This is a genomic window from Pseudomonas sp. 21LCFQ010, assembly GCF_024129905.1.
In the GTDB taxonomy this organism is placed as follows: Bacteria; Pseudomonadota; Gammaproteobacteria; order Pseudomonadales; family Pseudomonadaceae; genus Aquipseudomonas.
Genome location: NZ_JAMYDZ010000035.1, coordinates 1 through 54,844 on the forward strand (window position 1 = coordinate 1; position 54,844 = coordinate 54,844).

General features: G+C 60.8%; 52 protein-coding genes, 2 tRNA genes and 1 pseudogene. 26 read left to right on the top strand and 29 right to left on the bottom strand.

What is annotated here, in order from left to right; genetic code table 11:
• The 9 genes from NJC38_RS26440 to NJC38_RS26480 form a co-directional block, all read right to left on the bottom strand.
• Window positions 1-689 (bottom strand): alcohol dehydrogenase catalytic domain-containing protein (locus NJC38_RS26440; protein WP_253117848.1); only part of this gene is annotated, 689 nt, incomplete at its 3' end.
• Window positions 690-1,034: 345 nt separating this feature from the next.
• Window positions 1,035-1,892 (bottom strand): formyltetrahydrofolate deformylase, encoded by an 858-nt coding sequence (locus NJC38_RS26445; protein ID WP_253117849.1) that lies wholly within the window; start codon window positions 1,890-1,892, stop codon window positions 1,035-1,037.
• A 98-nt stretch (window positions 1,893-1,990) separates the two neighbouring features.
• Entirely contained in the window at window positions 1,991-2,623 is a 633-nt protein-coding gene (gene soxG, locus NJC38_RS26450; RefSeq protein WP_253117850.1) for a sarcosine oxidase subunit gamma family protein, read from the bottom strand.
• A gap of 131 nt (window positions 2,624-2,754) precedes the next feature.
• On the bottom strand, window positions 2,755-5,772 hold the full coding sequence (locus NJC38_RS26455) for a sarcosine oxidase subunit alpha (RefSeq protein ID WP_253117851.1): 3,018 nt from the start codon (window positions 5,770-5,772) through the stop codon (window positions 2,755-2,757).
• Window positions 5,769-6,065 (bottom strand): sarcosine oxidase subunit delta, encoded by a 297-nt coding sequence (locus NJC38_RS26460; RefSeq protein ID WP_045484475.1) that lies wholly within the window; start codon window positions 6,063-6,065, stop codon window positions 5,769-5,771. Before NJC38_RS26460 ends, NJC38_RS26455 begins: the two co-directional genes overlap by 4 nt.
• Window positions 6,066-6,080: 15 nt before the next feature.
• Window positions 6,081-7,331: a sarcosine oxidase subunit beta family protein gene (locus NJC38_RS26465; RefSeq protein ID WP_045484477.1), complete on the bottom strand. Its 1,251-nt coding sequence runs from the start codon at window positions 7,329-7,331 to the stop codon at window positions 6,081-6,083.
• Window positions 7,332-7,348: 17 nt separating this feature from the next.
• A complete protein-coding gene (gene glyA, locus NJC38_RS26470; protein ID WP_045484479.1) occupies window positions 7,349-8,602 on the bottom strand; it encodes a serine hydroxymethyltransferase in 1,254 nt (417 codons plus the stop codon).
• A 397-nt stretch (window positions 8,603-8,999) separates the two neighbouring features.
• The gene (gene alaC, locus NJC38_RS26475) at window positions 9,000-10,220 is read right to left on the bottom strand and encodes an alanine transaminase (protein ID WP_045484480.1); all 1,221 of its coding nucleotides are present in this window, start codon (window positions 10,218-10,220) and stop codon (window positions 9,000-9,002) included.
• Between the two features lie 181 nt (window positions 10,221-10,401).
• Window positions 10,402-12,168 carry an FAD-dependent oxidoreductase gene (locus NJC38_RS26480; protein WP_253117852.1) on the bottom strand — a complete coding sequence of 589 codons (1,767 nt, stop codon included), beginning with the start codon at window positions 12,166-12,168 and terminating at the stop codon, window positions 10,402-10,404.
• A gap of 154 nt (window positions 12,169-12,322) precedes the next feature.
• Here NJC38_RS26480 and NJC38_RS26485 point away from each other — a divergent pair, with 154 nt between their 5' ends.
• The gene (locus tag NJC38_RS26485; RefSeq protein WP_253117853.1) at window positions 12,323-13,729 is read left to right on the top strand and encodes an adenosylmethionine--8-amino-7-oxononanoate transaminase; all 1,407 of its coding nucleotides are present in this window, start codon (window positions 12,323-12,325) and stop codon (window positions 13,727-13,729) included.
• 122 nt (window positions 13,730-13,851) lie between these two features.
• On the top strand, window positions 13,852-14,583 hold the full coding sequence (locus NJC38_RS26490; RefSeq protein ID WP_253117854.1) for a 16S rRNA (uracil(1498)-N(3))-methyltransferase: 732 nt from the start codon (window positions 13,852-13,854) through the stop codon (window positions 14,581-14,583).
• 327 nt (window positions 14,584-14,910) lie between these two features.
• On the opposite strand, the gene NJC38_RS26495 is transcribed toward NJC38_RS26490, so the two are convergent.
• Window positions 14,911-15,351 (bottom strand): hypothetical protein, encoded by a 441-nt coding sequence (locus NJC38_RS26495; RefSeq protein WP_045484485.1) that lies wholly within the window; start codon window positions 15,349-15,351, stop codon window positions 14,911-14,913.
• Between NJC38_RS26495 and trmL the strand changes: the two genes are divergently transcribed.
• Window positions 15,350-15,805, top strand: coding sequence for a tRNA (uridine(34)/cytosine(34)/5-carboxymethylaminomethyluridine(34)-2'-O)-methyltransferase TrmL (gene trmL, locus NJC38_RS26500; protein WP_253117855.1), 456 nt, complete (start codon window positions 15,350-15,352; stop codon window positions 15,803-15,805). The genes NJC38_RS26495 and trmL overlap by 2 nt on opposite strands.
• A 210-nt stretch (window positions 15,806-16,015) precedes the next feature.
• Here trmL and secB read toward each other — a convergent pair whose 3' ends face one another.
• Genes secB through NJC38_RS26515 form a run of 3 tightly spaced genes read right to left on the bottom strand, consistent with a single transcriptional unit; the run spans window position 16,016 to window position 17,211 of the window.
• A complete protein-coding gene (gene secB / locus NJC38_RS26505) occupies window positions 16,016-16,501 on the bottom strand; it encodes a protein-export chaperone SecB (RefSeq protein WP_045484490.1) in 486 nt (161 codons plus the stop codon).
• A 41-nt stretch (window positions 16,502-16,542) separates the two neighbouring features.
• The gene (gene grxC, locus NJC38_RS26510) at window positions 16,543-16,797 is read right to left on the bottom strand and encodes a glutaredoxin 3 (protein WP_045484493.1); all 255 of its coding nucleotides are present in this window, start codon (window positions 16,795-16,797) and stop codon (window positions 16,543-16,545) included.
• Complete coding sequence (locus tag NJC38_RS26515) at window positions 16,798-17,211, bottom strand: rhodanese-like domain-containing protein (RefSeq protein WP_045484496.1); 414 nt, start codon at window positions 17,209-17,211, stop codon at window positions 16,798-16,800.
• 194 nt (window positions 17,212-17,405) lie between these two features.
• On the opposite strand from NJC38_RS26515, the gene gpmI reads away from it, so the two are divergent.
• The 4 genes from gpmI (at window position 17,406) to NJC38_RS26535 (ending at window position 22,527) form a co-directional block, all read left to right on the top strand.
• Window positions 17,406-18,938, top strand: a complete 1,533-nt coding sequence (gpmI, locus tag NJC38_RS26520) for a 2,3-bisphosphoglycerate-independent phosphoglycerate mutase (protein WP_253117856.1) — start codon at window positions 17,406-17,408, stop codon at window positions 18,936-18,938.
• A gap of 141 nt (window positions 18,939-19,079) precedes the next feature.
• Window positions 19,080-20,393, top strand: a complete 1,314-nt coding sequence (locus tag NJC38_RS26525; RefSeq protein ID WP_045484502.1) for a peptidoglycan DD-metalloendopeptidase family protein — start codon at window positions 19,080-19,082, stop codon at window positions 20,391-20,393.
• A gap of 32 nt (window positions 20,394-20,425) precedes the next feature.
• Complete coding sequence (locus NJC38_RS26530; RefSeq protein ID WP_253117857.1) at window positions 20,426-21,754, top strand: S41 family peptidase; 1,329 nt, start codon at window positions 20,426-20,428, stop codon at window positions 21,752-21,754.
• Complete coding sequence (locus NJC38_RS26535; protein ID WP_366856569.1) at window positions 21,754-22,527, top strand: divergent polysaccharide deacetylase family protein; 774 nt, start codon at window positions 21,754-21,756, stop codon at window positions 22,525-22,527. The genes NJC38_RS26530 and NJC38_RS26535 overlap by 1 nt, the downstream gene beginning before the upstream one ends.
• Before the next feature lie 151 nt (window positions 22,528-22,678).
• Here NJC38_RS26535 and NJC38_RS26540 read toward each other — a convergent pair whose 3' ends face one another.
• The 10 genes from NJC38_RS26540 to NJC38_RS26585 all read right to left on the bottom strand — a co-directional run bounded on the left by NJC38_RS26540 (window position 22,679) and on the right by NJC38_RS26585 (window position 29,935).
• Complete coding sequence (locus NJC38_RS26540; RefSeq protein WP_253117858.1) at window positions 22,679-23,437, bottom strand: ABC transporter substrate-binding protein; 759 nt, start codon at window positions 23,435-23,437, stop codon at window positions 22,679-22,681.
• Between the two features lie 100 nt (window positions 23,438-23,537).
• A complete protein-coding gene (gene hisF / locus NJC38_RS26545; RefSeq protein ID WP_045484515.1) occupies window positions 23,538-24,308 on the bottom strand; it encodes an imidazole glycerol phosphate synthase subunit HisF in 771 nt (256 codons plus the stop codon).
• Between the two features lie 117 nt (window positions 24,309-24,425).
• A complete protein-coding gene (hisA, locus tag NJC38_RS26550; RefSeq protein ID WP_045484518.1) occupies window positions 24,426-25,163 on the bottom strand; it encodes a 1-(5-phosphoribosyl)-5-[(5-phosphoribosylamino)methylideneamino]imidazole-4-carboxamide isomerase in 738 nt (245 codons plus the stop codon).
• Between the two features lie 91 nt (window positions 25,164-25,254).
• Window positions 25,255-25,515, bottom strand: a complete 261-nt coding sequence (locus NJC38_RS26555) for a DUF2164 domain-containing protein (protein ID WP_045484522.1) — start codon at window positions 25,513-25,515, stop codon at window positions 25,255-25,257.
• A gap of 4 nt (window positions 25,516-25,519) precedes the next feature.
• Window positions 25,520-26,158, bottom strand: a complete 639-nt coding sequence (hisH, locus tag NJC38_RS26560) for an imidazole glycerol phosphate synthase subunit HisH (RefSeq protein ID WP_045484524.1) — start codon at window positions 26,156-26,158, stop codon at window positions 25,520-25,522.
• Entirely contained in the window at window positions 26,158-26,751 is a 594-nt protein-coding gene (gene hisB / locus NJC38_RS26565; protein ID WP_253117859.1) for an imidazoleglycerol-phosphate dehydratase HisB, read from the bottom strand. Before hisB ends, hisH begins: the two co-directional genes overlap by 1 nt.
• Before the next feature lie 129 nt (window positions 26,752-26,880).
• Window positions 26,881-27,270: a VOC family protein gene (locus tag NJC38_RS26570; protein ID WP_253117860.1), complete on the bottom strand. Its 390-nt coding sequence runs from the start codon at window positions 27,268-27,270 to the stop codon at window positions 26,881-26,883.
• Between the two features lie 141 nt (window positions 27,271-27,411).
• Entirely contained in the window at window positions 27,412-28,608 is a 1,197-nt protein-coding gene (locus NJC38_RS26575) for an amino acid aminotransferase (protein WP_253117861.1), read from the bottom strand.
• A gap of 28 nt (window positions 28,609-28,636) precedes the next feature.
• A complete protein-coding gene (locus NJC38_RS26580; RefSeq protein ID WP_045484533.1) occupies window positions 28,637-29,260 on the bottom strand; it encodes a YitT family protein in 624 nt (207 codons plus the stop codon).
• A gap of 183 nt (window positions 29,261-29,443) precedes the next feature.
• A complete protein-coding gene (locus NJC38_RS26585; RefSeq protein ID WP_231906377.1) occupies window positions 29,444-29,935 on the bottom strand; it encodes an Lrp/AsnC family transcriptional regulator in 492 nt (163 codons plus the stop codon).
• 188 nt (window positions 29,936-30,123) lie between these two features.
• On the opposite strand from NJC38_RS26585, the gene NJC38_RS26590 reads away from it, so the two are divergent.
• The gene (locus NJC38_RS26590; protein ID WP_253117862.1) at window positions 30,124-31,470 is read left to right on the top strand and encodes an amino acid permease; all 1,347 of its coding nucleotides are present in this window, start codon (window positions 30,124-30,126) and stop codon (window positions 31,468-31,470) included.
• 268 nt (window positions 31,471-31,738) lie between these two features.
• Window positions 31,739-33,364 (top strand): methyl-accepting chemotaxis protein, encoded by a 1,626-nt coding sequence (locus tag NJC38_RS26595; protein WP_253117875.1) that lies wholly within the window; start codon window positions 31,739-31,741, stop codon window positions 33,362-33,364.
• 78 nt (window positions 33,365-33,442) lie between these two features.
• Here NJC38_RS26595 and NJC38_RS26600 read toward each other — a convergent pair whose 3' ends face one another.
• Entirely contained in the window at window positions 33,443-35,104 is a 1,662-nt protein-coding gene (locus tag NJC38_RS26600) for an OFA family MFS transporter (protein WP_045484538.1), read from the bottom strand.
• Window positions 35,105-35,544: 440 nt separating this feature from the next.
• Here NJC38_RS26600 and NJC38_RS26605 point away from each other — a divergent pair, with 440 nt between their 5' ends.
• The 10 genes from NJC38_RS26605 (at window position 35,545) to NJC38_RS26655 (ending at window position 44,616) form a co-directional block, all read left to right on the top strand.
• A complete protein-coding gene (locus tag NJC38_RS26605; RefSeq protein WP_253117863.1) occupies window positions 35,545-37,779 on the top strand; it encodes an AsmA family protein in 2,235 nt (744 codons plus the stop codon).
• Window positions 37,780-37,793: 14 nt separating this feature from the next.
• Window positions 37,794-38,861, top strand: coding sequence for an A/G-specific adenine glycosylase (gene mutY, locus NJC38_RS26610; RefSeq protein WP_253117876.1), 1,068 nt, complete (start codon window positions 37,794-37,796; stop codon window positions 38,859-38,861).
• On the top strand, window positions 38,858-39,130 hold the full coding sequence (locus NJC38_RS26615) for an oxidative damage protection protein (RefSeq protein WP_045484547.1): 273 nt from the start codon (window positions 38,858-38,860) through the stop codon (window positions 39,128-39,130). The genes mutY and NJC38_RS26615 overlap by 4 nt, the downstream gene beginning before the upstream one ends.
• Window positions 39,131-39,228: 98 nt before the next feature.
• Window positions 39,229-39,304 (top strand) — tRNA-Phe (locus NJC38_RS26620).
• A 498-nt stretch (window positions 39,305-39,802) separates the two neighbouring features.
• Entirely contained in the window at window positions 39,803-40,258 is a 456-nt protein-coding gene (locus NJC38_RS26630) for a type IV pilin protein (protein ID WP_290447413.1), read from the top strand.
• The gene (locus NJC38_RS26635) at window positions 40,255-40,725 is read left to right on the top strand and encodes a type II secretion system protein (RefSeq protein ID WP_253117864.1); all 471 of its coding nucleotides are present in this window, start codon (window positions 40,255-40,257) and stop codon (window positions 40,723-40,725) included. The genes NJC38_RS26630 and NJC38_RS26635 overlap by 4 nt, the downstream gene beginning before the upstream one ends.
• The gene (locus tag NJC38_RS26640) at window positions 40,709-41,116 is read left to right on the top strand and encodes a type II secretion system protein (RefSeq protein WP_253117865.1); all 408 of its coding nucleotides are present in this window, start codon (window positions 40,709-40,711) and stop codon (window positions 41,114-41,116) included. Before NJC38_RS26635 ends, NJC38_RS26640 begins: the two co-directional genes overlap by 17 nt.
• Window positions 41,113-41,832 (top strand): hypothetical protein, encoded by a 720-nt coding sequence (locus NJC38_RS26645; RefSeq protein WP_253117866.1) that lies wholly within the window; start codon window positions 41,113-41,115, stop codon window positions 41,830-41,832. Before NJC38_RS26640 ends, NJC38_RS26645 begins: the two co-directional genes overlap by 4 nt.
• A gap of 12 nt (window positions 41,833-41,844) precedes the next feature.
• Window positions 41,845-44,049 (top strand): hypothetical protein, encoded by a 2,205-nt coding sequence (locus NJC38_RS26650; RefSeq protein WP_253117867.1) that lies wholly within the window; start codon window positions 41,845-41,847, stop codon window positions 44,047-44,049.
• Between the two features lie 75 nt (window positions 44,050-44,124).
• On the top strand, window positions 44,125-44,616 hold the full coding sequence (locus NJC38_RS26655) for a hypothetical protein (protein ID WP_253117868.1): 492 nt from the start codon (window positions 44,125-44,127) through the stop codon (window positions 44,614-44,616).
• 27 nt (window positions 44,617-44,643) lie between these two features.
• On the opposite strand, the pseudogene NJC38_RS29180 reads toward NJC38_RS26655, so the two are convergent.
• A pseudogene (locus tag NJC38_RS29180) lies at window positions 44,644-44,751 on the bottom strand (hypothetical protein); the annotation flags it as partial.
• Between the two features lie 374 nt (window positions 44,752-45,125).
• Between NJC38_RS29180 and NJC38_RS26660 the strand changes: the two are divergent.
• The gene (locus NJC38_RS26660; protein WP_253117869.1) at window positions 45,126-45,959 is read left to right on the top strand and encodes a hypothetical protein; all 834 of its coding nucleotides are present in this window, start codon (window positions 45,126-45,128) and stop codon (window positions 45,957-45,959) included.
• Window positions 45,960-46,098: 139 nt separating this feature from the next.
• On the opposite strand, the gene gabP is transcribed toward NJC38_RS26660, so the two are convergent.
• Window positions 46,099-47,493: a GABA permease gene (gabP, locus tag NJC38_RS26665; RefSeq protein ID WP_045484559.1), complete on the bottom strand. Its 1,395-nt coding sequence runs from the start codon at window positions 47,491-47,493 to the stop codon at window positions 46,099-46,101.
• Window positions 47,494-48,026: 533 nt separating this feature from the next.
• Here gabP and NJC38_RS26670 point away from each other — a divergent pair.
• From NJC38_RS26670 to NJC38_RS26690, 5 genes are all read left to right on the top strand, one after another.
• Window positions 48,027-48,800 (top strand): ABC transporter ATP-binding protein, encoded by a 774-nt coding sequence (locus tag NJC38_RS26670; protein ID WP_045484562.1) that lies wholly within the window; start codon window positions 48,027-48,029, stop codon window positions 48,798-48,800.
• Between the two features lie 14 nt (window positions 48,801-48,814).
• Window positions 48,815-49,579 carry an ABC transporter substrate-binding protein gene (locus NJC38_RS26675; RefSeq protein ID WP_253117870.1) on the top strand — a complete coding sequence of 255 codons (765 nt, stop codon included), beginning with the start codon at window positions 48,815-48,817 and terminating at the stop codon, window positions 49,577-49,579.
• A gap of 70 nt (window positions 49,580-49,649) precedes the next feature.
• Complete coding sequence (locus NJC38_RS26680) at window positions 49,650-50,342, top strand: ABC transporter permease (RefSeq protein WP_253117871.1); 693 nt, start codon at window positions 49,650-49,652, stop codon at window positions 50,340-50,342.
• A complete protein-coding gene (locus NJC38_RS26685; protein WP_045484571.1) occupies window positions 50,342-51,031 on the top strand; it encodes an ABC transporter permease in 690 nt (229 codons plus the stop codon). Before NJC38_RS26680 ends, NJC38_RS26685 begins: the two co-directional genes overlap by 1 nt.
• Window positions 51,032-51,164: 133 nt before the next feature.
• Window positions 51,165-52,394 carry a methyltransferase gene (locus NJC38_RS26690; protein ID WP_253117872.1) on the top strand — a complete coding sequence of 410 codons (1,230 nt, stop codon included), beginning with the start codon at window positions 51,165-51,167 and terminating at the stop codon, window positions 52,392-52,394.
• Window positions 52,395-52,579: 185 nt separating this feature from the next.
• Here NJC38_RS26690 and NJC38_RS26695 read toward each other — a convergent pair whose 3' ends face one another.
• On the bottom strand, window positions 52,580-52,897 hold the full coding sequence (locus NJC38_RS26695; protein ID WP_045484573.1) for a hypothetical protein: 318 nt from the start codon (window positions 52,895-52,897) through the stop codon (window positions 52,580-52,582).
• A 355-nt stretch (window positions 52,898-53,252) separates the two neighbouring features.
• Entirely contained in the window at window positions 53,253-54,248 is a 996-nt protein-coding gene (locus NJC38_RS26700) for a J domain-containing protein (RefSeq protein ID WP_253117873.1), read from the bottom strand.
• Between the two features lie 164 nt (window positions 54,249-54,412).
• On the opposite strand from NJC38_RS26700, the gene NJC38_RS26705 reads away from it, so the two are divergent.
• Window positions 54,413-54,488 (top strand) — tRNA-Thr (locus NJC38_RS26705).
• 157 nt (window positions 54,489-54,645) lie between these two features.
• Here the strand turns inward: NJC38_RS26705 and NJC38_RS26710 are convergent.
• The coding region (locus NJC38_RS26710; RefSeq protein WP_253117874.1) for a hypothetical protein at window positions 54,646-54,844 on the bottom strand (199 nt) is incomplete at its 5' end.

Below are 54,844 nucleotides of genomic sequence, written 5' to 3' on the forward strand. Positions count from 1 at the left end.
TGGGCCTTGGCATGCGCCAGACGCGCAGGGTTCAGGTCACCGACGATCACCACGGCAGCGCCCAGCAGGCGCGCCGAAGCGGCAGCGGCCAGACCCACAGGGCCGGCGCCGGCGACATAGACCGTGCTGCCTGGGCCAACGCCAGCGGTCACCGCACCGTGGAAGCCGGTAGGCAGAATGTCCGACAGGCAGGTCAGGTCACGGATCTTTTCCATGGCCTTGTCGCGGTTCGGCAGTTTCAGCAGGTTGAAGTCGGCGTAGGGCACCAGCACGTACTCGGCCTGGCCACCGGTCCAGTCGCCCATGTCAACGTAACCGTAAGCACCGCCCGGACGGGCCGGGTTGACGGTCAGGCACACGCCGGTGTGCATCTCTTTGCACGAGCGGCAACGGCCGCAGGCCACGTTGAACGGCACCGAGACCAGGTCACCGATTTTCAGGCTCTCGACGTCCGAGCCTTTCTCGATCACTTCACCGGTGATCTCGTGGCCCAATACCAGGCCGATCTGCGCCGTGGTACGGCCACGCACCATGTGCTGGTCGGAACCACAGATGTTGGTGGCGACCACCTTGAGGATCACACCGTGCTCAATCTTCTTGCCGCGCGGGTCCTGCATTTTCGGGTAATCGATTTTTTGTACTTCGACCTTGCCAGCGCCGAGATACACCACACCGCGATTTCCAGACATCTTGTCACCTCTCTAGTTTTTTTTAACGAGGAGTCGCCGCACGTTTGGTGCCCAGTGTCGAATCTGGCCAGGCATCGGCCCGCCACTGAACCTGCCACGCACAACGTGTCGCTTGCAGCTAAGGATGCGCCGATTCAAACCGGGCTTTTTCGGTCACACCGCCCTCAGCTATCTCAAAAACGACAAGCACAGAAATAAGCCGCGATTTTGTCCGGACCTGAATTTCAGCCAGGCCAAAACGCCGGAATTGAGCATAGAAGCTCATCCGGGATTTGCGTGTTTAAAACGACAGAGCCTCAGCCCGCAAAGCGGACTGAGGCACGGAGGTAAACCTGAGAGGCCGGGTTACAGAACGACGGTGCGGTTGGCGTTGAGAAACACCCGCCGCTCGATGTGATAACCCACAGCCCGCGCCAGCGTCAGGCACTCGATATCGCGGCCCCTGGCGATCAGGTCTTCGGGGTAGTACGAGTGGTCGACCACTTCCACGCCCTGGGCAATGATCGGCCCTTCGTCGAGGTCGTTATTGATGTAGTGCGCCGTGGCGCCAACCATCTTCACGCCCTTGTTGTAGGCCTGGTGATAAGGCTTGGCGCCCTTGAAACCCGGCAACAGCGAGTGGTGAATGTTGATGGCCTTGCCATCGAGCTTGCGGCACAACTCCGGCGACAGGACCTGCATGTAACGGGCAAGAATCACCAGCTCTGCGCCGGACTCTTCGACCACCTGCATCACCTTGGCTTCCTGACCCGGCTTGTCGTTCGGATCCAGCGGGAAGTGATAGTAGGGAATCGAATGCCAGGCGGCCAACGGCTCCAGATCCGGATGGTTGGAGACCACCGCGACCACGTTCATCGACAACTGATTGATCCGCTGGCGGTACAGCAGATCGTTGAGGCAATGATCGGCCTTGGAGACCATGATCACGACTTTGGGGCGGTAGTTGGGGGCCGTCAGCTCGAAGACCATCCCGAACCCCGCGCCACGCTCGGCAAGGCCACTGCGAAAGGCAGCCTCGTCAAAGCCATCTGGCTGGCGGAATTCGACACGAATGAAAAAGCGCGCGGACAACCGGTCATCGAACGAATGATGCTCGGTGACATAGCAGCCCTGCTCGAACAGGTAGCGCGTAACCGCATCAACAGTACCCAAGACGCTGGGGCAGTCGGCGGTGAGAATCCAGGTATCGGGGGCACGGCTCATGAGTCATCCTTTTTGCAGATGTGAAACCGGCAGGAGCGGCTTTAGCCGCGAAAGGGTCAGGCCCGATCGCGGCTAAAGCCGCTCCTGCGACAGATCAATCAGCCCTTGATACCCAGGCCGTATTCCGCCGAAGCATCCTGCAGCCACAGCCACCAGTAGTCGGAGAAGCTGCGGCGCACCAGCAGCTCCCAGGTTTCTTCGCCGGTGCGGCGAATCACCAGTTGCGACTTGGCGAACACCGTACCCACGGCCTTGCCGACCGGGAAGTTGCTGGGGTGAACATCGTAGCTGGTGGATTTTTTCAGCACATCGACCACGTTCGGGCCGCTCAGCTCAAGAATCGACCAACCGCCGCTGACGTTGACGATAGCAATATGCTGACCGTCCAGCGCAGCGCGCAGCTTCTGCTCGGTTTCCAGTTCGGTCCCGGTCGGTACGATCAGTACCCACTCATCGGGGCCAAGCCATTGCAGCGAGCGCTCGCCGTCGATCACCAGACCCAGCGGGCCTGGCAGTTCCAGACCCAGGGCTTTTTTAACGCCGGTTGCGAAAGCCTTGTCATGACCATTACCACGAATGGTCAGGTGACCCAGCAGGTTCTTGTCGCGCAGCGACACGCCAGGGTTGGTGTTGCCTTTACCAACCAGTTTGTCCAGGCCCGCGTGGAACAGCGGTTGCTCGGCCTTGGCACCGGTGGTTGGACGTTGCTGGTATACGTTGACTGTAGTCATGACGCACCTGTTATCAATTCTGTTGTATAGCCGGGTTTCGATCTTGTGGGAGCGAGCTTGCTCGCGAAAGCCATTTGCCAAGCGCTACAAATGTGGCGTTTGGCACGGCCATTTCGCGACCAAGGTCGCTCCTACACGTTCTGGCGCTCGTTCTTCGGATCGAAGAACACGGTCGAAACGATCTCGGCCTCGATCACGCTGCCATCGGCCAGCGGCGCGTAGACCTTCTCGCCCATACGGTTGATACCGCCTTTGACCACGGCCAGGGCAAACGAATAGCCCAACGAGTTGTGCGCGTAGCTGGAGGTCACGTGACCGACCATCTTCATCGGGATCGACTGGTTAGGATCGAACACCAGCTGGGCACCTTCCGGCAGCCAGCGTTTCGGGTCCAGCGGCTTGAGACCGACCAGTTGCTTGCGCTGCTCGCGCACGCAGTCTTCGCGGTTCATGCCACGCCAGCCGATCCACGAGAACGGTTTGGTGCGGCCTACACACCAGCCCATGTTCAGGTCGTCCGGGGTCATCGAGGAGTCAGTGTCCTGACCGACGATGATGAAGCCTTTCTCGGCCCGCAGCACGTGCATGGTTTCGGTGCCGTACGGGGTCAGGTTGTACTTCTTGCCGGCCTCGGCGATCTTCTCCAGCACACCCATGGCGTAGTCAGCCTGGACGTTGACTTCGTACGACAGCTCGCCTGTGAACGAAATCCGGAAGATCCGCGCCGGTACGCCGGCCACTTCGCCTTCTTTCCAGGTCATGAACGGGAACGCTTCACGGCCCAGGTCGATGTCGGTCAGTTCCGACAGCAGTTTGCGACTGTTCGGGCCCGACAGGGTCAGGGTCGCCCAGTGGTCGGTCACGGAGGTGAAGTACACCTTCAGGTCCGGCCATTCGGTCTGCTGATACAGCTCCAGCCACTGCAGAACGCGCGCCGCGCCGCCGGTGGTGGTGGTCATCACGAAATGGTTGTCGCCGACACAGGCGGTCACGCCGTCATCGAATACCATGCCGTCTTCTTTACACATCAGGCCGTAACGCGCCTTGCCCACATCCAGCTTGGTCCAGGCGTTGGTGTAAACGCGGTTGAGGAACTCGCGGGCATCAGGGCCCTGGATGTCGATCTTGCCGAGGGTCGAAGCGTCCAGCAGGCCGACGCTGTCACGCACTGCCTTGCACTCACGGGCCACGGCCGCGTGCATGTCTTCACCACCTTTGGGGAAGTACCAAGGGCGCTTCCACTGGCCGACGTCTTCGAACTCGGCGCCGTTTTTCACGTGCCAAGCGTGCAGTGCGGTGAAACGCACTGGCTCGAAGATGTGACCGCAGTGACGGCCGGCCACCGCACCGAAGGTCACCGGTGTGTAGTTGGGGCGGAACATGGTGGTGCCCATCTCGGGGATGGTCACGTTCAGCGAACGGGCGGCGATGGCCAGACCGTTGACGTTACCCAGTTTGCCCTGATCAGTACCGAAGCCCAGCGCGGTGTAGCGCTTGACGTGCTCGACCGACTCGAAGCCCTCACGGGTTGCCAGTTCAATGGCCGCTGCGGTGACGTCGTTCTGCAGGTCGACGAACTGCTTCGGCGCACGGGCGGTGCCCTTGTCGTGCGGCACCTGGAACAGCGCGACAGTCGGCTCTTCGGTACGACTTACGGTTTTCGGCAGCACGCCTTCGACCGCCTGGAAACCGGCTTCGCTGGCCGCACGCACGCCACCTTCGAAACCATCGGCCAGGGTGTCGCCCAGGCTGTAAACGCCGTTCAGACCACCGACGCAAACACGCTTCTGAGGGGCATCGCCGGCCACGAAGCCAAGAATGTCTTCACGCCATACCGGACGGCCGCCCAGGTGCGAAGCCAGGTGCACGACCGGGCTGTAGCCGCCGGAGCTGGCGATCAGGTCAGCATCGAGCCATTCACCAGGGCTGGTGACTTTCATGCTTTTCAGGTCGATGGCCGCCACGCGGGCACCGGTCACACGCTTGGTGCCACGAGCTTCGATCACCGCACTGGAGGTCAGGATGCGCAGGCCTTTGGCACGCGCCTCTTCAACCAGCGAACCACGCGGGTTATGACGGGCATCGGCAATCGCCACCACTTGCAGGCCGGCATCCAGCCAGTCCAGCGCCACGCGGTAGGCATAATCATTGTTGGTCGACAGCACCAGCTTCTTGCCCGGTGCCACGCCATAACGACGCACGTAGGTCGACACGGCACCGGCCAGCATGTTGCCCGGTACGTCGTTGTTGGCGTAAACCAGCGGCCGCTCGTGGGTACCGGTGGCCAGCACAACCCGCTTGGCACGTACACGGTGCACACGGTGGCGAACCTGGCCGATCGGCGCACGGTCACCCAGGTGGTCGGTCAGACGCTCGTGAATGGTCAGGAAGTTGTGGTCGTGGTAGCCGTTGACCGTAGCGCGAGGCAGCAGCACGACGTTCTTCAGGCCCGCCAGTTCGGCAACCACGCTGGCAACCCATTCGGTGGCCGGCTTGCCGTCCAGGCTTTCGCGGGTGTCGAGCAGGCTGCCGCCGAACTCTTCCTGTTCGTCAGCCAGGATCACCCGGGCACCGCTGCGCGCAGCGGCCAGGGCTGCGGCCAGACCGGCAGGGCCGGAACCGACCACCAGCACGTCGCAGTGCTGGTTGTAGTTGTCGTAGCGGTCAGGGTCGTTTTCCAGAGGAGAACGGCCGAGACCTGCGGCCTTGCGGATGTACTTTTCGTAAGTCATCCAGAACGACTGCGGGTACATGAAGGTCTTGTAGTAGAAGCCCGGTGGCATCATCTTGCCGCCGACTTTACCCAGAATGCCCATCACGTCGGTGTTGACGCTCGGCCAGCCGTTGGTGCTGGTGGCGACCAGCCCGGTGTACAGCGCCTGTTGTGTGGCCCGCACGTTCGGAATCTGGGTGGCCTCGGTGGCACCGAGTTGCAACACAGCGTTCGGCTCTTCGGCACCGGCGGCAAAGATGCCGCGCGGACGCGAGTACTTGAAGCTGCGGCCGATCACATCAACACCGTTGGCCAGCAGAGCGGACGCCAGAGAATCACCGGCAAAGCCTTGGTAGGTCTGACCGTTGAAGGTGAAGTTCAGCACCTTGCTACGGTCGATACGGCCGCCATTGGGCAGACGATTGGTCTGGCTCATACCTTTTCTCCCTCGGCGGTGAACTGTGGCTTGGCGCCAATCGGATAGGTTTCGAGAATTTCGTAGGTCACGGTATTGCGGGTGACGTTGAAGTACTGACGGCAGCCGGCAGCGTGGTCCCACAGTTCATGGTGAATACCGCGCGGGTTATCACGGAAAAACATGTAGTCGCCCCACTGCTCGTCGGTGCAGGCATTCGGGTCCAGCGGGCGCGGAATGTGCGCCTGGCCGGCCGAGTGGAATTCCTCTTCGGAGCGCAGCTCGCCACAGTGAGGACAGAAGATTTGCAACATGTTCGGACTCTCCTGTTAGTGAGCGACGGCAGCAGCGCCGTGTTCGTCGATGAGGGCACCGTTGTGGAAACGGTCGATGGAGAACGGTGCCGCCAACGGGTGCATCTCGCCCTTGGCAAGACTGGCGGCAAACACGTTGCCCGAACCCGGCGTGGCCTTGAAGCCACCGGTACCCCAACCGCAGTTGAAGAACATGTTCGGCACCGGTGTCTTGGAGATGATCGGGCAGGCATCCGGCGAAGTGTCGACGATACCGCCCCACTGACGGTTCATGCGCACCCGCGACAGGATCGGGAACATCTCGACGATGGCCTGGATGGTGTGCTCGATCACCGGGTACGAACCGCGCTGGCCGTAGCCGACCCAGCCGTCGATACCGGCACCGATCACCAGGTCGCCCTTGTCGGACTGGCTGATGTAACCGTGTACGGCGTTGGACATGATCACGCTGTCGATGATCGGCTTGATCGGCTCGGAAACCAGCGCCTGCAGCGGGTGCGATTCCAGCGGCAGACGGAAGCCCGCCAGTTTGGCCATGTGCCCGGAGTTACCGGCAGTGACCACCCCGACGCGCTTGGCGCCAATGAAGCCCTTGGTGGTTTCGACACCGATGCACACGCCGTTCTGCTTGCGAAAACCGGTCACTTCGGTCTGCTGGATCAGGTCGACGCCCAGGGCGTCGGCGGCACGGGCATAGCCCCAGGCCACAGCATCGTGACGAGCCACGCCGCCACGGCGTTGTACGGTGGCGCCGAGGATCGGGTAGCGGGTGTTCTTCGAGCAGTCCAGGTACGGAATCTCGGCCGCGACCTGTTCAGTGTTGAGCAGCTCACCGTCCACCCCGTTGAGGCGGTTGGCGCTGACCCGACGCTCAGAATCACGGATGTCCTGCAGGGTGTGGCACAGGTTGTAGACGCCGCGCTGGGAGAACATCACGTTGTAGTTGATGTCCTGCGACAGGCCTTCCCACAACTTCATGGCGTGCTCGTACAGGTGGGCCGATTCGTCCCACAGGTAGTTGGAGCGCACGATAGTGGTGTTACGGGCGGTGTTGCCGCCGCCCAGATAACCCTTCTCGATCACCGCCACGTTGGTGATGCCGTGTTCCTTGGCCAGGTAGTAGGCGGTCGCCAGACCATGGCCGCCACCGCCGACGATGACCACATCGTAGACCTGCTTGGGCGTTGGCGTGCGCCACATGCGCTGCCAGTTCTCGTGGTGGCTGAGGGAGTGCTTGAAAAGGCCGAAGCCCGAATAACGTTTCATGTAAGGCGACTCCTGACTCAGCGGTAAACCGGGAAATCGGCGCACAGGGCGGCAACATGGCTGGCGACGTTAGCCTCGACATCGGCATCGCCGAGGTTGTCGAGGATGTCGCAGATCCAGCCGGCCAGCTCGATGCATTGGGTTTCTTTGAAGCCACGGCTGGTGACAGCCGGGGTGCCGATCCGCAGGCCCGAAGTCACGAACGGCGACTGCGGGTCATTCGGTACGGCGTTCTTGTTGACGGTGATGTGCGCGCGGCCCAGGGCGGCGTCAGCATCTTTACCGGTCAGGCCCTGACGGATCAGGCTGACCAGGAACAAGTGGTTGTCAGTACCGCCGGAGACCACGTCGAAGCCGCGGTCGATAAACACCTTGGCCATGGCCTGGGCATTATTGATGACCTGCTGCTGGTAAGCCTTGAAGCCTGGCTCCAGCGCCTCTTTGAAGCACACGGCCTTGGCGGCGATGACGTGCATCAGCGGGCCGCCCTGAGCGCCGGGGAATACGGCGGCGTTGAGTTTTTTCTCGATCTCTTCGTTGGCCTTGGCCAGGATCAGGCCGCCACGTGGACCGCGCAGGGTCTTGTGGGTGGTGGTGGTCACCACGTCAGCGAACGGGATCGGGTTGGGGTACAGGCCCGCTGCGACCAGACCGGCCACGTGGGCCATGTCGACGAACAGCAGCGCACCGACCTTGTCAGCGATGGCGCGAAAGCGCGGGAAGTCCAGGGTCTTGGAGTAGGCCGAAAAACCGGCAACGATCATCTTTGGCTTGTGCTCGACGGCCAGGCGCTCGACTTCGTCGTAGTTGATCAGACCGGTGTCGGTGTCGATCCCGTACTGCACGGCGTTGTACAGCTTGCCCGACGAAGAAACCTTGGCACCGTGGGTCAGGTGACCGCCATGGGCCAGGCTCATGCCCAGGATGGTGTCGCCGGCTTGCAGCAGCGCCAGGTAGACCGCCGAGTTGGCCGAGGAGCCGGAGTGCGGCTGGACGTTGGCGTAATCAGCGCCGAACAGTTCCTTGGCGCGATCGATGGCCAGTTGCTCGACCTTGTCGACGTGCTCGCAGCCGCCGTAGTAACGCTTGCCCGGATACCCTTCGGCGTACTTGTTGGTCAGGCCACTGCCCTGCGCTTGCATGACGCGCTTGCTGGTGTAGTTTTCAGAGGCGATCAGTTCAATGTGGTCTTCCTGACGCTGCTCTTCGGCATTGATGGCCGCCAACAGTGCATCGTCATAACCCTGAATCTGGTCTTGTTTGCTGAACATCGCGGTCTCCCCAGCGGCGTCGCGGCGCCATTCATTATTGGATAGGGTGGGTTCATCACCCAGTGGCTGAGATGGTAGGCCGGCGGCGTCCTGCCCAGATGCCTGCACACGCCACGCAAAGGTGCTTTTACGACATGGATTTGACGGCGTGGAACATTCCGCCATGCGCCGTCGTCGCGGCGCCTCTGAAAAGCCCTGCAAGTGACGCGCAAAGCCCTGTAAACCGTGCCTTTGCGCGATCAGCAGGCGAGCCACAGCAACCGAGGGCTGCGGCGGTTTTACCGGGAAAAAGAGGGGAATCGGGAGAGGAGAATGGCGTATTCAGACAAGTGACGCGGGTCATTGCAGGAGCGGCTTTAGTCTTCGCGGATAAATCCGCTCCTGCACGCAACGGCTATCAGGCGTCCGGCTTGCCCGGTGCCTGTGCATCAGCACGGAACATGGCGCGGATGCCGCGCACCGCCTGACGGATCCGGTCCTGGTTCTCGATCAGGGCAAAACGCACATGGTCGTCACCGTATTCACCAAAACCGATACCCGGCGAGACGCACACCTTGGCCTCGGCCAGCAGCTTCTTGGCGAATTCCAGCGAGCCCAGATGGGCATAAGCCTCGGGGATCTTCGCCCAGACGTACATCGAGGCCTTGGGGTTCTCGACCATCCAGCCCAGCTCGTGCAGGCCCTTGACCAGCACATTGCGGCGCTGGCGATACTGTTCGGCGATATCCAGCACACACTGCTGGTCGCCTTCCAGTGCCGCGATGGCTGCTACCTGCAGCGGCGTGAAGGTGCCGTAGTCGTGGTAGCTCTTGATTCGCGCCAGGGCGCCGACCAGTTCCGGATTACCGACCATAAAACCAATCCGCCAGCCGGCCATGTTGTAACTCTTGGACAGGGTGAAGAACTCCACCGCAATGTCCTTGGCACCCGGAACCTGCATGATCGAGGGTGCCTGCCAGCCGTCGTAGACGATGTCGGCATAGGCCAGGTCGTGAACCACCAGCACGTCGTACTGCTTGGCCAGCGCAACCACGCGCTCGAAGAAATCCAGCTCAACGCATTGCGCGGTGGGGTTGGACGGGAAGCCGAGGATCATCATCTTGGGCTTGGGAATCGAGCCACGAATGGCCTTTTCCAGCTCGGCGAAAAAGTCCACGCCCGGCACCAGCGGCACCGAACGCACCTGGGCGCCGGCAATCACGGCACCGTAGATGTGGATCGGGTAACTGGGGTTGGGCACCAGCACCGTATCGCCCTGGTCGAGGGTGGCGAGCATCAGGTGCGCCAGGCCTTCCTTGGAACCGATGGTGACAATGGCTTCGCTTTCCGGGTCGATATCGACTTCGTAGCGCTTTTTGTACCAGTTGGAAATCGCCCGACGCAGGCGTGGAATACCCCGTGAAGTGGAGTAACCGTGGGTGTCTTCGCGCTGGGCGACGGTGACCAGCTTTTCCACGATGTGCGGCGGCGTAGCCCCGTCGGGGTTACCCATGCTCAGGTCGATGATGTCTTCACCGCGACGACGAGCAGCCATTTTCAGCTCGGCGGTGATATTGAAGACGTACGGGGGGAGTCGATCGATGCGCGCAAAGCGGCGCGGCGAACCTTGGTCAGCCATGAGAATCTCGCAAACGTAAGCGCCCGGAACCGTCCGAGCGACGCAGGCCGCATGAGGCGGCCTGCGCGCAAGATAAGCGCAGTGCCAGTATCTTGTCTACACCCTTGGGTTTCGAACGCTGGTTGCCAGCAGCGCAGTCCCCACCCAGAGCGGTGGCAGCCTTTGACTGCTGGTCAGCGCTTCAGGCCCCGGCGGCTTCGGCCTTGTCCTTGACCGGGGCTTTTTTCGTCGGTTCGGTCTTGGCCGGCGCCTTGTTGGCCGGTTCTTTCTTTGCTGGCTCTTTCTTGGCCGGTTCCTTGTGCGCTGGCGCCTTATGAGTGGCCTCTTTACTGACCGGCTCTTTCTTCACCGCGTCCTTGGCTGGCTCGACCCTGGCCGGAACCACCGGTGCAGGGGCTGGCTCAGGTGCCGGGGCCGGGGCTACGGGGGCAGCAACCACTGGGGCCGGGGCTTTTTCTGCTGGTTTTTCTTCGCCACCAAACATCCGCGAGAAGAAGCCCGGCTGCTCATCCTTTTTCGCCGGCGCCACTGCCGGAGCCGGTGCCGGCGGGATCACTTTCGGCTCGAACGACTTGCCGGCCGCCAGATCCTGCACCTGGCTGGCTGCGCGCTGGCCGCTGCGCAGCGCGCCTTCCAGGGTGCCGGGGTACAGGGTGTCGGTGTGCTCACCGGCAAACGCGACGCGCTGCACCGGTTTTTCCCAGACCCGCCAGAACTTGCTGATCTGCCCCGGACCATAGGCCAGGTACGAACCGCCCATCCCCGGGTCGACGCTGTAGCGGCGGATTTCATAACCGGTATAGGCACCGCGTGCCTGTGGATAGAACGCATGCAGGCGGATCAGCACCTGATCGACCAGTTGCTTGTCACCAAACGCCTGCATGATCCGCGCGTTGTCGCCCGACAGGTTGATCACCACGTTGGCGCCGCCCTTGAGCGCCGGTTCGATCCACAGCATGCCAAGCCCGGTGTTGCTGAAAATCTCGCCCGACAGGCGCGCCTTGCTGTCCCACACCGGGGTTTTGAACTTGAGCATGATCTGGTCGCGCCAACCGTAGTTGGTGCTGCGCAGCGCGCCCAGGTATTTGTCGCCCAGCGCCGGGGTCATCTGGATTTTCGCCAGCGCCCGCAGCGGCACGGCCAGCACCACGTAATCGGCGCTGTAGCCGACGCTGCCAACCTTGACCGTCACGCTGTCCTTGTCCTGAATAATCGCCGACACCGGCGACTGAGTCTTGATCGACTTCAACTGCCTGGTAAACGCCTCGGTCAGCACCGCGCTGCCACCGGGCAACCGCGCCGCACGACGGTCGCGGTCATCGACGCCACGGTACACCCGGGTCTGCTGGGCAAAGTACAGCAGCGACAGGCGCGAAGGCTCGTCGTAGCGGGTACGGATTTGCTGGTTGATCAACTGCCGGGCGGTTTCTGGCAGATTCTGCCGGTCCAGCCAGTTGGACACGTTGATCTGGTCCAGGGCAAACAGCGTGCTGTTGGCTGCCGGGTTCTCCGGGTCGTCGATGGAGCGCGCCAGATTATCCAGCGTCTCTTCGTAACGCTTGAGTGCCTCGGCAGTGGCAGGCTGCTTGACGGCCAGGTCTGCGGCGCTGAAGTGCACGCCGTCGATCAGGTAGCTGGGCGTGCGGACAAACTCCGGCGCAGCAACGCTGGTCAGCTTGAAGGTGTTCAGGTACTGGTTGAGCAATGGCTGAACCTTGTTGCTGCCGATCCACTCGCTGGTGGCCAGGCCCGAACGCCCGCCGGTGCTGCCTTTGGCCTCCAGCACAGTGACCTGCCAGCCCTTGGCCTGCAGTTCATAGGCGGCCGTCAGCCCCGCCAGTCCGCCGCCGACCACGATGGCGGTCCGGGGTTTGTCGCTGGCCAGTGCATTAAAGCTGACCAGCCCTATCACCAACAGCGCACAGCCGCGTAGCAAAGCGAAACGCATTGCGCAAACTCCGATAAAAAATGTGGAAAAGTTCAGGAAATGTCGCGAAGAGCCGCGAGCATACGTGACTGACGAAAGGCCTGCCAGCGATCAAAGGTTGTCCCTGAGCCGGGCATTCACTAGGCTTGCGCGATTCGCTTAATGGAGAGCGCCCATGGGCCTGAATGATCAGTGGATGCAACGTGACCTCAAGGTCTTGTGGCACCCCTGCACGCAGATGAAAGATCACGAACAACTGCCGCTGATTCCGATCCGCCGTGGCGAGGGTGTGTGGCTGGAAGACTTCGAGGGCAAACGCTACCTGGACGCGGTCAGCTCCTGGTGGGTGAATGTGTTCGGCCACGCCAACCCGCGCATCAACCAGCGCATCAAGGATCAGGTCGATCAGCTCGAACACGTGATCCTCGCCGGTTTCAGCCATCAGCCGGTCATCGAACTGTCGGAGCGGCTGGTCAAGCTGACCCCGGAAGGCCTGACCCGCTGCTTCTATGCCGACAACGGTTCGTCGTGCATCGAAGTGGCCTTGAAGATGAGCTTTCATTACTGGCTCAACCGCGGCCAACCGGACAAAAAACGCTTTGTGACCCTGACCAACAGCTACCACGGCGAGACCGTGGCGGCGATGTCGGTGGGTGATGTGGCGCTGTTTACCGAGACCTACAAGTCGCTGCTGCTCGACACCATCAAGGTGCCCAGCCCGGACTGCTATCACCGCCCCGAAGGCGTGAGCTGGGAGCAACACTCGCGCACGATGTTCCAGGCCATGGAACAGACCCTGGCCGAACACCACGCCAGCGTCGCGGCGGTGATCGTCGAGCCGCTGATTCAGGGTGCCGGTGGCATGCGCATGTACCACCCGGTGTACCTCAAGCTGCTGCGCGAAGCCTGCGACCGTTACGGCGTGCACCTGATCCACGACGAAATCGCCGTGGGCTTTGGCCGTACCGGGACGATGTTCGCCTGCGAACAGGCCGGTATCCGGCCGGATTTTCTCTGCCTGTCCAAGGCGCTGACCGGCGGCTACCTGCCGTTGGCGGCGTGCCTGACCACCGATGAGGTGTACAGCGCGTTCTACGACGAATACCTGACCCTGCGCGCCTTCCTGCACTCGCACAGCTACACCGGCAACCCGCTGGCATGCGCCGCCGCGCTGGCAACGCTGGATATCTTCGAACAAGACAATGTGATCGAGGCCAACAAGGCCCTGGCCCAGCGCATGGCCAGCGCCACCGCGCACCTGGCCGACCATCCGAATGTCGCCGAAGTGCGCCAGACCGGCATGGCCCTGGCCATCGAGATGGTGCAGGACAAAGCCACCCGGACCGCCTACCCGTGGCAGCAGCGTCGGGGCCTGAAGGTGTTCCAGCATGCCCTGGAGCGTGGCGCGCTGCTGCGCCCGCTAGGCAACGTGGTGTATTTCCTGCCGCCTTATGTAATCACCCCGGAGCAGATCGACTTTCTGGCCGAAGTGGCCAGCGAAGGCATCGACATCGCCACGCGTGAAACCATCAGCGTGGCAGTACCGGAAGGCTTCCACCCGGACTTTCGCGACCCCGGCTGAACCCGACTATCCCCGTAGGAGCGGCTTTAGCCGCGAAGCTTCACGGATCGCGGCTAAAGCTTCGCGGCTAAAGCCGCTCCTACAGCCGCAAATAGCTGCCCAGAATATCCAGAGATCCCCCCATGAGACTGTCCCGCTTCTTCATCGATGCCCCACTGAGCCTGGGCGAACACACCTTGCCAGAAGCCCAGGCCCATTACATTGGCCGGGTGTTACGCATGACCGAAGGTCAGGCACTGCAACTGTTCGACGGCTCGGGCAGCGAATATCGCGCCACCCTGCTGGAGGTCGGCAAAAAGCAGGTGCGCGTGCAACTCGATGAGTCATTTGCCGGGCAGCCCGAATCGCCGTTGCGCATTCATCTGGGCCAGGGCCTGTCGCGTGGCGAGCGCATGGACTGGGCGATCCAGAAAGCCACTGAGCTGGGCGCCACAGAGATCACGCCGATTGTCAGCGAGCGCTGCGAGGTGCGCCTCAAGGACGAACGTGCCGAGAAGCGTCAGGCTCACTGGCGGCAGATTGCAATCAGCGCCTGCGAGCAATGCGGTCGTTCGGTGGTGCCGGTGATCCATTCGCCTATACCGCTGGGCGAATGGCTTAAAACCACTCAGGCCGAGCTCAAGCTGGTACTGCACCCGGTTGCCGCGCCGCTGACCAGCCATCCAGCACCGCAGAGCCTGGCCTTCCTGATCGGCCCGGAAGGCGGCCTGAGCGATGCCGAGGTCGAGCAAGCCAAAGCCAGCGGTTATCACGCCGCCCGCCTCGGCCCCAGGGTCTTGCGCACCGAAACCGCCCCGGTGGTGGCCTTGAGCGTGGCGCAACAGCTATGGGGCGATTTTCTGCAGGGCAATTGAAGACCCGTAGGACCTGCTTCAGCAGGGAAGCCTTCGCGGCTGAAGCAGCTCCTACGGGATCAACACAGGCCAGATGCTTCACGATGGGTAGCCGCGCCGCTGTGGTGCGCGATAAGCGTGCATAAATGCACGGCCTCAACCGACGGTATCGAACGGCGCAGGCCAACACGCCTTCATGCGACGGCTGCAAAGCCAGCACCACAAGGGCCTGCGAGGTTTTCACAAAATAGAAAGCGGGTTTCCACAAAACTGGCACGCGACCTGCAATATCTCCTGTACCTACCAGTTTTGGGGGCCTTGGTACAGGCAGGCCGGGGATTCCCCTTTTTATTGCTCACGGAGGCTGACTTTCAGCCTCCAGCGCCCGTCCACCTCGTCAGTGTGCCAGTCACCCTGCAACGGACGGGCCGCCAGCAGCGTCAGCACCAGTCCTTTATCCCCCCGCTCGATGCGCCAGCGCGCCACTTTGTTGTCCATGCGCAACTGGCCGTTCCAGGGCCGTCCGTACGCCAGCAGATGCAACACCACGGCGCCGTCCACGGTATCGCCTTCTACTGTGGGTTCTTCGTCGAACCACAAGGCCAGCCCGGTGGGCAGCTCTTCGATCTGCACCAGTTCAACCGGCTCAGGCTGGGTCAGACGACCGATCATCATCCCCACCGAAAACCCGACAATCGCCATCGAGCCCAACACCCGCGGCCAGAACTTCGGCCTGGGGTCTTCTTCAGGAGTAGAATGCATCCCGTCATTTCGTTCGGAGCCGTGCATGTTTCACGTCATCCTTTTTCAACCAGAAATTCCGCCGAATACCGGCAATGTCATCAGGCTCTGCGCCAATAGTGGCTGCACCCTGCATTTGATCGAGCCGTTGGGTTTCGAGCTGGACGACAAACGGCTGCGCCGCGCCGGGCTCGACTACCACGAGTATGCCACGCTGCAAACCCACCCAAGCCTGGCCAGTTGCCTGGAAAAACTCGGCCACCCGCGGCTGTTCGCTTTCACCACCAAGGGCTCGCAGCCATTTCACGACGTCAGCTTTCAGCCTGGCGATGCGTTTATCTTCGGCCCGGAAAGCCGTGGCCTGCCCGCCGAAGTGCTCGACACCTTCAGCCCGGACCGGCGCCTGCGCCTGCCCATGCGTGAAGGCTGCCGCAGCCTGAACCTGTCCAATACCGTGGCCGTGGCGGTGTATGAGGCGTGGCGGCAGCAGGGTTTTGCCTGAAGTGCACCTCTAAAAACTACCTGCGTTGCCATCACTGCGTTAAAAACAGGCTCACAATGCTCATTGACAACTGGTCAACTCCGCTTACTCGCCTGTTTTTGCCTTGCGCTGGCTGCCTCGCCTACGTTTTTAGAGGCCCCCTGAAGGGCACCTTGAACACCGCTGCATAAAAAAAGCGCCTGCAAAGGCGCTTTTTCATGAGCGGTGCGATCAGGCCGAAGGCGCTTCGCCCGACTCTTGCAGACGCTGCAGCTCTTGGGCATACAGGGCGTCGAAGTTCACTGGCGAGAGCATCAGCGCCGGGAACGAACCACGCACCACCAGGCTGTCGATGGCTTCGCGCGCGTACGGGAACAGAATGTTCGGGCAGAACGCACCCAGGGTGTGGCTCATGGACGAAGCATCCAGACCCTTGATCAGGAAGATGCCGGCCTGCTGCACTTCAACGATAAAAGCAGTCTCGTCACCGTTGTTCACAGTAACCGACAGGGTCAGTACTACTTCGTAGAAGTCGTTTTCCAGCGCTTTCTGGCGGGTGTTGAGGTCCAGGCTGACCGAAGGGGTCCACTCCTGACGGAAGATGGCCGGGCTTTTCGGTGCTTCGAACGACAGGTCACGAACGTAAAGACGCTGCAGCGAGAATTGTGGTGCGTTGTCTTCGTTGGCAACAGCGCCGTTGGTGGTTTGTTCGGTCATGTCGGATCCTTCTCGAAAATAGGGGTTTTCAAATAGTTGAATCAGGCCTGAAGCAGCTCATCGAGTTCGCCGGCACGCTCCAGAGCAAACAGGTCATCACAGCCGCCCACATGGGCGTCGCCGATCCAGATCTGTGGCACCGAAGTACGCCCGGCCTTCTGGGCCATGGCTGCGCGCACCTGGGGTTGGCCATCGACGCGAATTTCTTCGAAGGCTACGTTCTTGCTCTTGAGCAACTGCTTGGCGCGAATGCAATAAGGGCAATAGTCACTGGAATAGACGAGGACATCGGCCATTTACTTCACCAATGGAAGGTTGTCGGCACGCCAGGTGGAAATACCGCCCGACAGCTTGGCCGCCTTGAAGCCAGCCTTGATCAGCTCGCCGGCGGTGCTGCCTGCATGCTGCCCCATGGCGTCGACCAGAATCAACGTCTTGTCCTTGTATTTGTTCAGCTCCGAAGTACGGCTCAGGACTTTGTCCTGCGGGTAATTGAGCGCGCCAACGATGTGGCCTGCGGCGTAATCCTTGGCGGAACGAACGTCGATCACCACGCCCTGGTCGCTGTTCACCAGCGCGGTCAGTTGGCCAGTGCTGATACCGCGGGCACCTTTGCTCACTTCATAAGCGATCAGCAACGCCAGCAGAATCACGAAAGCGCCGGTGATCAGATAGTGGTTTGTGATGAATTCAAGCAGTTGAGCAACCATCTTTAGGTTCCAGGGCGTTAAAATGCCGGCCAGTATACACACCCCCCAAGGACCACCAAAGGGTGCACGGCAGTGACGCCGGGGGAACTTGTCCCTAAAATGCCGATCTTTTCCCTACTTCCCATTTTGCAAAGCAGGCCGTTCGAAACCGGGACGACGTTCCCGACTGAAGCGGCCGGCAAACGAGGGTTTCTATGACTGCTGCGCCCAAACCTCTGGTTCTGATCATTCTCGACGGCTTCGGCCACAGCGAGAACCCCGAAGGCAACGCCATCATGGCGGCCCGGATGCCAGTCATGGAACGTCTCTACGCCAGCAAGTCCCACGGGCTGATTTCCGGCTCCGGCATGGACGTCGGCCTGCCCGACGGGCAGATGGGCAACTCGGAAGTCGGTCACATGAACCTCGGCGCCGGCCGGGTGGTGTACCAGGACTTCACCCGGGTCACCAAGGCCATCCGCGACGGCGAGTTCTTCGAAAACCCGGCCATCTGCGAGGCAGTCGACAAGGCCGTTGGTGCCGGCAAGGCCGTGCACATCATGGGCCTGCTGTCGGACGGCGGGGTGCACAGCCACCAGGATCATCTGGTCGCCATGGCCGAACTGGCGGCCAAGCGCGGCGCCGAGAAAATCTACCTGCATGCATTCCTCGATGGCCGCGATACGCCACCGCGCAGCGCCGAAAGCTCGCTGCAACTGCTCGACAACGCGTTTGCAAGGCTGGGCAAGGGCCGCATCGCGACGATCATCGGCCGGTTCTTCGCCATGGACCGCGACAATCGCTGGGATCGCGTTTCGGCGGCCTATAACCTGATTGTTGACGGCACTGCCGAATTCACCTCAGACAACGCCGTAGCCGGTCTGCAGGCGGCCTATGCCCGTGACGAGAGCGACGAGTTCGTCAAACCCACGACCATTGGCGAGAAAGTCACCGTTGAAGACGGCGACGCCGTGGTATTCATGAACTTCCGCGCCGACCGCGCCCGCGAACTGAGCCGGGTGTTCGTCGAGGATGACTTCAAAGAGTTCGCCCGCGCCCGCCAACCCAAGACCCATTACGTGATGCTGACCCAGTACTCGGCCAGCATCCACGCCCCGGCCGCTTTCGCGCCGGGCAGCCTGAAAAACGTGCTGGGCCAGTACCTGGCCGACAACGGTAAAACCCAACTGCGCATCGCCGAAACCGAGAAATACGCCCATGTGACGTTCTTCTTCTCCGGCGGCCGCGAAGAGGAATTCCCTGGCGAAGAGCGCATCCTGATCCCGTCGCCCAAGGTCGCCACGTACGACCTGCAGCCAGAGATGAGCGCACCGCAAGTCACCGACCGCATCGTCGATGCCATCGAAAACCAGCGTTATGACGTGATCATCGTCAACTACGCCAACGGCGACATGGTTGGCCACAGCGGTGTGATGGCCGCGGCGGTCAAGGCCGTGGAGTGCCTGGACGAGTGCCTGGGGCGCATCACCACCGCGCTGGACAAGGTCGGCGGCGAAGCGCTGATCACCGCCGACCACGGTAACGTCGAGCAAATGACCGACGACCATACCGGCCAGGCGCACACGGCGCACACCTCCGAACCGGTGCCGTTCATCTATTATGGCAACAAGCCTTTGAAGGTCCGTGAAGGCGGTGTCCTGGCCGACGTGGCCCCGACCCTGCTGCTGTTGCTGGGCCTGGACAAGCCCGAAGAAATGACCGGCCATTCGATTCTGGTGGCCAAATAACATCTCAATCGTGGGAGCGGCTTCAGCCGCGAATGCCGTGAAAGGCCGCTCCCACCTACCAGCTTCATTTGTTTTACCGGATAGCGCGGGCATACTAAGCCTGTCGTTCCATTCACCCATTGCCCGGTATCGCCCATTCACATGCTCCGCGCCCTGACCGCCCTTGTTCTGATCTGCCTGCTCAACCCGGCATTCGCCGAGGATGAACGCGCTCAGACACAAAAACAGATAGAGGCTGCCCGCCAGGACATTGCCGAGCTGCAAAAGACCCTGAGCAAACTGCAGGCCGAAAAGAGCGGGGTCCAGAAGGACCTGCGCGCCACTGAAACGGAAATGGGAAAGCTTGAAAAGCAGGTCGAGGTCCTGCAGCTGGAACTAAAAAAGACCGAAGCCGAGCTGCACAAGCTCGACCATGACAAGAAACAGCTCAACAACGCCAAGGTCGATCAGCAACGCCTGATCGCCATCCAGGCCCGTGCTGCCTACCAAGGCGGCCGCCAGGAATACCTCAAGCTGCTGCTCAATCAGCAGCACCCGGAAAAATTCGCCCGCACCCTCACCTATTACGACTTTCTCAGCAAAGCGCGTCTGGCCCAGCTTGAGCAATTCAACGAAACCCTGCGCCAGCTGGCCAATGTCGAAAAAGACATCGACCGCCAGCAGGCGCAACTGCTGGTCCAGAAAAGCGACCTTGAGCGCCAGAACAACGAACTGGCCAAGGTCCGCGAAGAACGCCAGAAGGTGCTGGCTACCCTTAATCAGCAGACCAGGGCCAGCGATCAGAAACTGGCGGCCCGCCAGCAGGACCAGGCCGAGCTGAACAGCGTGCTCAAGACCATCGAGGAAACCCTCGCCCGTCAGGCCCGTGAAGCCGAAGAAGCACGCCAGAAAGCCCTCGCCGCCGCCCGTGAGGCCGAGGCCGCCGCCGAGCGTCAGCGCCAGCAGGCACTGGCCCGCAACAATCGCAGTGACGATGAAGAGCCTGCGCCCAGGCGCCCGGCCAGAACCCCCGGCATTGCCGTGTCCAGCGACGGCGCGGTGTATGGCGGCGTTTTTGCTGAGGCCAGGGGTAAACTTCCATGGCCGATCAATGGTCGATTACTTGCACGGTTCGGCGAAGCCCGCGGCGACGATGAACGCTCACGCTGGGATGGCGTAATGATCAGCGCTGCCGCTGGCAGCCAGGTCCGTGCTGTCCATGGTGGCCGGGTGGTTTTCGCTGACTGGTTGCGTGGCGCCGGACTTCTGGTCATTCTCGACCATGGCAACGGTTATCTGAGCCTGTATGGCCACAATCAGAGCCTGCTCAAGAAGGCCGGTGATATCGTCAAGGCCGGTGAAGCGATCTCCACAGTAGGTAGTAGTGGCGGTCAGGACACCGCAGCGCTGTACTTTGCCATTCGTCAGCAGGGTCGTCCGACCGACCCGGCCCAATGGTGCCGTTCTCAAGGATAAGTCGGCACCACTCAAGATCAGGAGCTTGTCACATGCTGCATTTGCCCCGCCTTACCTCGCTGGCCCTGGCGATTGCCCTCGTGATCGGGGCACCGCTGACTCAGGCCGCCGAGCCAGCCCCTGCCGCCCGAGCGGCGGAGCCTGCCGCTGCGGCCAACGCCAAGGCACCGTTGCCGCTGGACGAGCTGCGCACCTTTGCCGAGGTACTGGACCGGGTCAAGGCTGCCTACGTCGAGCCCGTGGACGACAAAACCCTGCTGGAGAATGCGATCAAGGGCATGCTCAGCAACCTTGACCCGCACTCTGCCTATCTCGGCCCGGAAGACTTCCAGGAGCTGCAAGAGAGCACCAGCGGTGAGTTCGGCGGCCTGGGCATCGAAGTGGGTGTCGAGAACGGCATGGTCAAAGTGGTCTCGCCCATCGACGACACCCCGGCCTCGCGCGCCGGCATCGAAGCCGGTGACCTGATCGTCAAGATCAACGGTGCACCGACCCAGGGCCAGACCATGCAGGAGGCCGTGGACAAGATGCGCGGCAAGGTCGGCGAGAAGATCACCCTGACCCTGGTGCGCGATGGCGGCAACCCGTTTGACGTGACCCTGTCGCGGGCCATCATCCAGGTCAAGAGCGTCAAGGCGCAGCTGCTTGAAAGCGGCTATGGCTATGTGCGCATCACCCAGTTCCAGGTCAAGACCGGCGACGAAGTGGGCAAGGCGCTGGCTAAGCTGCGCAAGGACAACGGCAACAAGAAACTCAGCGGCATCGTCCTGGACCTGCGCAACAACCCAGGCGGCGTGCTGCAATCGGCGGTCGCCGTGGCCGACCACTTCCTGACCAAAGGCCTGATCGTTTACACCAAAGGCCGGATCGCCAACTCCGAACTGCGCTTCTCTGCCGACCCGGCCGATGCCAGCGAAGGCGTGCCACTGGTGGTGCTGATCAACGGCGGTAGCGCGTCGGCCTCGGAAATCGTCGCCGGTGCCTTGCAAGACCAGAAGCGCGGCATTCTGATGGGCACCGATACCTTCGGCAAAGGCTCGGTCCAGACCGTGCTGCCGCTGAACAACGACCGCGCCCTGAAGCTCACCACCGCGCTGTACTACACCCCTAACGGTCGCTCGATCCAGGCGCAGGGCATCAACCCGGACATCGTGGTGCGCCGTGGCAAGGTCACCAGCGAAGCCGATGGCGAGAACTACAAGGAAGCCGACCTGTACGGCCACCTGGGCAATGGCAACGGCGGGGCCGACAGGCCGACCGTCAAGGGCAGCGCAGCCAAGAGCCGTCCGCAGGATGAAGACTATCAGCTCAATCAGGCGCTCAGCCTGCTCAAGGGCCTGAGCGTCACCCGCGGCAACTGATGCGCGGGTTCCTTCACCTTGGGCTCGCTCTGGTGCTGGCGGCTGTGTCTTGCGCAGCCGCTGCCACTGAGGCGCCGAAAGCCTACCTGAGCCTGATCATCGACGATCTGGGCCAAAACCCCAGCCGCGATAGCCGGACCCTGGCCCTGCCGGGGCCGGTGACCCTGGCGATCATGCCTGACACACCGCATGCCACCGACTTCGCCCGGCAGGGCCATAAGGCCGGCAAGACGGTGATCCTGCATATGCCCATGGACCCGGCCACCGGCCCCTATGCCTGGCATCCGGGCCTGCCCACCACCGAGCTGGAAAGCCGCCTCAACGCGGCCCTGCTCAAGGTGCCCTATGCCGCCGGCATCAACAACCACATGGGCAGCCGCATGACCGCCGAGCCTGAGGCCATGAGCTGGCTGATGGCCGAACTGCAACGGCGCCACCTGTTCTTTGTCGACAGCCGCACCAGCGCCCGCACCGTGGCCGCCGCCAAGGCTCAGGAACTGGGCCTGGCGAGTGTCTCGCGGGATGTGTTTCTCGACGACGAGCGCACTGCCGAGGCCATCACCCGGCAACTGCACAGCGCCGTACGGCTGGCCCGCGAGAAAGGCACTGCCGTGGTGATCGGCCATCCTTACCCGGTGACCCTCGACGTCCTGGAACGCGAAATGCCCAGGCTCAAGGCCCAGGGCGTGGAATGGATCGAGTTGCGCCACATGATCAGCCTGCGCGGCAACAAGGCCATGCCGGCGCATGGCAAAAATGGCGTGTATCGCTAAGAGGGTGTCTACAAAATGGCTGCACTCGGCAATACTGCGTTGAAATCGACCTAAAAATGCTCATGTACTTATGTACACTGCGCTTTTTCGCCCGATTTCGCCTTGTCTTGCCTTCGTTCGCCTATTTTGTAAACACCCTCTGAGAGGGCGCCTACAAATACTGATCGGTGATCTTGTCGATCAGCCCTTCACGGCGAATCTGGTCGAGGGCTTTTTGCAGCCGCTCGACGATCGGCTGCGGGGTGTCTTTATTCAAGGCCAGGTACAGCTCGGCCCTGTTGAAGCGCAGTACGCTCTTGAGGCCGGTGATGCCGTCCTGACGCGCCAGCCAGCGGCCGGTCGGGTCGGCGGTGGCCCACAGGTCGATCTGGCCGCTGACCAGCCGGCGCGGGTTGTCCTGGTCGCGCAGCATCAATACCGGATCAAAGCCTTTGAGCAACAGATGCTCGGCCACCGCATCGCCTTTGTAGGCGCCGATCCGGTAGCTTTTTGCCTGTTCCAGGCCGGTGAGCGAGACAATCGGGCTGTCGCCACGGGCCAGCAGGACCCATTGGACCGTCGAGATCGGCCCAACCCATTTGAACAGGGGCTCGCGTTCCGGGGTGCGGACGGTGGAGAACACCGCATAGCCAGGCTTTTCCAGCGCCAGCTTGTAGACCCGTTCCCAGGGAAAGCGCAGGGTCAGGTTGTACTCGACACCGGCACGCTTGAAGGTTTCGCGCATCACCTGCACGGCGATGCCGTCGAGATTGTCGCCCTGAGCGAAGTTCTTGCCATCCAGGGCCATGTTGTACGGCGGGTAGTTCTCGGTCAGCAGGACGATCTTGCGCACTGCCGCTTCGCTGCCAGACACCAGCGGGCTGAGAAACGGGATGAGGCCAATCAGTACAAGCAGAAGACCCTTGAACATATTCCGGGACTCGAACAAGACGACCGATGCAGAGTGCCGTGAAGCGGGTGGACTGTCTACCGGGATGACTACTTTTGATACATCCCGGCAGAAAATCGTTTCAGCGCACCACGATGCCCCGTGCAGCCATGTAGGCCTTGGCTTCGGGAACCGTGTATTCACCGAAGTGGAAGATGCTCGCCGCCAGTACCGCACTGGCGTGGCCTTCCAGTACACCGGCAGCCAGATGCTCAAGGTTGCCGACGCCGCCTGAGGCGATCACCGGAATACCCAGCGCATCGCTGATGGCGCGGGTGACACCCAGGTCGAAGCCGTTCTTCATGCCGTCCTGGTCCATGCTGGTCAGCAGGATTTCTCCGGCGCCCAGATCTTCCATTTTCTTCGCCCACTGGACCGCATCCAGCCCGGTCGGCTTGCGCCCGCCATGGGTGAAGATCTCCCAGCGCGGCGCTTCGCCCGGCCCGCTCACCTTCTTGGCGTCGATGGCAACGACGATGCACTGCGAACCGAAACGATCGGCCGCTTCACCGACGAACTCGGGGTTGAAGACCGCTGCCGTGTTGATCGACACCTTGTCGGCACCGGCGTTGAGCAGGTTACGGATGTCCTGAACCGTGCGTACACCACCGCCGACGGTCAGCGGAATGAACACCTGGCTGGCCATGCGCTCGACAGTGTGCAGCGTGGTATCACGGCCATCGACGCTGGCCGTGATGTCCAGAAAGGTGATTTCGTCCGCGCCCTGCTCGTTGTAACGCCGGGCGATTTCCACCGGGTCACCCGCATCGCGGATATTCTCGAATTTCACACCCTTGACCACCCGACCGTTGTCGACGTCCAGGCAAGGGATGATGCGTTTGGCTAGAGCCATTGGGTCTGATCTCCGATTCTCGTAGGAGCGGCTTTAGCCGCGAAGGCCGCGAATGGTCATGAATAGCCACGACCTGGCCAGCCTGCTTCGCAGCTAAAGCGGCTCCTACCGGGTCTGTCAGTTGCCGTAGTTATCGCAGAAGGCCTGGGCCTCGGCGACGTCGAGGGTGCCTTCGTAGATCGCCCGGCCGGTGATGGCGCCGATGATGCCGGGGGTTTTGGCGTCCAGCAGGGCCTGGATGTCGCCCAGGTTGTGGATGCCGCCCGAAGCGATCACCGGAATTCGCGTGGCCTGGGCCAGTGCGGCGGTGAAAGGTACGTTGCAGCCCTGCATCATGCCGTCTTTGGCGATGTCGGTGTAGACGATGGCCGACACACCATCGGCTTCGAAGCGCTTGGCCAGGTCGATGACCTGTACGGTGCTGACTTCAGCCCAGCCGTCGGTGGCGACGAAGCCGTCTTTGGCGTCCAGACCGACAATCACTTTGCCAGGGAACGCGCGGCAGGCTTCAGCCACGAACTCGGGCTGCTTGACCGCCTTGGTGCCAATGATCACGTAGCTCACACCGGCCTTGACGTAGTGCTCGATGGTTTCCAGCGAGCGAATACCGCCGCCGATCTGGATCGGCAGCTGTGGATAACGCTTGGCGATGGCGGTAACCACCTCACCATTGACCGGCTGGCCTTCGAACGCGCCGTTGAGGTCAACCAGGTGCAGGCGGCGGCAGCCACCGTCGACCCACTTGGCCGCCATGCTCACCGGATCGTCGGAGAACACCGTGGAATCTTCCATACGGCCCTGGCGCAAGCGGACACAGGCACCGTCTTTGAGGTCGATTGCAGGAATAATGAGCATGCTTTTTTCCTTTGTCGTAGGAGCGGCTTTAGCCGCGAATCGCAGTGTCTGTTTCGCGGCTGAAGCCGCTCCTACAGGGTCATCACGATCGTTAATCTTTTTCCAGTGCCCACAGGTCGCTTTCAACGGCTTCGAAGCGTTCCTTGAGCAACTGCTGGGCATCGAAAATCGCCCGGTTGTAGTAGTACGGGGCGATCTCGCGCCCGAACAGCTCCAGTACCTCGGCCACCTCAAAGGTGCCCAGCTCCAGCTCGAAGCGCTCGGCGAACAGGCGCTTGAGCTTGTGGGTCGCTTCCTGCTCCTGTTCCGGAGTCAGCTTGAGAATCGGCGCGCGGGTTCTGGAGCGGCTCATGGTCTTACCAGCGCCCGTCCCAGGCCACGAAGTTCTGCAGCAGTTGCAGGCCGTGGGTATGGCTCTTCTCGGGGTGGAACTGCACGGCGAAGCGCGAACCGTCGGCCAGTGCTGCGGCGAAGTCCACGCCGTAATGACCACGGCCCACCACCTGACCGGGTTTGCCGGCTTCGATGAAGTAGCTGTGTACGAAGTAGAAGCGGGCCAGATCCGGAATGTCGTGCCACAGCGGGTGGTCGACACTCTGGCTGACTTCGTTCCAGCCCATGTGCGGCACCTTGAGGTGTTCGCCGCCTTCGCTCAGATCCTTGCCGAAGAACCTGACCTGGCCGGGAAACATGCCGATGCAGTCAACGCCGTCGTTTTCTTCACTGCGATCGAGCAATGCCTGCATGCCGACGCAGATCCCCAGAAACGGGCGGTCCTTGCTGACTTCCTGCACCAGGCTGTCAAAACCCAGCCGGCGGATCTCGGCCATGCAGTCGCGGATCGCGCCGACACCGGGAAACACCACGCGGTCGGCTTCACGGATGACCTTGGCGTCGCTGCTGATCAGCACCTTGCCGGCGCCGACGTGCTCAAGCGCCTTGGCAACCGAGTGCAGGTTGCCCATGCCGTAGTCGATGACCGCAACGGTCTGCATCAGAGCACCCCCTTGGTGGAAGGCATCTGCCCGGCCATACGCTCATCGAGCTCGACAGCCATGCGCAGTGCGCGGCCGAAGGCCTTGAACACGGTTTCGATCTGGTGGTGGGTATTGGTGCCACGCAGGTTGTCGATGTGCAGGCTGACCAACGCATGGTTGACGAAGCCCTGGAAGAATTCCTGAAACAGGTCGACATCGAACCGGCCGACCACCGCACGGGTGTAGGGCACGTGCATCTGCAGGCCGGGGCGGCCGGAGAAGTCGATGACCACCCGCGACAGCGCTTCGTCCAGCGGCACATAGGCATGGCCATAGCGACGAATGCCTTTCTTGTCACCAATGGCCTTGGCAAACGCCTGACCCAAGGTGATGCCGACGTCCTCCACGGTATGGTGGTCGTCGATGTCCAGGTCGCCCTTGCACTCGATATCCAGGTCGATCAGCCCGTGCCGGGCGATCTGGTCAAGCATGTGCTCAAGGAAGGGAACCCCGATATCGAATCGGGCCTTTCCGGTGCCATCCAGGTTGATCGAGACCTTGATCTGGGTTTCCAGAGTATCGCGCTCGACGGATGCCTTACGTTCGGCCATCACCAGCTCCGCAAAATCAGTAGCGAAAAAGGCGAGCATTATAGGCGCAGAAGCGCCCGGCATGAAGTAAAGAGGCGACGAGAAGGCAAGATGATAGCGACCAGGCTGCTCAGAACTGCCTGAAACCGCTCAACCGATCGGCGAACAAAGCTCTACCAGCGTGCCGTCCGGGCAGCGCACATACGACACCGTTTGCCCCCAGGGCTTGGTCTGCGGGCTGGCCAGTTCGGTTGCACCGGCCTGCAAGGCACGCGCGTGAGCCGCCGCAACATCGTCGGTGACCAGCGCGATTTCCATGCCCAGCGGTTTGCTGGAACTGTGCGCGGCAACGTGACCGGTGCTGAAATTTGATTGCGCCAGTTCATCGGCAGCAAAGGCCAGCGCGGTTGCACCGGTTTCCAGCTCGCCGTAGGTGCCGGACTCATGGACAAAGCGGGTTGCCAGGCCGAACGCCTGGTTGAAGAACGCCAGGGACGCGGCAACGTCGGGGACGTAAATGATGGTGTAGCCGAATTTCATGCGCTGGACTCCTTGTCTGGATGCAATGGTATTCGTATCCGCGACATCGGCAACGACACCCCGTAGGAGCTGCTTTAGCAGCGAGCCCTTTCGCTGCTGAAGCAGCTCCTACGGGCGAGGCCAGGCGCCGGGCCGCAATGCTTACGCGAACAGGCTGGCGATGGCGTCGGCGACTTTGTCGACGTTGCTGTCGTTCAGGCCGGCCAGGCACATCCGGCCGCTGCGGATCAGGTAAACGCCATGTTTGTCGCGCAGTTCATCGACCTGTTCGGCGCTCAGGCCGGTATAGCTGAACATGCCGCTCTGCTCCAGGATGAAGCTGAAGTCCTGTTGCGGCGCCTTCTGCGCCAGCACCTCTACCAGACGCTGGCGCATTTCGATGATGCGCACGCGCATGGCCTCGACTTCGGCCAGCCAGTCGGCACGCAGCGCCGGGCTATTGAGTACCCGCGCCACGATCTGCGCGCCATGCACCGGCGGGCTGGAGTAGTTGCGGCGTACGGTGGCTTTCAACTGGCCCAGCACCCGCTCGGCCAGTTCGGCGCTTTCGCAGACGATCGACAAGCCGCCGACCCGCTCGCCATACAGCGAGAAAATTTTCGAGAACGAGTTACTGACGATGGTGGTGGCGCCCGCCTCGGCCATGGTGCGGATCGCGTAGGCATCCTGCTCCATGCCTTTGCCAAAGCCCTGATAAGCAATGTCGAGGAACGCGATCAGTTCGCGGCCTTTGACCACCTCAACCACCTGATCCCACTGCGCGGGCGTCAGGTCGGCGCCGGTCGGGTTATGACAGCACGGGTGCAGCAGCACGATGCTGCGCGCCGGCAGGCCTTGCAGCGCGCCGAGCATGGCCGCGAAATCGACCCCGCCGGTACGTTTGTCGAAGTACGGGTAGCTGTTGACCTTGAAGCCCGCACCGCCGAACAGCGCAATGTGGTTTTCCCAGGTCGGGTCGCTGACCCACACCTGAGAGTCCGGGAAGGCGTATTTCAGGAAGTCCGCGCCGACCTTCAGCGCGCCCGAGCCGCCCACGGTCTGGATGGTCGCCACACGGCCAGCCTTGAGCAGCGGGTTCTCGGCGCCGAACAGCAGGTTCTGAATCGCCTGACGATAAGGTGCCAGGCCCTCCATCGGCAGGTATACGCAAGCGCTCTGCTCACCGGCATCAATCTGGTGCTGGGCGCGGACGGCGGTGTCCAGGCGTGGAATGTGGCCCACGGCGTCATAGTAGAGGCCAATACTCAGATTGACCTTGTCAGTGCGCGGATCCTTGCCAAAGGTTTCCATCAAGGAAAGGATCGGGTCACCGGCGTACGACTCCACGTGGGCAAACATGCGGACAAACTCCTGAAAGTAAGGGAAATCAGGCCGAGTAACGGTCGGCCCGGTGGTTCTGCGCAATGATGAAGTTCAGCAGTATGGCGCCCAGCACCGAAACGCCCAGCACCGGCAGACTGATAAACGCCAGGGACGCGATCAGCACGCTGATGTCCACGCCCATCTGCAACCAGCCAGCCTTGAAGCCATACCGGTCCTGAACATACAGGGCCAGGATGTTAACACCACCCAGACTGGCCTTGTGACGGAACAACACCAGGAACCCGACGCCCAACATCACATTGCCCACCAGCGCGGCATAGAACGGCTGCAACTGATCAATGTGGATAAACAGGCCGTGGCGATCAGAGAAGTACGACACCAGCCCTACCGCACAAAAGGTCTTGAGGGTGAACACCCGCCCCATGCGCCGCAACGCCAGATAATAGAACGGCAGATTGAGCATGAAGAAGGCAGCACCGAACGGTAAGGCCCAGGCGTAATGCAGGTACAGCGCAATGCCCGCCGTGCCGCCAGTCATCACCCCTGCCTGACGCAGCAGCATGACGGCGAAGGAAATCATCGCGGTCGCGATAACAATCGCAAAGATGTCTTCCTGGAGCGAGTGGCGGGTATCGACAGGTTTGGCGGCGGCAACGGTCGTGGTCATGGGTGTCGCTCGGGCAGGATCGGGGCTCATAAGGACGTACGCCACACAGCGCGCGCCTCACACAATGAGCGCCAATACTATCCACAACATCAATTTTGCGCGAATAAATAACGATAAACGCACAAACAAGACACAAAACAAATAATCAATGCACTAATTACGCGCAAAATTGATTTTCATGCATCAACACAGCGCAGTCTTGCCCCCGACCAGCGCGGTGACCTCGCTGTTTTCCTTCAGGCGCTCCAGCACTACTGCGGTCTTGATATGCGCCACCGCATCGCTGGCGGTGATCAGCTCCATCAGGCGATTGAGGCTGTCCAGATTGTCGACCGCGACCTTGAGGGTGTAGTCCGCATCGCCGGTGGTTTTGTAGGCATCGATGATCGAATCAAGGGTCGTCACCAATGAGTGAAATTGTTCGCGATGCTCGGTGCGGTGGCTGGTCAGGCGCACCTCGATCATCGCCAGTACCTCGCGGCCCATGGCCTGCGGGGCAATGCGGGCGTGATAGCCCTGAATCAACAGGCTCTGCTCCAGGCTGATACGGCGCCGTGAGCATTGCGAAGCGGACAAGCCGACCAGATCGCTCAACTCCTGATTGGTCAGGCGGCCATTGGCTTGCAAGAGCGTAAGGATTTTCAGATCAAAGTCGTCGATTTCATTCATTTTCATTGTGGTAATCGCCCAGGCTTTAAATGTTTCCAGGCCGCGCAGCCTATCAGCTTAAATGACCTATCCGCGAACCCGCTCAGAGTGCAGAATCACGCCCCTGAAAAATGGCACCGCATTTGCTGTGTCAGCGCCTTACAAGAGCCCGGCTGCAAGCGGGCCATTTGTCATTCATTGCTATGGAAAATCCAATGACCCAAGCAACGCTGCACCGCGGCCTGAAAAACAGGCACATCCAGCTGATCGCCCTGGGCGGTGCCATCGGTACCGGGCTGTTTCTGGGCGTCGCCCATACCGTCAGCATGGCCGGCCCGTCGGTCATCCTCGGCTACGCCATCGCCGGCCTGATTGCCTTCTTCATCATGCGCCAGCTCGGCGAAATGGCCGTCGAAGAGTCGGTGGCCGGGACCTTCAGCCACTTTGCCAACACCTACTGGGGGCCGCTGGCCGGTTTTATGTCGGGCTGGAACTACTGGGTGCTCTATGTGCTGGTAGGCATGGCAGAACTCACTGCCGTGGGCCTGTACGTCCAGTACTGGTGGCCAGAGATTCCGACCTGGATGTCGGCGGCAGCGTTCTTCGTGATCATCAACCTGCTGAACCTGAGCAGCGTGAAAACCTACGGTGAGACAGAATTCTGGTTCTCGATCATCAAGGTGGCCGCGATCATCGGCATGATCGTGTTCGGCGCCATTCTGCTGGCCAGCGGCAACGGCGGCCCGCAAGCCTCAATCAGCAACCTGTGGCAGAACGGCGGCTTCTTCCCCAACGGAGTCAAAGGCCTGCTGATGGCAATGGCCTTCATCATGTTTTCGTTCGGCGGTCTGGAACTGATCGGCATCACCGCCGCCGAAGCCCAAGACCCCAAGCGCAGCATTCCCAAGGCCACCAACCAGGTGATCTACCGCATCCTGATTTTCTATGTAGGCGCGCTGACCATTCTGCTGAGCCTCTACCCGTGGGAAAAGGTCGTCACCGGCGGCAGCCCGTTCGTGCTGATTTTCCATGACCTGGACAGCAACATCGTCGCCACCGTGCTCAATATCGTGGTGCTCACCGCCGCGCTGTCGGTCTACAACAGTTGCGTGTACAGCAACAGCCGCATGATGTTCGGCCTTGCTGCGCAGGGCAACGCGCCCAAGGCGATGCTCAAGGTCAACGCCCGTGGCGTGCCGGTCAACTCGCTGGCCGTGTCGGCCACAGCCACCGGCCTGTGCGTACTGATCAACTACCTGATGCCCGGCGAAGCCTTCAAGTTGCTGATGGCCCTGGTGGTCGCCTCGCTGGTGATCAACTGGGTGCTGATTACCATCACCCACCTGAAATTTCGCGCCGCCAAGCGTGAGGCCGGCCAGGTCACTCAATTCCAGAGCATTGGCTACCCGTTCACCAACTATCTGTGCCTGGCATTTCTGCTCGGCATCCTGGTGATCATGTACCTGACGCCAGGCATCAGCAGTTCGGTGGTCATCATGCCGTTCTGGCTCGCCTTGCTGATCGCGGCCTACAGGCTCAAACGCAAGCAGAACAGGGCCTGAGCAAAACGCCTTAACCCTTGTCGGCAGGCCTGGCCTGCGTCATGACTGTCGCGTCAGGGGGCCGGGCCACATAAGCCCGGCGCCCCCTCCGAACGAGCATGCGCTGACACCTGCGCGGCCTGCCAATTCAAACCAAGCCCCTCTACTAATTGATCTGCGTCAATGAACAACGCGCTTGACCGCGCAAAATGCAACAAAATGCTACAGCGCCCAAAAGCGATGCCGATAGCCGAGTTACCACCTCCTCCCAAGAAAAGAGTTCATCATGGTGACTTTGCGAAGACTCAACATTGCCCCAAGGGCGGCGCTTATTTTCTCGTTCATTGTTCTGATTCTCTTGTTTCTGGGAACAGTAGCCGTGGTTCAGATGGGCAAGCTGCGTGACACTGAACAAGATGTCGAAAACAACTGGATGGCGAGCATTCGCCAGACCGGGTTGATGGACAGCAGCGCCTTGCGGCTGCGCCTTGAGTCTTTGCGAGCGGCCATGAGTACAGACCCGCAAGTTCGCCAACAGACCCTGGATTCGCTTGCCGGTTATCGCAAGACCTTTGTGCAAAGCGTTAACAACTATGAAAGGCTTGTCGCCAATACCGAGGATCGCCAGCGGTATCAGAACGTGCAGGCCAGCACCGAAGCCTACGGCAAGCTGCTGGACCAGTTTGACCAGCTGCTGCGAAGTGGCGACAGTGCAACTGCAGTCAATATGATCTCCACCTCGATCAGACCCGTCTCCGACAAACTGCAAGAGAACATCGCCAGCCTGCGCGAGTTGAATGAAGCAGGAGCCCAAGCGGCTGGCGAACACGCAACCGAGGCATACCAGACCGGTCTGCTTCTGGTTTACAGCCTTATTGCGATCGCTCTGATTGCTACCATATTCCTGGCATTGATGCTGGTACGCAGTATTACCGCGCCGATGAGCGAAGCCCTGCAGATCGCCCAGCGGATTGCCCGGAAAGACTTGTCGGCAAAAATCACCGTTGAGGGTCAGGACGAAGCAACGCACATGCTCAACGCCCTGGTACAGATGCAGGGCAACCTGCGTGAAACACTGATGCATATTTCCGACAACTCCACGCAACTGGCTTCGGCCTCTGAGCAGATGTCGGCGGTTACTGAAGAGTCGAGCCGTGCCCTGGTGCGCCAGAACGATGAAGTGAACCTGGCGGCCACGGCCGTAACGCAAATGAGCGCTGCCGTGGATGAGGTGGCACGTAACGCCTCAGAAGCCGCCGAAGCATCGCGCCGTACCCAAGCACTGGCAGGCACCGGTCTGGACAACGTAGCCCGGACCCTGACAGCCATCCAGGCACTGACCGGTAGTGTCAAATCCACCACCGAACAGATGCAGGCTCTCTCTTCGCGCGCCCAGGACATCAGTAAGGTGGTCGAGGTCATCCGTGCGATTGCCGAGCAGACCAACCTGCTGGCCCTCAACGCAGCCATCGAAGCTGCACGCGCTGGCGAGCAGGGCCGGGGATTTGCAGTGGTCGCCGATGAAGTTCGTGCGCTGGCCCATCGTACCCAGCAGTCGACCCAGGAAATCGAGCAGATGATCAGCGCCATGCAGGTCGATTCGGTACAGGCGGTGCAAGCCATGGAACAGAGCCAGAACATGGCCGGCAATTCCACGGAGGTCGCACAACATGCCAATCAATCGCTTGAACAGATTGCAGAAGCCATCACGGTTATCAATGAACGCAACACACTCATTGCCACAGCCGCCGAAGAGCAGGCCCAAGTGGCACGGGAAATCGACCAAAACCTGACCAGCATCCGCGACCTGTCGATCCAGACCGCCGCCGGTGCCAACCAGACAGCAACGGCCAGCGTCGAGGTCTCGAAGTCGGCACTCGGCTTGAATAAGGTAGTCAGCGCTTTCGTGTTCTAACACCCGATAAAAAGCCCGCTGCGACAAGGTCACAGCGGGCTTGGGAGGCGACTGACGGTTTTTCCCGTTAGCGCTGCATCAATTAAACAGTACCGCTGTTTTCTGCAGGGTCACCCACACACCCCACGCCAGCGGGATGCCCACGGCCAGCCAGGCCGCGATCACAAACGGCGTGGTACCGGCAGCGGCTTTCCATTCCAGCACGGTAGTGCCTTCGCTGCTCTTGTCGTGACCGATGGCGCGCTCTGCGGCCAGTTCGGCGTCGGTCATGAAGTACTTGTCGGCCACCGGACGGATCATCAGGTTGCAGATAAAGCCCAGCACCAACAGACCGGCAAGGATGTACAGCGTGATGTCATAGGCATCGGCCCGCGCCACACCGTGGCTGAGCTGGTACTCACGCAGGTAGTTGACCAGTACCGGACCCAGCACACCGGCTGCCGCCCAGGCGGTCAGCAGACGACCGTGGATCGCACCGACCATCTGGGTACCGAACAGGTCGGCCAGGTAAGCCGGCACAGTGGCAAAGCCGCCGCCGTACATCGACAGCACCACACAGAAGGCCGCCACGAACAGCGCGATGCTGCCCCAGTGACCCAGCGTTGGCACCGAGGCGTACAACACGAAGCCCAGCGCGAAGAAGATGAAGTAGGTGGCTTTACGGCCCAGGTAGTCCGAGCACGAGGCCCAGAAGAACCGGCCACCGATGTTGAACAGGCTCAGCAGACCGGTGAAGCCGGCGGCGATCGCCGCGATGGCCTTGAGCTGGTCAGCATTCAGTTCGCTGAAGGTCAGGTCATTGCCCAGCAGCTTGCCGGCGAACACTTCCTGCAGCAGCGGCGATGCCATGCCCAGGATGCCGATACCAGCCGAAACGTTCAGGCACAGCACCAGCCAGACCAGACGGAACTGCGGGGTTTTCCAGGCCACACTGACATGCACGTGGCGGTCAGTGATCATCGCGTTGCTGGCTTTCTTGGCAGGCGCGGTCCAGCCTTCAGGCTTCCAGCCGGTTGGCGGTACGCGGTAGCCCAGAGCGCCACCCATCATGAACACGAAGTAGATCACCGCCATGACCGCGAAGCTCTGCCATACACCTACGCCGTCAGCGCTGGCGAAGTGGCTCATCAGTGCAGTGGCCAGCGGTGCACCCACCATCGCGCCGCCACCGAAGCCCATGATCGCCATGCCGGTAGCCATGCCGCGCTTGTCCGGGAACCATTTGATCAGGGTCGACACCGGAGAGATATAACCCAGGCCCAGACCGATACCGCCGATGACTCCGGAACCCAGCCACATCAGCCAGATCTGGTGGGTATAAATACCCAGCGCGGAAATCAGCAGACCGCCACACCAGCACAGTGCCGAAACAACACCGGCCTTGCGAGGACCTGCGTGCTCCAGCCAGCCACCCCAGATAGCTGCCGAACAGCCCAGGAAAATGAAGAACAGCGTGTAGATCCAGCCCAGCATGGAGATCTGCCAGTCACAGCTCGACGCGAACATCTGCGCGAAGAAACCCATGTCCGGTGTGCAGGCGACAGGAGCGGTGATACCAACAGCCTTGGACAACGGCAACCAGAACACCGAGAAGCCGTAAGCCATACCAATACACAGGTGGATGGCCAGAGCGGCGGGCGGAACGAGCCAGCGGTTGAAACCCGGCTTGGCAATAATGCGTTCTTTGGACAAGAACGCAGGCTGGGCAGATTGGCCACCCAACGCTGTGCTTGTACTCATTGTATTAACCCCAATGTATGCAATGCTCGCAGGACTTTTAACGCCGACCCACCCTCAGTCTTCCATGAACGAAAGCCCGGAGCTTTTATATTCAATAGGTTACGGTTATGTGGCAAAAAGCCGCACCTGATCAGCGATGGCGCAAGAGTAGCACTTACAAGAGGCAGTTAGTGTTTTGTTACAGGTTTTTTTCGACTTTTCTCAATAAGCTTTTTCTATGATGCAATAGATCTAACCGATCATAAAAACATGTCCCATAGATCAATAAATCAGGGCGCTTAGTTGTCATACAAAGTCTGTTGCTTCGTGCATTTTACCCGACCCAATCGGCGACCAGCCGGCAGGCCGACCGCCATCCTGCCGGCTTGTGCGCCCGACAGCCTGACGACAACGGTATACTCACTGACCCATTTCGAGCGACCGACCACAAGGACCCGCCCATGAAAGCGTTCGGCAAAATCCTGGGACTGTTTATTCTCGGGTTGTTGCTGATCATCGTGGCTCTCGGCTTTGCCTTGACCCATCTGTTTGATCCCAACGACTACAAAGACGAAATCCGCCAACTGGCCCGCGAGAAGGCCAATGTCGAGCTGACCCTCAACGGCGATATCGGCTGGAGCCTGTTCCCCTGGCTGGGCCTGGAATTGCACGACGCCCGGGTCGCAACCCTCAATGCGCCAGACCAACCGTTTGCCGACCTGCAGATGCTTGGCCTGTCGGTCAGGGTGCTGCCGCTGATCCGGCGCGAAGTGCAGATGAGCGATGTTCGCGTCGAAGGCCTGAACCTGACCCTCAACCGTGACAAGAACGGCCATGGCAACTGGGAGGACATCGGTAAACCGGCGACCCCGGCCAGCACCACGCCAACCGCCCCGGCCGGCGAGAGCACTCCGCCAGCACAAGACACTGCGCAAAAACCGTCCAGGCCCGTCAAGCTGGATATCGACAGCCTGACCGTCAACAATGCCCGCGTGCTGTATACCGATGAAGCGAAGAACCAGACCTATACCGCCGAAAGCATCCAGCTGAGCACCGGCCCGGTTCGTGAGGGCAGCGACATCAGCCTGAAGCTCACCGCGTTCCTCAGCGGCAACCAGCCTGCATTGCGCGCCCGCACCGAACTGACCGGCAACCTGCGCCTGGATCGGGCCCTGCAGCGCTACCAATTCGAAGACATGCGCCTGTCCGGTGAACTGGCCGGCGAGCCGCTGCAAGGCAAGACCGTCACCTTTGTTGCTCAAGGCCAGTTGCTGGCTGACCTGGCGGCCAATGTGGCCGAATGGAACAGCCTGAAAATCACCACCAATCAACTGCGCGCGCTGGGCGAACTGCGCGCCCGCGATCTGGACAAGACCCCGCAGCTCAGCGGCGGCCTGTCGGTGGCGCAATTCAACCTGCGCACCTTCATGGACGGTATCGGCCAGCCACTGCCGGTCATGGCCGAAGGCAGCCTGAGCAAGGTCGAGCTGGTCACCCGCCTGAGCGGCACGCCGACCAGCCTGGTGCTCGATGAGCTGAACCTCAAAGTCGACGACAGCACCTTCAGCGGTCGCGTGGCCATAGAAGACTTCAGCAAACAGGCGCTGCGCCTGCAACTGAAGGCCGACAGCTTCGACGCCGACCGCTATCGCCCGGCCGAAACCGAGACCGAAAAAGGCGCCAAGGCGGCGCGCAAGTCCGAAGTACAGAACAGCGAAGCCACAGCCATCGCCGGCGCGGGCACCACCCCACTGCCCGAGCCGCCGACCAAGACCGCCTGGAGCACCGAAAAGCTGTTGCCACTGGAGCGCCTGCGCAGTCTCGACGTCGAAGCCGAGCTGAGTTTCGGCAAACTGATCGTCAACAAGCTGCCGATCGACAATGCCGCGCTCAAGACCCAGGCCGCCGGCGGCGTGATCCGCGTCGACAGCCTGCGCGGCGGTTTGTACAACGGCGACTTCGAGATCAAGGGCAACCTTGATGCCCGCCAGGACATCCCGACCGCCAGCGTGCAGACCCGGGTCAACAAGGTGCCGGTCGAACGCGTGCTCAATAGCCAGGGCCAGACCCCGCCCGTGCGCGGCCAGTTGATCCTCAACAGCGATCTGAGCGGCAAGGGCAACAGTGAGAAAGCGCTGATCGACAGCCTTAACGGCACCGCCAGCTTCGTCGTCAACAATGGCGTGCTGGTCAATGCCAACCTCGAACAGCAACTCTGCCAGGGCATTGCGCTGCTCAACCGCAAGCCGCTGACCGGCGAGCCACGCGGCAAGGACACCCCGTTCCGGCAACTGAGCGGCAGCCTTGCCGTGCGTAACGGGGTCGCCAGCAACCCGGACCTCAAGGCGCAGATCCCCGGCCTGACCCTCAACGGTAAAGGCGATGTCGACCTGCGCGTGCTGGGCATGGATTATCGCGTCGGCATCATCATCGAAGGCGACAAGGGCGAAATGCCCGACCCGGCCTGCCAGGTCAACGAGCGCTATGTCGGCATCGAGTGGCCGGTACATTGCCGTGGCCCGCTGGAGTTGGGTGCCAAGGCGTGCCGGGTCGACAAGGAAGGCATCGGCCAGGTCGCCGCCAAGCTTGCGGCCAATGAAGTGCGCAACAAGCTCGATGAAAAGATCGAAGAAAAACTGGGCGACAAAGTCAGCCCTGAACTCAAAGACGCTCTGAAGGGGCTGTTCAAACGATGAATGCTGTACACGCCCTGGCGCCTGAGCAGTTCTCTCAGGCGGTGCTGGACTGGTTCGATGTCCATGGCCGCCACGATCTGCCCTGGCAGCAGGACATCAACCCTTACCGGGTATGGGTTTCGGAAATCATGCTGCAGCAGACCCAGGTCAGCACGGTGCTCAACTACTTCGACCGGTTCATGACCGCCCTGCCCACCGTGCAGGACCTGGCTGAAGCAGCCGAAGACGAAGTGCTGCACCTGTGGACCGGGCTGGGCTACTACACCCGCGCGCGCAACCTGCAGAAGACCGCGAAGATAATCATGACCGAGCACGGCGGCGAGTTTCCGCGCAGTGTCGAGCAGCTCACCGAACTGCCTGGCATCGGCCTGTCCACCGCCGGGGCCATCGCCAGCATCAGTATGGGCATTCGTGCGCCGATCCTCGACGGCAACGTCAAGCGCGTGCTGGCGCGTTATGTGGCGCAGGAAGGCTACCCCGGTGAACCGGCCGTGGCGCGCCAGCTATGGGCGGTTGCCGAGCGCTTTACCCCGCATGCCCGCGTCAACCACTACACCCAGGCGATGATGGACCTCGGCGCGACCTTGTGTACGCGCAGCAAGCCCAGCTGCCTGTTGTGCCCGCTGGAGCGCAGTTGTGAAGCGCACCTGCTGGGCCTGGAAACCCGCTACCCGGTGCCCAAGCCACGCAAGAGCATCCCGCAAAAACGCACTCTGATGCCGTTGCTGGCCAACGCCCAGGGCGAGATTCTGCTTTACCGCCGCCCGTCTACCGGACTCTGGGGCGGCTTGTGGAGCCTGCCAGAGCTGGACGCCTTCGATGACCTGCAACACCTGGCCAGCCAGCACGCGCTGGAGCTGGGCAGCCACCACGAGCTGCCAGGCGTGCTGCATACGTTCAGCCATTTCCAGCTCAGCATCGAACCCTGGCTGGTCAGGGTCCAGACGCCGGCCAGCCACGTGGCCGAGGCCGACTGGCTCTGGTATAACCTCGCCACCCCGCCGCGCCTGGGCCTTGCCGCCCCGGTGAAGAAGCTGCTCAAACACGCAGCCGACGTATTGAATGCAGGAGAGTCCTCATGACCCGCACCGTAATGTGCCGCAAATACAAAGAACAACTGCCAGGCCTGGAGCGCCCGCCGTACCCGGGTGCCAAAGGCGAAGACATCTTCAATAATGTCTCGCAGCAAGCCTGGGCCGACTGGCAGAAGCACCAGACCCTGCTGATCAACGAGCGTCGGCTGAACATGATGAACGCCGAGGACCGCAAATTCCTGCAGACCGAAATGGACAAATACTTCTCGGGTGAGGACTACGCCAAGGCTGAAGGCTACGTCGCGCCGGAAAACTGATCATTTTTTGAACAAAACACGTAAGCATCGAAAAATATTCAGTTTTTTCTAAAAAAAAGTTGACGCATCTCCGGAAAACGCTTTTAATGCGCCCCGTAGCCCAGATAGCTCAGTCGGTAGAGCAGGGGATTGAAAATCCCCGTGTCGGCGGTTCGATTCCGTCTCTGGGCACCATCTTCAAATCAGGTGGTGCACGCATCACCCGATCAGTAAAAAACCCGCTCAGTGCGGGTTTTTTATTGCCTGCAGAAAATGCCTTTTACAGCGTTGCGTTCGACCCACTGGCATCCCGACGAACGGTAACAGGCAGCCGGTTTGCCGAACGGGCGCGAAGACAACCGCAACCGGCTCTAAATGCGCGCCAAGGATCAAACCAGGCAACCCTCAAACATCGGTAGGAAAAAAACCACCCGCGCGCTAATCATGAGTGAAATCAATATATTGAACTTTCAATTTCATACGATTGAAACATCCCGTTCTTTATATATTCACCGCCCTTACCGGACTCGCCACCAGCGCCTGTTTTTCGACTCCCAGTCAAAGTAATGACACGCCGGGTAAAAACCCGACAAACCGCCAAAAATGGGCTACCAGCGGCCAACCGGCTGTTTCCGGGGCAGGTGCTGGCATAGTAGTATCGTATTAATACTTTCTTCTTTTGCGATGTTCGATATGCGTGCTACAGCCTGCAATAAACAAAGCGGTTTTACCCTCGTCGAATTGTTGGTGACCGTGGCTGTGGTCGGCATCCTGGCAGCCATCGCCATCCCCTCCTACGAGAGCTACGTGACCAAGAGCAAGATCAAGGGCGCGCAGTCCGATCTCGCCGCACTGAGCCTGGTGATGGAGAACTTCTACCAGAAGCAGCTCAAGTACCCGACCAACACCGCCAGCACCACTGCCGAGTCACGCTGCGTGGCCGCCACCGGCACGACCACGTGCTCCGTGTCGGGCTGGCAGCCTAGCCAGGACGGGTTCATCTACAAGATCGTCACCGCCACCGCCAGCACCTACAAGCTTGAAGCGCTGGGTAGCAGCGGCAAAGTCAACGGCTGCAGCATCACCCTGACCCAGGACAACGTGCGTGCCATCGCCAGCTGCACCGGCTACAACGGCGGCTGGCAATGAACCGCAGCCGTGGCTTTACCCTGATCGAGCTGATGATCACGTTGGCGATTTTCAGTTTTCTGATCACCATGGGCTCGCAACTGACCAAATCCTGGACCGACAGCGCCAGGCAACAAGAAGCGGCCAACCTGCTCAAGCAAGGCATCAGCCGCGCCAAGGCCACTGCCCTGCGTAACCCCGGCGCGGCCCAAAGCAATGCACCAGCCGCCGCGCTGTGCAGCTCTGGCCAGACACTCAAGCTGTTCAGCGTCGCCGACCTGGCCAGCATCAACTGCGCAGCCACCGACAACATTCTCTGGCAAGCCAACCTGCCCGGCTCCGCAGCCCTGCAGAACGGCGGAACCAATATCACCTGCATCGCGTTCAACAGCCGGGGCCTGCCGGTCACTGGCAGCAACTCGTGCACGACCAGCACCATCAACGTAACGGTTGGCAGCGAAGCGTCAGTCAATGTCGAGATCATTTAAGCCCGCACGCCACCGGCAACGTGGCGACATCCTGCTGGAATCGTTGATCGGCATCGTGCTGATGTCGATCATCGGCCTGGGTATGACCTACGCCACCTCCCGTGCCGCCGTGGCCCAGCGCGACATGAAGGTGCAGAACATTGCGGTAAGCCAGATGCGGGATTTGATTAGCCTGCACGGTCAGGCACTGTGCCCTCCCAGCACCATACAGGCGAAGATAAGTGTGCCAATGCAAACCGCCACAATAATGCTAGATGCGAGCTGCACCGCAACAAGCGGCATAACCGTGAACGGTGTTTCCATTCCCACCTTCAAGACAGTGGTTCTGACAACGCGAAGCGACGACAACAGCCTTTTTGGCGGTGTAATTCGGGTTGGTGACGAAACGTGAAACGCCCTCAGCGCGGCTTCAACCTGATCAGCTTGATGATTGGCATGACGCTGTCGCTGATCAGCATCCTGGCGATGCTTGCGCTGTACAAGAACATGGTCGGCATCTCGGTGCGCTCGATTCAGGATGCGCAGCAGGACGGCCAGGTAAGCGCAGGGCTTCTGACTGCGCAACTTGAGATGCGTAATGCGGGGTTTGGGATGGATCTCCCCATCTCCAACAGCATCGTACTGCTCAAGGATGCAAAACTGACAGGCGGCACGATCACGTCAGAAACCCCCTACGATCCACCCAATGCGAATAAAGGTAATGCTTTGCTGTGGGCATCCAAAACGTCGGCCTCGCCAGCAAATGTTGCTAATTGTGCAGGACTAATGGTTCAGGGCGGGCAGTTGCTGCATCTGAAAAGTGCCGGCACTTGCACCGACATTCACAGCGACTGGCGAACACTAACATGGTCAAGCACTATTTTAGTTAAAGCCCCCGAACAGCCGTCTGATGACAACAACTATGGAAACGTTCAGCCATCTGGTTTTTTCAAGACAGAGTCGTCCAAGTGCTGGCCTTATGGAAAATACTCTGAGTCAACACTTCCAGATCGTTTAAAGGTCATCATGACGGCATCGATCAGCGCCAAAGACTCCACCGGGAGCGCCATACAAAGCACCAGTGAAGTCTGCCTTCCCAACCTTCCCGCCCCGCCCAAAAACCCGTAGCAGGATTGCACCATGAACCATTCACGCCTGCTACCCGTCATGCCCCCCCTCAAGCGACAACGCGGCATGGCCACAACGCTAATCATGACCCTCACCGGCGTCGCCCTGACGGCGGCCACGGTGGGCATGATGTACAGCATCCAAGGCGCGGGAGAGCAACAAATGGCCAGCCACGCCAGCGTCCCGGCTGAGTCACGCGCCTGGGAAGGAATAGAAGTGGTGCGCAAACATCTGGAGGGCAACACACCTGACGTACCTGCCTGTACCGATACCACCACCCCCCGCACCAGATTGTTTGCTACACCGGCCATTGCTGCGACCATCGTGTGCAAGGAAACCGCGAACGGCAAAACCCTGTTCACGGCCAACATCACCGGCTACAGCAACGTCAGCAGCCAGCGCGCCAAAGCCACCTCAACCTTGCAAGCGGTATACGAGAAAGGCGCGGGCGCCAGCCCGGCCGGGCAGACCCTGGGCAATGCCCTGACCTTCAACGGCGACCTCAATTACAGCGGTGGCTCGCTGTCGATCGTCAACGGCCCCTATCTGGCTTACATCAACCTCAATGGCACGCTGCGAATCACCAACGGTGCCAGAGCGTCAGTGTCCGGTTGCGCCAAGGCCGGTATCGAACTGTCCGGCGGCGGGGTCGCCGACAACGCGATCCTGCGCACTGAAGGCACCTTCAGCATGAATTCGGCCAGCCCGCCCAATAACCTGACGCTGGGCGCCAAGAACATCAACATTACCCAGGATGGCGGCAGCTACATTTCCATCAAGGCCGGCGCCTTCACGGCCAATGTCATGTCCGGAGGCAGCAAGATCGGTACGGCGCTAGTCGGCGGTGTTGTTAATGCCGATGCCGATAGAACCATTACACCGGTCATGGAAGGTACCTCACTGATCACTCTCAGCGGCTCACCAGCCACGGTGTATGCACTGGACCTGAGCAAGATCAGTCTGTCTGGCAACACCATCACTACGACCGCAACAGGGGCCGCCAAAAGAATCTCTGGCACAGGCACCTTGCCGGCCACGATCACCATGACATACACCGCAGTGTATGGTGGTGAAGTAGCCTTCAAGACCTCTACCGTCGGCACTTTTTGGGCTAACAACATCAACTTCAGCGGCTGGGATGCCACCTATTCACTGCTCAAAGCGCATGGCAATGTCTCGATTCTTACTGCTACGGTCGGCCAACTCCAAGGCGGCGGTAATCTTTCGGTTTTCGAGCGAACACCGACGTTCACTAATGCCAGTCGCATATCTGGCATGCTGCTTAATACCAACGGCACTCCGTACACTGGCACAATTGCGAACCTTAGCGTCGCAGTGCCCAATTCCTCTCCCGGCTTGCCCGGCGTGCCGTTCTGCGACCTGACCCTCAGGCCGGTCGATGTCTCGACCCTGCGTGACCAGGCCAACTACGTGTTCTATTTCGATGGCAACACGCCGATGCTGAGGATACAGAACGTCAAAAGGGCCAATGGCACCGCCGTCGATCCTGGCCCATACAACTTGACCACCACCGACTTGCAGCGTATCGGTGGGGCAGACTTTCTGATCTGTAACTGGTACTACAACAGTGGTGGCAACAACACCTGCGGCAAGAATGCTACGCCCAGCAACGGCTGGGTATTCAACGGCATCATGGCATTCCCGCCCGGCGTCGCCTGGTTTCAGGGCAACGTGACCCTCGACGGCGTGCAAATGGCCCGCTTCAGCAATACCTTTCTCAGCACCGGTGACGTGACCTTGACCAGTTCGTCCAACGCACCGATTTACGCGCCGAACTTTTCCGGCGCCAGCTTCACCTGTGGCGGCGCCTTCTATGCGACCAACCTGTGCAAGAGCACCACGGCCCTGGCGACCTGGACCGACTCGACCGGCACCCTGCGCACCGGCATGCCCATCGGCAATATCGCGGTCGAGGCCGAACGTGCGCTGTACACCAACGGCTGGACGATCTGGGGCAACGTGATTCTCGGTGGCCTGGTTAATGCCTCTGGCGCGACCACCAACATCAAAGGCGGGCTGTCTACCGGCAACAACGGCGTGACCGCTACCACCATCGGTGCGGGCGGTATCGCGGTGGACGTATCCAACATGAGCAGTGACCAGAGCATCGTCGGCACCACCACAGGCTCTGGCAGTACGACAGGCGGAACAGGCGGGTCGGGCACCACAACCGTTAAATGGGTACGCCCTCTGTAGACATCGCACTTGGGTTTTACCGCCGTCTGCGTTTCAATGGCGGCCCACGCCACACCGACACCCAAGGACACCTTCATGGCCTCCTCAGACAAGCAGCAAAAGCGCGCCCAACGCGCAAAACTCAAGGCCAAGCAGAATCGCTCCGGCCAGAAGCCGAAGACGTCGGTGCATTCGCTGTTCGATTCGCCGTTGGTCGATCAGCCGTTCGATGACGTGAAAATCGACCTGAGCACCTTTGACTTCCAGGACCTGGTCGAGAATGGCTTCGACCCGGCCGATTACGAAGACCTGTTCGAAACCATGCATCAGGCCGAGGCCATCAGTCAGATCGCGCTGTGCGCAGTATTCCTGCAATACCCGGTGCTGGAACTGGTATTGGCCGAGCAGAACGACGAAGAAGCCACCGACTTCATGATGGGCCTGCTGATCACCTATCGCGCGATTTTCCATAACGAAGACGAAGACACCGCGCTGGAATGGATCGGCACACCGACATTCCAGGCTGCCTACCAGAAGGCTTCGGACCTGCTGGTGATGCGCAACGAAAGCCAACGCCGCGGGCGTTGAGGCTCTACTTTTGACATCCTCCCCGCCCTAAAGGGCGGGGATTCCCACAATTGGACGCTCATGCCCGAGCGCGAGAATGTTTTTTGCGGCGTTGACGTCGCGGCCGTGAGTGACACCGCACCCACAACAAGTCCATTCCCTTTAACGCCCATGAGCTCCGGCAAGCAGAAGCCATCAACCCGAAAGAGCTACTGCGAACATTCATTCTCGGTCCGGTCGCCGAAATGGAAGGCACAGGAATCAAAAACATTGCCCAGAGCTGGTTCGCGGTCCAGCTATCGCGTTATTGGTTATGCTCCCAAGGGATAGACGAGCAGGATGCGTTGAAACTCATCGACAGCGCAGCATTCAAGCGGGACTTGAGAAAAGTGCTCAATCGTCTCGGAAATGAAGAACCCCTGCGCTGGATATGAGACAGCCTTCTCGAATCACTTGTCAGTCATGACGCTCATCGTCCTTGTAAGCGCTTAGACTCCCTCACTGCTCTTAACTGCACCGGAGGTCTCTGCATGTCTTCGTCATCCAAACAACAGAAGCGCGCCAAACGCGCCAAGGCCAAAGCCAAGCAGTTACGCATCCAGCGTAACAGCGACACCCCGGCAGCTCCCAGTGATGACTGGCCAGACAATCATCTCTACTTCGAGCGCAACGCTGAAGACAAGACACAGGAGGTGATACGCATGTTGAACCAGTCGCTGCTCATGCTTATCGAAAGCCACCAACCTGACGATCAACTGCCCCGCCCTGTGCGTGAGCTTTTCGAGGACATGCAGGCGGCAGAGGCGACGGATCTGGAAGACATGATCTATCTGGTTGTGGACGGCCCGCTGTCCGAGCCGCACCCGGTGCAGAACCTTCTGGACGGCAAACTGTTCCAGGTGATGGCGTTGTATTGGAACTGGTCGGAAGGCCTGGACGAGGATGCCGTAGAGCAACGCATGAAGGCCTACGAGTTCGACTCAGCATTGAGTCGCGTCCTGGCTCCCTACCTCAACTCCGATGAGCAAGACGCCGCGCAAGAGGTAGACGATTACATGGATTCGATCATCGACAGAACGCTTATCGAGGCCTACCTGGAGCTCATGCAAGCCGAAGCCATCAGCCAGGAAGAACTGCTCTTTAAACTACTGCAAAGCCCGCTATTGATGCTTGAGGACGAGTTCGGAGAACCGCTGGATGAAGAAGGCGTGGCCGAAGAGATGGCCAGTATGCTGATAGGTTACTGGGAATGGTCAGAAGATCTCGACGAGACCGATGCAGAGGCGCGTATGACTACAGAACAGTTCGCGCAGGACCTGATACGCGCCACAGAGCGCTTTCTGGCTATATCACCGGCGCCCTGAGAAACCACAGGAGCTGCTTTAGGAGCTGCTGTAGGAGCTGCTTCAGCAGCGAACAATACAACCTTGTTGCGGCTAATGTTCGCGGCTAAAGCCGCTCCTACGGGCAAGTCAGCCCCGACGCACCGGGGCCGATCTGCGGTCAGTTCAGCGCTGCAGCGCCCTGCTCACCCGCCGCCTTGCGGCGCCGTGAAACCAGCAAACCGGTGGCAACCACACCCAGGCTCAGCAGCGCGGTGGCGACGATTTCCATGCGGTGTTTTTCCATGAACAACATGGTGATCAGCACGCCGCTGATGAAGATGATCACCGCCCAGGTCAGCCACGGGAACAGCCACATGCGGAAGGTCAGCGGCTCGCCGCTGGCGACCAGTTTGCGGCGCATGCGCAGTTGCGACACGGCGATCACTAGGTACACCAGCAAAGCGATGGCGCCGGAGCTGGCCAGCAGGAACTGGAACACAGCTTCTGGGGCGATGTAGTTGGCGATCACGGTCAGGAATGCCGCTGCGGTCGACAGCATCACCGCCCAGTAAGGCGTACCGGCCTGGGTGGTGCGTTTGGCAACGGCTGGTGCATCACCGCGTTTGCCCAGCGAGTAGAGCATGCGCGAGGCGGTGTACAGCGCCGAGTTCAGGCAGCTGGTGACGGCGATCAAGACGATGATGTCCACCACCATCTTGGCGTTGGGAATGCCCATGCGCTCCAGCACGGTCTGGTAGGAGCCGACAGAAGCCAGCAGTGGGTCGTTCCACGGCACCAGCGCGACCACGATGAAGATCGACACCAGATAGAACAGGCAGATCCGCCAGATCACCGAGTTGGTAGCCTTGGTAATCTGTTTCGCCGGGTCTTTGGACTCGGCCGCTGCAATGGTGACAATCTCGGTGCCCATGAACGAGAACATGGTGGTCAAAATCGCTGCGAGCACCGCGCCCATACCGTTAGGCATGAAGCCGCCGGTGTCGAACAGGTGGCTGACGCCGCTGACCTGGCTGGTCGGCAGAAAGCCGAAAATCGCTGCCAGGCCCAGCGCAACGAAGGCGACGATGGACAGCACTTTGATCAGCGCGAACCAGAACTCGAACTCGCCGTAGTTCTTCACACTGAACAGGTTGGTCGCGGTCAGCAGCAGGGTAATGACCAGCGAGTAGACCCAGAACGAGATGTTCGGCCACCAGGCATGCAGGATCGCTGCAGCCGCGTTGGCTTCCAGCGGGATCACCAGCACCCAGAACCACCAGTACAGCCAGCCGATGGTGAAGCCGGCCCAGCGACCGATGGCGCGGTCGGCATAGGTCGAAAACGAGCCGGTGTCCGGAGAAGCCACGGCCATTTCGGCCAGCATGCGCATCACCAGCACCACCAGCGTACCGGCAGCGGCATAGGCCAGCAGCACGGCCGGGCCAGCGGCGGCGATGGCATGCCCGGAGCCGACAAACAAACCGGCACCGATTACCCCGGCAATCGACAGCATGGTGATGTGCCGAGGTTTCAACCCTTGGTCGAGGGTAGAGAAATTTGCGGAATTGCTCATTTAAAGCACCTTTGCGAGACGAGCCAGACACATCGGAGCGCTTCGTAAAAAGAATGCTACGGCGATGTTCTTTATTCTTTACGCAAATTCCGCGCCAGAATGTTCCAAAAACGACGTCGCTCAGGAACCACCTGACTTACAGACGAAAAAACGATCGAGATCTTTTACGGGGCTGTTCGGGATTTGTTACCGAATGCCACAAGCGAACGGGCGTCAACGCACCAGCGAGAAACACTCTGTAGTAACAGGCACTGTTATGGTGCGCAGCAAAACGTAACCGCCGGGCACAAGCGGCTTCCCTGTACCGGCCAAAGCTGGCAACATCGCGCCTTTTTTGCGCAAGGCCGTCGGCAATGGGGCAATCCCCCGGCATGAGCGGTTTCTGTTGCGGCGACAGTCCCCTGCATCCATGCGACACGCCGCCACATCCTGCAGCTTTGGCACTATGGTCCGATTCTGGCGCTATGCTAGCTTGGCGCACGCCAAGGAAGGCCACCAACAAGCAGGAGCGTATCTATCTATGAGGAACCCACATGGCCGAGGCCACGCCCGCCCTGGAAATCCGCAATCTGCACAAGCGTTACGGCAAGCTTGATGTACTCAAGGGCGTCTCGCTGACCGCCCGCGATGGCGATGTCATCTCGATTCTTGGCTCGTCCGGCTCTGGCAAGTCGACCCTGCTGCGCTGCATCAACCTGCTGGAAAACCCGCACGAAGGCCAGATTCTGGTCGCCGGTGAAGAACTGCGCCTGAAGGCTGCGCGCAACGGCGAGCTGGTGGCCGCCGATAACCGGCAGATCAACCGGCTGCGCAGCGAAATCGGTTTCGTGTTCCAGAACTTCAACCTCTGGCCGCACATGAGCGTGCTCGACAACATCATCGAGGCGCCGCGCCGGGTGCTGGGCCAGAGCAAGGCTGAAGCCATCGAGGTGGCCGAAGCGCTGCTGGCCAAAGTCGGCATTGCTGACAAGCGCCATGCCTTCCCGACTCAGCTCTCTGGCGGTCAGCAGCAACGTGCGGCGATTGCCCGGACCCTGGCCATGCAGCCGAAAGTGATCCTGTTCGACGAGCCGACTTCGGCACTCGACCCGGAAATGGTCCAGGAAGTGCTCAACGTCATCCGTGGCCTGGCCGAAGAAGGCCGGACCATGCTGCTGGTGACCCATGAAATGAATTTCGCCCGGCAAGTCTCCAGTGAAGTAGTCTTCCTGCACCAGGGGCAGGTCGAAGAGCAGGGCACACCCCAGCAAGTCTTCGAGGCCCCACGGTCGGTAAGGTGTCAACAATTCATGTCGAGCAATCGTTAAACGGAGCAACACCCATGCAGACGTACAAGAAGTTACTGCTGGCCACCGCTGCCACACTGGCAATCACCGGCAACGCGTTCGCCGAAACCCTCAAGTTCGGCATCGAGGCGGCTTACCCGCCATTCAACAACAAGGACGCCAGCGGCCAGGTCGTGGGCTTCGACTATGAAATCGCCCAGGCCCTGTGCGCCAAGATGAAAGTCGAGTGCCAGGCGGTGACCTCCGACTGGGACGGCATCATCCCGGCCCTGAACGCCAAGAAGTTCGACTTCCTGGTGTCGTCGCTGTCGATCACCGAAGAGCGCAAAGTGGCGGTGGACTTCACCGACCCGTACTACTCCAACAAGCTGCAGTTCATTGCGCCGAAAAGCACTGAGCTGAAAGCCGACAGCGTCGCAACGCTGAAGAAAGAGCTCGACGGCAAGACCGTTGGCGCCCAGCGCGCCACCCTGGCCGCCACCTGGCTGGAAGACAACCTGGGCAGCGACGTGAAAGCGACCCTGTATGACACCCAGGAAAACGCCTACCTGGACCTGACTGCCGGCCGCAGCGATGCGATCCTGGCCGACAAGTACGTCAGCTACGAGTGGCTGAAAAGCAAAGACGGCGCGAACTTCGAGTTCAAGGGCAACCCGGTCGAAGAAAACGACAAGGTCGGCATCGCCGTCCGTAAAGGCGACGCACTGCGCGAGAAGCTCAACGTAGCCCTGAAAGAAATCATCGCTGACGGCACCTACAAGAAGATCAACGACAAGTACTTCCCGTTCAGTATCCTCTGATTCGCCCTGCGCCAGCCGCTGCCCCGCGAGGGCGCAGCGGCCGGCCACGGTGGCCTGAAAAAGCCTGCCCATGAACTTCGAACTCCACGAATTCGGCCCGGCCCTTGCGGCTGGCATGCTGATGACCGTCAAGCTCGCCCTCTCGGCCCTGTGCCTGGGGCTGGTGCTGGGTCTGCTTGGCGCCCTCGCCAAAACCTCATCGCACCGCGGCCTGCAATGGCTCGGCGGCGCCTATTCGACGCTGGTGCGCGGCGTGCCCGAGCTGCTCTGGGTGCTGCTGATCTACTTCGGCACCGTCAACGGCCTGCGGGCACTGGGCGAGCTGATCGGGATTCCCGGCCTGGAACTCAACGCCTTCGCCGCCGGGGTCATCGCGCTGGGGCTGTGCTTCGGCGCTTACGCCACTGAAGTGTTTCGCGGCGCCCTGCTGGCCGTGCCCAAAGGTCACCGCGAAGCCGGGCTGGCGCTGGGCATGTCGCGGCCACGGATCTTCTTTCGGGTGGTGATGCCGCAGATGTGGCGCATCGCCCTGCCCGGTCTTGGCAACCTGTTCATGATCCTGATGAAAGACACCGCGCTGGTGTCGGTGATCGGCCTCGAAGAGATCATGCGCCACGCGCAGATTGCCGTGAGCGTTACCAAAGAACCGTTCACCTTCTACCTGGCGGCCGCCTTCATGTACCTGGCGCTGACCGTAGTGGCCATGACCGGTATGTACTTTCTGGAAAAACGCGCCGCACGCGGCTTCACGAGGAGCGCCTGATGAACTGGGAAGTCATCATCAAGTGGCTGCCACGCCTGGCCCAGGGCGCGACCCTGACCCTGGAACTGGTGGCCATCGCGGTCATTGCCGGGCTGATCCTGGCCATCCCGCTGGGCATCGCCCGCTCATCGAAGCACCTGCCGATCCGCGCCCTGCCCTACGCTTACATTTTCTTCTTCCGTGGCACGCCGCTGCTGGTGCAGCTGTTTCTGGTCTACTACGGCCTGGCGCAGTTTGAGGCGGTGCGGCAAAGCGCGTTGTGGCCGTACCTGCGCGACCCGTTCTGGTGTGCGGTCATCACCATGACCCTGCACACCGCCGCCTACATTGCCGAGATTCTGCGCGGCGCGATCCAGGCCGTGCCACCCGGCGAAATCGAAGCCGCCCGCGCCCTGGGCATGTCGAAGAACAAGGCGCTGTTCTACATCATCCTGCCCCGCGCCGCGCGTATCGGCCTGCCGGCGTACAGCAACGAAGTGATCCTGATGCTCAAGGCCAGCGCCCTGGCCAGCACCATCACCCTGCTAGAACTGACCGGCATGGCCCGCACCATCATCGCCCGCACCTACCTGCCGGTGGAGATCTTCTTCGCGGCGGGGATGTTCTACCTGGTGATGTCGTTCTTGCTGGTGCAAGGCTTTAAATTGCTGGAGAAAGCGCTGCGGGTGGACATGACTCACGGGCGCTGATCAAGCTGGCGGCACGCATACCCCGTAGGAGCTGCTTTAGCAGCGAAGCTTTTCGCTGCTAAAGCAGCTCCTACGGGTCATACCACCGTACCCATCGCCCTCCACTCTTCTCCCGCTGAGCGGCCCAACCACCATGTCCACCTCCGACCTGCTCAGCCGCTTCCAGGCCCTGGACCGCTTCCTCATCGAGCACCAGGCACTCTGGCGACCCAAGCCCTTCACTGAACTGCGCCTGCCATGGGAAGCCACTTACCCACAGCTCTCGCAATGGCTGCGCAGCCGCACAGTGGAACAAGCCGAAGCCGCGCACAACCACCCCGAACACCTGCAAGCCCCGGAGCCGTTCAGCCAACTGGCCGCCCAGGCCGTGGCGCTGGCACGGGCTGACGAGTTGCCCAGCCAACCGCTAAACCCGGTGGAGCCACGCCTGAGCGTCGATGTACCCGGCCGCAAATGGCAACAGATCGAGGCCTTCGCCAGCCACCTGAACCTGCCGGCAACCCCGACCCACTGGCTCGACTGGTGCGCCGGCAAAGGTCATCTGGGCCGCCGACTCACTGGCCCCGGTCAGCGCCTGACCTGCCTGGAGTACGACCCGGCATTAGTCGAGGCCGGTCGTGAGCTGAGCTTGCGCCATCGGGTCAACGCCCAACATGTGCAGCAAGACGTGATGGCTGTCGAGACCGCCAGCCATCTGCACGCCGACCACACCGCCGTGGCACTGCATGCCTGCGGCGATCTGCATGTGCAATTGATGCAACTGGCCAGCGCCACCGGCTGCCCGCAACTGGCGATTGCGCCGTGCTGCTACAACCGCACCGCCCACGCTCATTACCAGCCGTTGTCGCAGGCGGGGCAAGTGTCGGCGCTGCAACTGTCTCGGGATGACCTTGGCCTGCCATTGAGCGAGACCGTCACCGCGCCCGCCCGGGTACGTCGCCAGCGCGACCTGTCGATGGCGCGGCGGCTGGGCTTTGATCTGCTCCAGCGCCGGTTACGCTGTGTGGACAACTATTTACCCACCCCTTCGCTGCCGGTCGCGTGGCTGGCGAAACCTTACGCCGATTACTGCCATGAACTGGCCGCCCGCAAACAACTGCCCATACCAGGCCCACAAGACTGGGCTGCACTGGAGGCACAAGGCTGGCAACGGCTGGCAGAAGTCCGGAATCTGGAGCTTGTGCGCAATTTGTTCCGTCGGCCGCTGGAGATGTGGCTGGTGCTGGACCGGGCACTTTACCTGCAAGAACAGGGCTATAACGTGCAACTCGGCACCTTCTGCGCGCCTGAACTGACCCCGCGCAACCTGCTGTTGATTGCCCGACAAATGACCGCACAACCTGTGGATAACTCTGTTGATTAAATTCCGGAAGCTGGGGAAAACGTCTGTAGAAAGCGCCCGACAATGCCGGGCTTTCGGCGTGTATTCAAAGTCAAGCCCGTTCTGGCTCAATGGTTTGCGGCCGGGCACCGCTCAGAACCCGGACCGCACATCAGAAAAATTTCATGTTTACGGAACTTGTGAATAAACCTGCAAACATGCGGCCATCAGGGTTGCTCGACGCACGCCAGTGAGCGCTCCACCATCACTCTGGCCATCTCCGCCATGTGCATCGACGAGAACGCCAGGCTGCGCTGAGCACCGCTAAGACCCTCGCCCAACTCACAGGACGTCGCCGCCGCACAACGCAGGAAATCCAGCGCGTGAAGCAGTGTGGTCTCAAGATGCGGAGGGATAGTGGCGGGGTTGTTTTCTACAACGTCGGTGGCGGGCAGGTAATGCGCCAGGGCGCGTTCTACGATGGATTGATTCAGGACAGGAAGCAGTGTCTTGCTGCCGGGTTTATCGGAAGTATCGTTGACCATGTGCTTTAGCTCCTTACAGTGAGCTGCCACCTGATCACGACTAAACGATAGGGTGGCGGCTGTACGCAGGTTAGTCGTCCGGTGAGCTAAAACCGGTGCATCCGAAGATGCCCTGGCACAGCCGCCATAGAACGTTGGCCTTTGAACAGGCCAACGGAACGGCGGCGCTATGCGCTTTAACTCAATGCGGGCGACTAAACCCGTTCACCGGAAATCGGTGACTGGCGCAGACTAGAAGCGCATTGGGTGGGGCGCAAGCGGGTCGGGATTCTGTCGGAAATGTCTGTCAAAAGAAAGGGACGCATCCCGCAAAAACACCCCGGAAACCATTGCAAATCTTCACCGCAGCCCGCGATCAGAACTGATTGAGCTTGAGTTGTGTCGGCGCAAACGAGCGGCCTTTGAGCTTGCTCAGCGTCAGCCGATAGACACTGGACTTCACCTGGCTGCCCATCGGCGTCTCTTCAAGCAGAATGCGGTTGGTGGCAAACACACAGCCGGTTTTGAGCATCTGGTACTTGAGCTGATAGTAACCGGCGTCCATCCGGGCAAAACTGAACTGCTCACCCGGCGGCACATAGGCATGCCGAAACGCATTGCGCCCCACCGCATCAGTGACCTTGGCATACACCGCCGAATCGCCACCGCGGTTATCCACCACAATCTGCGACCAACCATTGTTCCTCAGCAACGGCATGCCTTGCAGATAACCCGCATCCAGCGGCCACGCCGCCCCCAGCGGGTCCAGCGCCGGCACCGCACACTCAGGCTCGGCCGGCACAGGCGGCGACACCGGCAACACACGCTCGACCCGCTCCGGCTCCGACGCCGGCCGGACATACACCGGCAACGCTTCGGTCGGCGTATACGACAGCCTGGCGTTGTGGTCATAGCCCATCCACACACCGGCCGCGCAGAAAGTCATGAACAACAACACCCAACGCACCAACGTGCGCCGCCGCCGACGCTTGGAAACCGGCTGCCCGCCACCCGCAGCCGAAGCAGGCCGCGCCTTGGCCGCCCGCGCAGCGGGCGCCGTCGCAGACGAACCCGCCTGAGCCGCCGCCGCATACACCGCCGCACCCTGACGCCCCTGCACCACCACCGCCTGAGCCCTCTGCTGACGCCGCTCCTGCTCCAGCAGTTGCGCGTCATACAACAACCGTCGCGCCGGATTGGCCAACACCTCATGCGACGCATTGACCCGGCTCATCAACTCCGACGCATCCTCAGCCGGATTGCGATCGGGATGCAGCTGCTGCGCCAGCTTGCGATACGCCCGCTTGATCTGCTCAGGCGTCGCATCCCGCGCAACGTTCAACTGCTCGTAATGGGTGAGGGTATTCTGCATTGCACCTGCATTCCATGGCCACATGCCAGCTCGGCAACTGTATCGGCCTGAAACGCCAGAGCTTCAATGCCCGACGACCAGCGACACCACATGGCGATTTTTTCAAGCTAATCAGGCAGGTAGGCTTTACAAGCGCGCCAGACTCTATATACTCCTTCGCCATTGCCGGTATAGCTCAGTCGGTAGAGCAACTGACTTGTAATCAGTAGGTCCCGAGTTCGATTCTTGGTGCCGGCACCATACAAGGTTGCAGAGAAGGCTTTCAAAATCTCTGGAATCCACGAAAACCCGCCTTCTGGCGGGTTTTTTCGTTTTGGGGTTTTGTCGGATTCCAAAGTATCCAGCACCAATAAGAGTCGTGCGCCAGATACACCGAACCTCGCAGCCCTGCAGCAACCTACCCGCCTGGCTGAATATTGCGCCAACCTGTGCCCGTTTCTTTCTTCTGGAAAGAGACCAGCACTTCTAGGGATTCTCCGATCAAGTCACCACAGGCCATCTGACCTGTGCTGAAATAGCCCTCCGTCCAACTGCCCTCTACAAGCCCGCCATCCCATGAGTCAGATGAGCTTTTCCGATTTCGAGTACGCCGGTAA

What these genes read in the sequence shown, in the direction of transcription:
- NJC38_RS26445 (WP_253117849.1), bottom strand. Translation starts at nt 1,892, where the DNA reads ATGAGCCGTGCCCCCGATACCTGGATTCTCACCGCCGACTGCCCCAGC.
- soxG (WP_253117850.1), bottom strand. Translation starts at nt 2,623, where the DNA reads ATGACTACAGTCAACGTATACCAGCAACGTCCAACCACCGGTGCCAAG.
- NJC38_RS26455 (WP_253117851.1), bottom strand. Translation starts at nt 5,772, where the DNA reads ATGAGCCAGACCAATCGTCTGCCCAATGGCGGCCGTATCGACCGTAGC.
- NJC38_RS26460 (WP_045484475.1), bottom strand. Translation starts at nt 6,065, where the DNA reads ATGTTGCAAATCTTCTGTCCTCACTGTGGCGAGCTGCGCTCCGAAGAG.
- NJC38_RS26465 (WP_045484477.1), bottom strand. Translation starts at nt 7,331, where the DNA reads ATGAAACGTTATTCGGGCTTCGGCCTTTTCAAGCACTCCCTCAGCCAC.
- glyA (WP_045484479.1), bottom strand. Translation starts at nt 8,602, where the DNA reads ATGTTCAGCAAACAAGACCAGATTCAGGGTTATGACGATGCACTGTTG.
- alaC (WP_045484480.1), bottom strand. Translation starts at nt 10,220, where the DNA reads ATGGCTGACCAAGGTTCGCCGCGCCGCTTTGCGCGCATCGATCGACTC.
- NJC38_RS26480 (WP_253117852.1), bottom strand. Translation starts at nt 12,168, where the DNA reads ATGCGTTTCGCTTTGCTACGCGGCTGTGCGCTGTTGGTGATAGGGCTG.
- NJC38_RS26485 (WP_253117853.1), top strand. Translation starts at nt 12,323, where the DNA reads ATGGGCCTGAATGATCAGTGGATGCAACGTGACCTCAAGGTCTTGTGG.
- NJC38_RS26490 (WP_253117854.1), top strand. Translation starts at nt 13,852, where the DNA reads ATGAGACTGTCCCGCTTCTTCATCGATGCCCCACTGAGCCTGGGCGAA.
- trmL (WP_253117855.1), top strand. Translation starts at nt 15,350, where the DNA reads ATGTTTCACGTCATCCTTTTTCAACCAGAAATTCCGCCGAATACCGGC.
- NJC38_RS26495 (WP_045484485.1), bottom strand. Translation starts at nt 15,351, where the DNA reads ATGCACGGCTCCGAACGAAATGACGGGATGCATTCTACTCCTGAAGAA.
- secB (WP_045484490.1), bottom strand. Translation starts at nt 16,501, where the DNA reads ATGACCGAACAAACCACCAACGGCGCTGTTGCCAACGAAGACAACGCA.
- grxC (WP_045484493.1), bottom strand. Translation starts at nt 16,797, where the DNA reads ATGGCCGATGTCCTCGTCTATTCCAGTGACTATTGCCCTTATTGCATT.
- NJC38_RS26515 (WP_045484496.1), bottom strand. Translation starts at nt 17,211, where the DNA reads ATGGTTGCTCAACTGCTTGAATTCATCACAAACCACTATCTGATCACC.
- gpmI (WP_253117856.1), top strand. Translation starts at nt 17,406, where the DNA reads ATGACTGCTGCGCCCAAACCTCTGGTTCTGATCATTCTCGACGGCTTC.
- NJC38_RS26525 (WP_045484502.1), top strand. Translation starts at nt 19,080, where the DNA reads ATGCTCCGCGCCCTGACCGCCCTTGTTCTGATCTGCCTGCTCAACCCG.
- NJC38_RS26530 (WP_253117857.1), top strand. Translation starts at nt 20,426, where the DNA reads ATGCTGCATTTGCCCCGCCTTACCTCGCTGGCCCTGGCGATTGCCCTC.
- NJC38_RS26535 (WP_366856569.1), top strand. Translation starts at nt 21,754, where the DNA reads ATGCGCGGGTTCCTTCACCTTGGGCTCGCTCTGGTGCTGGCGGCTGTG.
- NJC38_RS26540 (WP_253117858.1), bottom strand. Translation starts at nt 23,437, where the DNA reads ATGTTCAAGGGTCTTCTGCTTGTACTGATTGGCCTCATCCCGTTTCTC.
- hisF (WP_045484515.1), bottom strand. Translation starts at nt 24,308, where the DNA reads ATGGCTCTAGCCAAACGCATCATCCCTTGCCTGGACGTCGACAACGGT.
- hisA (WP_045484518.1), bottom strand. Translation starts at nt 25,163, where the DNA reads ATGCTCATTATTCCTGCAATCGACCTCAAAGACGGTGCCTGTGTCCGC.
- NJC38_RS26555 (WP_045484522.1), bottom strand. Translation starts at nt 25,515, where the DNA reads ATGAGCCGCTCCAGAACCCGCGCGCCGATTCTCAAGCTGACTCCGGAA.
- hisH (WP_045484524.1), bottom strand. Translation starts at nt 26,158, where the DNA reads ATGCAGACCGTTGCGGTCATCGACTACGGCATGGGCAACCTGCACTCG.
- hisB (WP_253117859.1), bottom strand. Translation starts at nt 26,751, where the DNA reads ATGGCCGAACGTAAGGCATCCGTCGAGCGCGATACTCTGGAAACCCAG.
- NJC38_RS26570 (WP_253117860.1), bottom strand. Translation starts at nt 27,270, where the DNA reads ATGAAATTCGGCTACACCATCATTTACGTCCCCGACGTTGCCGCGTCC.
- NJC38_RS26575 (WP_253117861.1), bottom strand. Translation starts at nt 28,608, where the DNA reads ATGTTTGCCCACGTGGAGTCGTACGCCGGTGACCCGATCCTTTCCTTG.
- NJC38_RS26580 (WP_045484533.1), bottom strand. Translation starts at nt 29,260, where the DNA reads ATGACCACGACCGTTGCCGCCGCCAAACCTGTCGATACCCGCCACTCG.
- NJC38_RS26585 (WP_231906377.1), bottom strand. Translation starts at nt 29,935, where the DNA reads ATGAAAATGAATGAAATCGACGACTTTGATCTGAAAATCCTTACGCTC.
- NJC38_RS26590 (WP_253117862.1), top strand. Translation starts at nt 30,124, where the DNA reads ATGACCCAAGCAACGCTGCACCGCGGCCTGAAAAACAGGCACATCCAG.
- NJC38_RS26600 (WP_045484538.1), bottom strand. Translation starts at nt 35,104, where the DNA reads ATGAGTACAAGCACAGCGTTGGGTGGCCAATCTGCCCAGCCTGCGTTC.
- NJC38_RS26605 (WP_253117863.1), top strand. Translation starts at nt 35,545, where the DNA reads ATGAAAGCGTTCGGCAAAATCCTGGGACTGTTTATTCTCGGGTTGTTG.
- NJC38_RS26615 (WP_045484547.1), top strand. Translation starts at nt 38,858, where the DNA reads ATGACCCGCACCGTAATGTGCCGCAAATACAAAGAACAACTGCCAGGC.
- NJC38_RS26630 (WP_290447413.1), top strand. Translation starts at nt 39,803, where the DNA reads ATGCGTGCTACAGCCTGCAATAAACAAAGCGGTTTTACCCTCGTCGAA.
- NJC38_RS26635 (WP_253117864.1), top strand. Translation starts at nt 40,255, where the DNA reads ATGAACCGCAGCCGTGGCTTTACCCTGATCGAGCTGATGATCACGTTG.
- NJC38_RS26640 (WP_253117865.1), top strand. Translation starts at nt 40,709, where the DNA reads ATGTCGAGATCATTTAAGCCCGCACGCCACCGGCAACGTGGCGACATC.
- NJC38_RS26650 (WP_253117867.1), top strand. Translation starts at nt 41,845, where the DNA reads ATGAACCATTCACGCCTGCTACCCGTCATGCCCCCCCTCAAGCGACAA.
- NJC38_RS26655 (WP_253117868.1), top strand. Translation starts at nt 44,125, where the DNA reads ATGGCCTCCTCAGACAAGCAGCAAAAGCGCGCCCAACGCGCAAAACTC.
- NJC38_RS26660 (WP_253117869.1), top strand. Translation starts at nt 45,126, where the DNA reads ATGTCTTCGTCATCCAAACAACAGAAGCGCGCCAAACGCGCCAAGGCC.
- gabP (WP_045484559.1), bottom strand. Translation starts at nt 47,493, where the DNA reads ATGAGCAATTCCGCAAATTTCTCTACCCTCGACCAAGGGTTGAAACCT.
- NJC38_RS26670 (WP_045484562.1), top strand. Translation starts at nt 48,027, where the DNA reads ATGGCCGAGGCCACGCCCGCCCTGGAAATCCGCAATCTGCACAAGCGT.
- NJC38_RS26675 (WP_253117870.1), top strand. Translation starts at nt 48,815, where the DNA reads ATGCAGACGTACAAGAAGTTACTGCTGGCCACCGCTGCCACACTGGCA.
- NJC38_RS26680 (WP_253117871.1), top strand. Translation starts at nt 49,650, where the DNA reads ATGAACTTCGAACTCCACGAATTCGGCCCGGCCCTTGCGGCTGGCATG.
- NJC38_RS26685 (WP_045484571.1), top strand. Translation starts at nt 50,342, where the DNA reads ATGAACTGGGAAGTCATCATCAAGTGGCTGCCACGCCTGGCCCAGGGC.
- NJC38_RS26690 (WP_253117872.1), top strand. Translation starts at nt 51,165, where the DNA reads ATGTCCACCTCCGACCTGCTCAGCCGCTTCCAGGCCCTGGACCGCTTC.
- NJC38_RS26695 (WP_045484573.1), bottom strand. Translation starts at nt 52,897, where the DNA reads ATGGTCAACGATACTTCCGATAAACCCGGCAGCAAGACACTGCTTCCT.
- NJC38_RS26700 (WP_253117873.1), bottom strand. Translation starts at nt 54,248, where the DNA reads ATGCAGAATACCCTCACCCATTACGAGCAGTTGAACGTTGCGCGGGAT.